The sequence below is a fragment of the Actinoplanes sp. NPDC051411 genome (assembly GCF_040682075.1).
In the GTDB taxonomy this organism is placed as follows: Bacteria; Actinomycetota; Actinomycetes; order Mycobacteriales; family Micromonosporaceae; genus Actinoplanes.
This window is the reverse complement of record NZ_JBFBAD010000003.1, coordinates 125057-181856: the sequence shown is the minus strand read 5'-3', so window position 1 is coordinate 181856 and position 56800 is coordinate 125057. Positions and strand designations below refer to the sequence as shown.

At 71.9% G+C, this 56800-nt stretch carries 50 protein-coding genes and 1 pseudogene (1 of these 51 only partly in view); 23 read left to right on the top strand and 28 right to left on the bottom strand.

Annotation, left to right across the window (positions count from 1 at the left end; translation table 11 throughout):
- The 3 genes in view from AB0M88_RS02830 to AB0M88_RS02820 are tightly spaced (at most 38 nt apart) and all read right to left on the bottom strand, a layout consistent with a single transcriptional unit that may run on beyond the window.
- Positions 1 to 851: the 5' portion of an MFS transporter gene (locus AB0M88_RS02830; protein ID WP_364094377.1), read on the bottom strand. 286 nt of this gene lie to the left of the window's left edge; 851 of the gene's 1137 nt are visible here — the first part of the coding sequence; the start codon lies at positions 849 to 851; its stop codon lies off the left edge, out of view.
- Positions 844 to 1323 carry a hypothetical protein gene (locus tag AB0M88_RS02825; RefSeq protein WP_364094374.1) on the bottom strand — a complete coding sequence of 160 codons (480 nt, stop codon included), beginning with the start codon at positions 1321 to 1323 and terminating at the stop codon, positions 844 to 846. Before AB0M88_RS02825 ends, AB0M88_RS02830 begins: the two co-directional genes overlap by 8 nt.
- Positions 1324 to 1361: 38 nt before the next feature.
- Entirely contained in the window at positions 1362 to 2126 is a 765-nt protein-coding gene (locus AB0M88_RS02820; protein ID WP_364094371.1) for an AAC(3) family N-acetyltransferase, read from the bottom strand.
- Positions 2127 to 2637: 511 nt separating this feature from the next.
- On the opposite strand from AB0M88_RS02820, the gene AB0M88_RS02815 reads away from it, so the two are divergent.
- The 3 genes from AB0M88_RS02815 to AB0M88_RS02805 all read left to right on the top strand — a co-directional run bounded on the left by AB0M88_RS02815 (position 2638) and on the right by AB0M88_RS02805 (position 6385).
- Positions 2638 to 4242 carry an acyl-CoA dehydrogenase family protein gene (locus AB0M88_RS02815; protein WP_364094368.1) on the top strand — a complete coding sequence of 535 codons (1605 nt, stop codon included), beginning with the start codon at positions 2638 to 2640 and terminating at the stop codon, positions 4240 to 4242.
- A 139-nt stretch (positions 4243 to 4381) separates the two neighbouring features.
- Complete coding sequence (locus tag AB0M88_RS02810; RefSeq protein ID WP_364094365.1) at positions 4382 to 5596, top strand: MFS transporter; 1215 nt, start codon at positions 4382 to 4384, stop codon at positions 5594 to 5596.
- Between the two features lie 81 nt (positions 5597 to 5677).
- A complete protein-coding gene (locus tag AB0M88_RS02805; RefSeq protein ID WP_364094362.1) occupies positions 5678 to 6385 on the top strand; it encodes a glycerophosphodiester phosphodiesterase in 708 nt (235 codons plus the stop codon).
- Here AB0M88_RS02805 and AB0M88_RS02800 read toward each other — a convergent pair.
- Positions 6291 to 7241 carry a DMT family transporter gene (locus AB0M88_RS02800; RefSeq protein ID WP_364094359.1) on the bottom strand — a complete coding sequence of 317 codons (951 nt, stop codon included), beginning with the start codon at positions 7239 to 7241 and terminating at the stop codon, positions 6291 to 6293. The genes AB0M88_RS02805 and AB0M88_RS02800 overlap by 95 nt on opposite strands.
- Before the next feature lie 100 nt (positions 7242 to 7341).
- On the opposite strand from AB0M88_RS02800, the gene AB0M88_RS02795 reads away from it, so the two are divergent.
- A complete protein-coding gene (locus AB0M88_RS02795; RefSeq protein WP_364094356.1) occupies positions 7342 to 8478 on the top strand; it encodes a glycosyltransferase family 1 protein in 1137 nt (378 codons plus the stop codon).
- Here the strand turns inward: AB0M88_RS02795 and AB0M88_RS02790 are convergent.
- On the bottom strand, positions 8468 to 9940 hold the full coding sequence (locus AB0M88_RS02790; RefSeq protein WP_364094353.1) for an ATP-binding protein: 1473 nt from the start codon (positions 9938 to 9940) through the stop codon (positions 8468 to 8470). The genes AB0M88_RS02795 and AB0M88_RS02790 overlap by 11 nt on opposite strands.
- Positions 9941 to 10093: 153 nt before the next feature.
- Between AB0M88_RS02790 and AB0M88_RS02785 the strand changes: the two genes are divergently transcribed.
- Complete coding sequence (locus AB0M88_RS02785) at positions 10094 to 11458, top strand: amidohydrolase family protein (protein WP_364094350.1); 1365 nt, start codon at positions 10094 to 10096, stop codon at positions 11456 to 11458.
- Here AB0M88_RS02785 and AB0M88_RS02780 read toward each other — a convergent pair.
- The 7 genes from AB0M88_RS02780 to AB0M88_RS02750 form a co-directional block, all read right to left on the bottom strand.
- Positions 11397 to 12347, bottom strand: coding sequence for a helix-turn-helix domain-containing protein (locus AB0M88_RS02780; protein ID WP_364094348.1), 951 nt, complete (start codon positions 12345 to 12347; stop codon positions 11397 to 11399). The genes AB0M88_RS02785 and AB0M88_RS02780 overlap by 62 nt on opposite strands.
- Positions 12348 to 12378: 31 nt before the next feature.
- A complete protein-coding gene (locus tag AB0M88_RS02775) occupies positions 12379 to 13125 on the bottom strand; it encodes a right-handed parallel beta-helix repeat-containing protein (protein ID WP_364094457.1) in 747 nt (248 codons plus the stop codon).
- A gap of 155 nt (positions 13126 to 13280) precedes the next feature.
- Complete coding sequence (locus AB0M88_RS02770) at positions 13281 to 13496, bottom strand: PT domain-containing protein (RefSeq protein ID WP_364094345.1); 216 nt, start codon at positions 13494 to 13496, stop codon at positions 13281 to 13283.
- Positions 13497 to 13741: 245 nt separating this feature from the next.
- Positions 13742 to 14038 (bottom strand): hypothetical protein, encoded by a 297-nt coding sequence (locus tag AB0M88_RS02765; RefSeq protein ID WP_364094342.1) that lies wholly within the window; start codon positions 14036 to 14038, stop codon positions 13742 to 13744.
- Positions 14039 to 14478: 440 nt separating this feature from the next.
- Complete coding sequence (locus AB0M88_RS02760) at positions 14479 to 15768, bottom strand: mannitol dehydrogenase family protein (RefSeq protein ID WP_364094341.1); 1290 nt, start codon at positions 15766 to 15768, stop codon at positions 14479 to 14481.
- A gap of 11 nt (positions 15769 to 15779) precedes the next feature.
- On the bottom strand, positions 15780 to 17189 hold the full coding sequence (gene uxaC / locus AB0M88_RS02755; RefSeq protein WP_364094339.1) for a glucuronate isomerase: 1410 nt from the start codon (positions 17187 to 17189) through the stop codon (positions 15780 to 15782).
- Between the two features lie 28 nt (positions 17190 to 17217).
- Positions 17218 to 18426, bottom strand: a complete 1209-nt coding sequence (locus AB0M88_RS02750) for a cellulose-binding domain-containing protein (RefSeq protein ID WP_364094336.1) — start codon at positions 18424 to 18426, stop codon at positions 17218 to 17220.
- A gap of 109 nt (positions 18427 to 18535) precedes the next feature.
- Between AB0M88_RS02750 and AB0M88_RS02745 the strand changes: the two genes are divergently transcribed.
- Positions 18536 to 19765 carry a lactate racemase domain-containing protein gene (locus AB0M88_RS02745; RefSeq protein WP_364094334.1) on the top strand — a complete coding sequence of 410 codons (1230 nt, stop codon included), beginning with the start codon at positions 18536 to 18538 and terminating at the stop codon, positions 19763 to 19765.
- Here the strand turns inward: AB0M88_RS02745 and AB0M88_RS02740 are convergent.
- On the bottom strand, positions 19754 to 19876 hold the full coding sequence (locus AB0M88_RS02740) for a hypothetical protein (protein ID WP_364094462.1): 123 nt from the start codon (positions 19874 to 19876) through the stop codon (positions 19754 to 19756). The genes AB0M88_RS02745 and AB0M88_RS02740 overlap by 12 nt on opposite strands.
- Before the next feature lie 151 nt (positions 19877 to 20027).
- Positions 20028 to 20198, bottom strand: a pseudogene (locus AB0M88_RS02735) (TMEM175 family protein); the annotation flags it as partial.
- Positions 20199 to 20295: 97 nt separating this feature from the next.
- On the opposite strand from AB0M88_RS02735, the gene AB0M88_RS02730 reads away from it, so the two are divergent.
- Positions 20296 to 21714, top strand: coding sequence for a cytosine permease (locus AB0M88_RS02730; RefSeq protein WP_364094331.1), 1419 nt, complete (start codon positions 20296 to 20298; stop codon positions 21712 to 21714).
- 1175 nt (positions 21715 to 22889) lie between these two features.
- On the opposite strand, the gene AB0M88_RS02725 is transcribed toward AB0M88_RS02730, so the two are convergent.
- Positions 22890 to 24044, bottom strand: a complete 1155-nt coding sequence (locus tag AB0M88_RS02725; protein WP_364094329.1) for a type III PLP-dependent enzyme — start codon at positions 24042 to 24044, stop codon at positions 22890 to 22892.
- Between the two features lie 100 nt (positions 24045 to 24144).
- Between AB0M88_RS02725 and AB0M88_RS02720 the strand changes: the two genes are divergently transcribed.
- Both AB0M88_RS02720 and AB0M88_RS02715 read left to right on the top strand, forming a co-directional pair.
- Positions 24145 to 24657, top strand: coding sequence for a pyridoxamine 5'-phosphate oxidase family protein (locus AB0M88_RS02720; RefSeq protein WP_364094327.1), 513 nt, complete (start codon positions 24145 to 24147; stop codon positions 24655 to 24657).
- A 54-nt stretch (positions 24658 to 24711) separates the two neighbouring features.
- The gene (locus AB0M88_RS02715) at positions 24712 to 24963 is read left to right on the top strand and encodes a hypothetical protein (RefSeq protein ID WP_364094324.1); all 252 of its coding nucleotides are present in this window, start codon (positions 24712 to 24714) and stop codon (positions 24961 to 24963) included.
- 16 nt (positions 24964 to 24979) lie between these two features.
- On the opposite strand, the gene codA is transcribed toward AB0M88_RS02715, so the two are convergent.
- Genes codA through AB0M88_RS02700 form a run of 3 tightly spaced genes read right to left on the bottom strand, consistent with a single transcriptional unit; the run spans position 24980 to position 27380 of the window.
- The gene (gene codA / locus AB0M88_RS02710) at positions 24980 to 26224 is read right to left on the bottom strand and encodes a cytosine deaminase (protein ID WP_364094321.1); all 1245 of its coding nucleotides are present in this window, start codon (positions 26222 to 26224) and stop codon (positions 24980 to 24982) included.
- On the bottom strand, positions 26221 to 26865 hold the full coding sequence (locus AB0M88_RS02705) for a hypothetical protein (RefSeq protein ID WP_364094318.1): 645 nt from the start codon (positions 26863 to 26865) through the stop codon (positions 26221 to 26223). The genes codA and AB0M88_RS02705 overlap by 4 nt, the downstream gene beginning before the upstream one ends.
- 56 nt (positions 26866 to 26921) lie before the next feature.
- A complete protein-coding gene (locus AB0M88_RS02700) occupies positions 26922 to 27380 on the bottom strand; it encodes a Rieske 2Fe-2S domain-containing protein (protein WP_364094317.1) in 459 nt (152 codons plus the stop codon).
- Between the two features lie 31 nt (positions 27381 to 27411).
- Here AB0M88_RS02700 and AB0M88_RS02695 point away from each other — a divergent pair, with 31 nt between their 5' ends.
- Both AB0M88_RS02695 and AB0M88_RS02690 read left to right on the top strand, forming a co-directional pair.
- Positions 27412 to 28278 (top strand): DUF1028 domain-containing protein, encoded by an 867-nt coding sequence (locus AB0M88_RS02695; RefSeq protein WP_364094455.1) that lies wholly within the window; start codon positions 27412 to 27414, stop codon positions 28276 to 28278.
- Between the two features lie 146 nt (positions 28279 to 28424).
- Positions 28425 to 29099 carry a hypothetical protein gene (locus AB0M88_RS02690; protein WP_364094314.1) on the top strand — a complete coding sequence of 225 codons (675 nt, stop codon included), beginning with the start codon at positions 28425 to 28427 and terminating at the stop codon, positions 29097 to 29099.
- 195 nt (positions 29100 to 29294) lie between these two features.
- Here AB0M88_RS02690 and AB0M88_RS02685 read toward each other — a convergent pair whose 3' ends face one another.
- Positions 29295 to 29936: a response regulator transcription factor gene (locus tag AB0M88_RS02685; protein WP_364094452.1), complete on the bottom strand. Its 642-nt coding sequence runs from the start codon at positions 29934 to 29936 to the stop codon at positions 29295 to 29297.
- A gap of 309 nt (positions 29937 to 30245) precedes the next feature.
- The gene (locus AB0M88_RS02680; RefSeq protein WP_364094311.1) at positions 30246 to 31484 is read right to left on the bottom strand and encodes a sensor histidine kinase; all 1239 of its coding nucleotides are present in this window, start codon (positions 31482 to 31484) and stop codon (positions 30246 to 30248) included.
- A gap of 110 nt (positions 31485 to 31594) precedes the next feature.
- Here AB0M88_RS02680 and AB0M88_RS02675 point away from each other — a divergent pair, with 110 nt between their 5' ends.
- The 10 genes from AB0M88_RS02675 (at position 31595) to AB0M88_RS02630 (ending at position 45790) form a co-directional block, all read left to right on the top strand.
- Entirely contained in the window at positions 31595 to 32359 is a 765-nt protein-coding gene (locus tag AB0M88_RS02675; protein WP_364094308.1) for an ABC transporter ATP-binding protein, read from the top strand.
- The gene (locus tag AB0M88_RS02670; RefSeq protein WP_364094305.1) at positions 32356 to 34671 is read left to right on the top strand and encodes an FtsX-like permease family protein; all 2316 of its coding nucleotides are present in this window, start codon (positions 32356 to 32358) and stop codon (positions 34669 to 34671) included. The genes AB0M88_RS02675 and AB0M88_RS02670 overlap by 4 nt, the downstream gene beginning before the upstream one ends.
- Before the next feature lie 344 nt (positions 34672 to 35015).
- Positions 35016 to 36563, top strand: coding sequence for a long-chain fatty acid--CoA ligase (locus tag AB0M88_RS02665; protein WP_364094303.1), 1548 nt, complete (start codon positions 35016 to 35018; stop codon positions 36561 to 36563).
- A 205-nt stretch (positions 36564 to 36768) separates the two neighbouring features.
- Positions 36769 to 38112 carry a hypothetical protein gene (locus AB0M88_RS02660; protein WP_364094302.1) on the top strand — a complete coding sequence of 448 codons (1344 nt, stop codon included), beginning with the start codon at positions 36769 to 36771 and terminating at the stop codon, positions 38110 to 38112.
- A gap of 299 nt (positions 38113 to 38411) precedes the next feature.
- Positions 38412 to 39383 carry a glutamate ABC transporter substrate-binding protein gene (locus AB0M88_RS02655; RefSeq protein ID WP_364094301.1) on the top strand — a complete coding sequence of 324 codons (972 nt, stop codon included), beginning with the start codon at positions 38412 to 38414 and terminating at the stop codon, positions 39381 to 39383.
- Complete coding sequence (locus tag AB0M88_RS02650; RefSeq protein ID WP_364094300.1) at positions 39380 to 40570, top strand: hypothetical protein; 1191 nt, start codon at positions 39380 to 39382, stop codon at positions 40568 to 40570. The genes AB0M88_RS02655 and AB0M88_RS02650 overlap by 4 nt, the downstream gene beginning before the upstream one ends.
- Positions 40567 to 42759, top strand: a complete 2193-nt coding sequence (locus tag AB0M88_RS02645; RefSeq protein ID WP_364094298.1) for a tetratricopeptide repeat protein — start codon at positions 40567 to 40569, stop codon at positions 42757 to 42759. Before AB0M88_RS02650 ends, AB0M88_RS02645 begins: the two co-directional genes overlap by 4 nt.
- Positions 42760 to 42775: 16 nt before the next feature.
- Positions 42776 to 43795, top strand: a complete 1020-nt coding sequence (locus tag AB0M88_RS02640; protein ID WP_364094295.1) for a PP2C family serine/threonine-protein phosphatase — start codon at positions 42776 to 42778, stop codon at positions 43793 to 43795.
- 31 nt (positions 43796 to 43826) lie between these two features.
- The gene (locus AB0M88_RS02635) at positions 43827 to 45095 is read left to right on the top strand and encodes a VWA domain-containing protein (protein ID WP_364094294.1); all 1269 of its coding nucleotides are present in this window, start codon (positions 43827 to 43829) and stop codon (positions 45093 to 45095) included.
- Positions 45092 to 45790 (top strand): FHA domain-containing protein, encoded by a 699-nt coding sequence (locus tag AB0M88_RS02630; protein WP_364094292.1) that lies wholly within the window; start codon positions 45092 to 45094, stop codon positions 45788 to 45790. The genes AB0M88_RS02635 and AB0M88_RS02630 overlap by 4 nt, the downstream gene beginning before the upstream one ends.
- A gap of 7 nt (positions 45791 to 45797) precedes the next feature.
- Here the strand turns inward: AB0M88_RS02630 and AB0M88_RS02625 are convergent, their stop codons facing one another.
- The gene (locus tag AB0M88_RS02625) at positions 45798 to 46121 is read right to left on the bottom strand and encodes a hypothetical protein (RefSeq protein ID WP_364094290.1); all 324 of its coding nucleotides are present in this window, start codon (positions 46119 to 46121) and stop codon (positions 45798 to 45800) included.
- A gap of 46 nt (positions 46122 to 46167) precedes the next feature.
- On the opposite strand from AB0M88_RS02625, the gene AB0M88_RS02620 reads away from it, so the two are divergent.
- Positions 46168 to 46563: a hypothetical protein gene (locus tag AB0M88_RS02620; RefSeq protein WP_364094288.1), complete on the top strand. Its 396-nt coding sequence runs from the start codon at positions 46168 to 46170 to the stop codon at positions 46561 to 46563.
- A 39-nt stretch (positions 46564 to 46602) separates the two neighbouring features.
- Here AB0M88_RS02620 and AB0M88_RS02615 read toward each other — a convergent pair whose 3' ends face one another.
- Entirely contained in the window at positions 46603 to 47895 is a 1293-nt protein-coding gene (locus tag AB0M88_RS02615; protein WP_364094285.1) for a serine/threonine-protein kinase, read from the bottom strand.
- A gap of 34 nt (positions 47896 to 47929) precedes the next feature.
- On the opposite strand from AB0M88_RS02615, the gene AB0M88_RS02610 reads away from it, so the two are divergent.
- Positions 47930 to 48463: an RNA polymerase sigma factor gene (locus AB0M88_RS02610; protein WP_364094283.1), complete on the top strand. Its 534-nt coding sequence runs from the start codon at positions 47930 to 47932 to the stop codon at positions 48461 to 48463.
- Between the two features lie 195 nt (positions 48464 to 48658).
- On the opposite strand, the gene AB0M88_RS02605 is transcribed toward AB0M88_RS02610, so the two are convergent.
- The 6 genes from AB0M88_RS02605 to AB0M88_RS02580 all read right to left on the bottom strand — a co-directional run bounded on the left by AB0M88_RS02605 (position 48659) and on the right by AB0M88_RS02580 (position 56616).
- Complete coding sequence (locus AB0M88_RS02605) at positions 48659 to 48823, bottom strand: hypothetical protein (RefSeq protein ID WP_364094280.1); 165 nt, start codon at positions 48821 to 48823, stop codon at positions 48659 to 48661.
- Between the two features lie 245 nt (positions 48824 to 49068).
- A complete protein-coding gene (locus AB0M88_RS02600) occupies positions 49069 to 51102 on the bottom strand; it encodes a prolyl oligopeptidase family serine peptidase (RefSeq protein WP_364094277.1) in 2034 nt (677 codons plus the stop codon).
- 15 nt (positions 51103 to 51117) lie between these two features.
- The gene (locus AB0M88_RS02595) at positions 51118 to 52227 is read right to left on the bottom strand and encodes a hypothetical protein (protein ID WP_364094274.1); all 1110 of its coding nucleotides are present in this window, start codon (positions 52225 to 52227) and stop codon (positions 51118 to 51120) included.
- Positions 52228 to 53453: 1226 nt separating this feature from the next.
- A complete protein-coding gene (locus tag AB0M88_RS02590; RefSeq protein ID WP_364094272.1) occupies positions 53454 to 54260 on the bottom strand; it encodes a 5'/3'-nucleotidase SurE in 807 nt (268 codons plus the stop codon).
- Entirely contained in the window at positions 54257 to 55054 is a 798-nt protein-coding gene (locus AB0M88_RS02585) for an EAL domain-containing protein (protein ID WP_364094270.1), read from the bottom strand. Before AB0M88_RS02585 ends, AB0M88_RS02590 begins: the two co-directional genes overlap by 4 nt.
- A gap of 74 nt (positions 55055 to 55128) precedes the next feature.
- The gene (locus tag AB0M88_RS02580; protein ID WP_364094268.1) at positions 55129 to 56616 is read right to left on the bottom strand and encodes a CehA/McbA family metallohydrolase; all 1488 of its coding nucleotides are present in this window, start codon (positions 56614 to 56616) and stop codon (positions 55129 to 55131) included.
- Positions 56617 to 56800 lie beyond the last annotated feature (184 nt).

The window sequence follows — 56800 nt, the reverse complement described above, 5'->3', positions numbered from 1 at the left end:
AGGGCGAACGGCGCGGCCACGACCTGGCACAACACCATGCCGCGGACCTCGCCGAAACGGCGGGCCACCCGGGTGGCGAGCATTGCTCCCAGTACGCCACCGCTGCTCATCACGGCCACGACGACACCCACCAGCCCGGGCGCGATCCCGTTCTCGTGGCGCAGAAAGGGGACCAGAATCGACTGGTAGCCGAGCAGCGCCAGGTTCGCGGCCGCGCCGAAGAGAGTCATCGTGCGCAGATACCGGTCGCGTACGAGAAAGCGGATGCCGTCGCCCAGGGCGACCTTTCGCCGGACCGCGGGAACCGGCTCCCGGCGGCGCACAAAAAGCAGGCAGAGCGCCGCGAACAGGAAGGTGAAACCGTCGGCCAGCAGCCCGAAAAGGGCCCCGGAAAGCTGGGCCAGGAGACCGCCCGCACCCGGCCCGGCAATCTGGGCCGCCGCCTCGCTGCCGTGCAGTCTGGCATTGCCGGAGCCCAGTTCGGAAGCGCTGAGCAGAGACGGCAGATAGACCTGGGCCGCGGTGTCGAGAAAGACCGTCGCCGCGCCGACCACCAGCGCCACCGCGAGCAGATGCGCGACGTTGAGAAACAGCGGAACGGTGGCCAGTGCCAGCAGCGCCAGCAGATTGCAGACCATCATGAGCGGGCGGCGGGGCAGCCGGTCGACCCACACGCCCGCCGGCAGCCCGATCAGCACCCACGGCAGCCAGGAGACGGCCGACAGCAGGGCGATCTCGAGTGTGGACGCGTGCAGCACGCCGTCCGCGACCAGCGGCAGCGCAACCGTGGTGATCGCGCTGCCGAACCGGCTTACGGTCTGGCCCGCCCAGAACAGCCGGAAGTCACGCACTCATCGAGAAGACGACGGATTCCTCCGCCGCCGCGGCCGCCCCGAAAAACCGCGTCAGCTCGCCGGCACAACGCAGCAGATGATCGGCCCACGGACCGTCCGGCGCGGCCCCGACCACCGCTTTTTCATAACCCGCTTCCTCGGCGCCGGCCATCAGACCGTCAAAATGCGCGGTGAGCCAGGTCCGCCATTCCGCCGCCAGCATGGCGGCGGCAATTTCCCGTACGGCGTAGGCGCCGATCGTTCCCACCAGGTAGTCGTCGTCCCAATCGGCCGGCATATCGACGAACGCCTCGGCCCCGCGAGATGCGCCGTCGCCGAGACCGAGCAGGGCCCCGACCACGACACCGTCGTATCCGGTGCGGTAGAGCTCGTCCTCCGGTCCGCCGGAAACCAGGTCGTTCAGTTCCTTCGCGGTCAGCCCGGCGATGTCGGCCCCGGCGATCCGCCGCCACTCGAACCCAATACTCACTCTGGTCCCCGCTCCAAGATCGAAAGTCGGCGGGAACTCTAACCGGCCCGGTGCACCGGAATCCAGGCAGTTGCGAAGTCGGCCGCCGCCCGCTGCGGCATCAGCCGCCCGGTCGCCGCGCCGACCGGGCCCAGCGTGACCACGCCGGTCTCCTCGAGGGCCTCGCCGAGGACCCCGAAGTCGCCCGCGTCGACGTCGACCTCGGTCCAGGTCGTCCAGCCGCGGCCCCGCACCGACGACCCGGTCGTGTGCATCGGCGGCGACGGCTGCCGGGCCTCGCCCAGGTGCAGCGAGGTGTTGGCGTCGTGGTGCACGCCGAGCAGCAGCACCTGCCCGTCCATCCGGTAGATCGCCCCGAGCGGCGACGCCTCCCCCAGGTTGTCGGTGAGGCTGTGCCCGTCGACGACCGCCGCCGCCCGCGGGCCGACCGCCGCGAACGACACCTGCGGGTGGTCGCTGCGGCGGGCCCCCGGCCAGGTGCGGACGAGCTCGGCGAGGCGCCCCATCCAGCGGCTGGCCGGGGTGCGGGCCGGATCGAAGCCCGGCGACTCGATGCGGATCGGCTCCCACCAGGACGGCGGCACCGGCGGATGGGCCCAGGCCGCCGGGTCGGAATTCTCCGGAGTGTGGGTCGGCACGACGAGCGTGCCGGCGGCCGCGAGCAGGGCTTCGACGACGGCCTGCGGGCCGCCGATCACGTGGCCCAGACTTTTGTACGACGAGTGCACCAGCAACACACCGTCCCGCCGCACCCCGAGCGCCCGCAGCTGAGCCGTGAGCGTATCGACGGTCGAATATTCCATTCCGGCAACCTACCGGTGCGGCCAAGTCGTTTTCCCCGATCCGACTTCGGCCTGCCGTTCCCTTTCCGGCCGCAGCCCACCCTCGCCGGAGGGTGACCGCAGCGAACCTGCGGCCGGACACCACAGCAGCGGCACGGAGCCCCGCACACGGCAACCAGGCCGACACACCCGGGCCGTGCGCCGGCCCGCACGCTGCCCGCCAGGTCGACGGCGAGCCACGACCGGCCCGGGCGATCCACCCGGCTCCTGCCTTGGTAGGCGCTCATCCGCCGTGCCCGAAGCCGAAGCGCTCGACCCGTGAGCGCCCGCGCACAATTCGAAACGGCATCGATGCCGCACGCGACTCGCCGCCGGCCATCGAATTTGGCAATTCGCCGGCGGCGATTCTTTCGGCCGGAACAGCATTCCGTCGCGCGCTGGGATTCACAATTACATACCGTCACGACTCGTCTGGGTCCGGAGGAAGCGGACGGGGCTGGAGGCTGGGGTTACCCGGGAGTAGATTCGGGAGGTGACTGGGACGCACGAGGTGTTCAACCAGCCGCCGCCGTTGGTTGACTATGACGTGGCGGCCGATGCGGCGCTGTTGGCCGGGGTGGCCCGGGAAGGGGCACCCTGGGCGGTCGGTGACCTGCACCGGCTCGGGAAGCTGGCGGGCACGGCCGAGCCGCAGCGGTGGGCCGATGAGGCGAACCGGTACGAGCCTCGGCTGGTCACCCACGACCGTTACGGGCATCGGGTGGACGAGGTCGAGTTTCATCCGGCCTGGCACCAGCTCATGGGGGTCGCCGTCGGCGCCGGGCTGGCCGGTGCCGCCTGGGCCGACGACCGGGCCGGGGCGCACGTCGCGCGGGCGGCCGGGCTCTACGTGTGGTCGCAGGTTGAGGCCGGGCACTCCTGCCCGATCACGATGACCTATGCGGTCGTGCCGGCTCTGCGGAACGCGCCGGAGCTTTCCGCGGTCTATGAGCCGCTGCTGGCGAGCCGGGAATACGACCCGGGCCTGCGGACGCCGGCAGCCAAGCGGGGCCTGCTCGCCGGCATGGGGATGACCGAGAAACAGGGTGGCTCCGACGTGCGGGCCAACACGACGACGGCGGCCCCGCAACCGGACGGCACCTGGCGGCTGCGCGGCCACAAGTGGTTCACGAGTGCGCCGATGTGTGATCTGTTCCTGGTGCTCGCGCAGACCGGCAAGGGGCTCTCGTGCTTCCTGGTGCCGCGGGTCCTGCCGAACGGTGAGCGGAACACCTTCCGCATTCAGCGGCTCAAGGACAAGCTCGGCAACCGGAGCAACGCCAGCAGCGAGCCCGAGTTCGACGACACGGTGGCGTGGCTCGTCGGCGATGAGGGGCGCGGCGTGCGCACGATCATCGAGATGGTCGCGATGACCCGGCTCGACTGTGTGACCGGGTCGGCGTCGGGCATGCGGGCCGCGCTGAGCCAGGCGATTCACCACACGCGGCACCGGAGCGCGTTCGGGAAAGTGCTGGCCGAGCAGCCGGCGATGACCAACGTGCTGGCCGACCTGGCGGTCGAGTCGGAGGCCGCGGCGACGCTGGCGATGCGGCTGGCCGGGGCGGCCGACCGCGGCGAGCGGGCGTTCCAGCGGCTGGCCGTGGCGATCGGCAAATACTGGGTGTGCAAGCGGCAGCCGGCCGTGGTCGGTGAGGCGCTGGAGTGCCTCGGTGGCAACGGTTACGTCGAGGAGTCGGGCCTGCCACGGCTTTTCCGCGATTCGCCCCTCAACTCGATCTGGGAGGGCTCGGGCAACGTCCAGGTCCTCGACGTGCTGCGGACGATGCACAAGGATCCGGACAGTCTCACCGCGTACCTCCAGGAGGTGGAGCTGGCCGCCGGGGGTGACCACCGCCTGGATGCGGCGACAGCCGCGTTGAAGGCCCGGCTCGGCAAGACCGACGAGGGTCAGGCCCGGCGGGAGACCGAGCGGATGGCACTGGTGTTGCAGGCCTCCCTGCTGGTGCGGCATGCGCCGAGCGAGGTCGCCGACGCCTTCTGCGCGAGCCGGCTCGGCGGCGACTGGGGGCACGCCTTCGGGACCCTGCCGTCCGGGGTGGCGGCGAAAGCGATCGTCGAGCGCGCGGCGCCGGCATAGGTTCCCAAGCGCCCGGACAAAACGACGATGATGTTCGTCGAGGCGATGCGCGAGGGTGACGTCGTGGCCCGGATGGGCGGCCAGAGGCCCGATCCCGTACGCCGGTGGCCCGGTCACGGCTGGCGACTAAGCTGCCGCGGTGGCGCTCGGGGCGGACTTCCGGCGGCTCTGGGTGGCGTACGCGGCGAGCGAGGCCGGCAGCGCCGTCGGCACCGGTGCCCTGCCGTTGGTGGCGGTGCTCGTGCTGCACGTGCCGCCGTTCCAGGTGTCGCTGCTCGCCGCCGTCGCCGGGCTGTCCGCGGCCCTGATCGGGCTGCCGGCCGGGCCGTTCGTCGAGTTCCACCGCAAGCGGCCGGCAATGATCACGGCCGATGTCGTCCGGTGCGCCGCGCTCGCGAGCGTGCCGGCGGCGATCGGGTTGCACGTGCTGACCTATCCGCAGCTGTGCCTCGTGGCGATCGGCCAGACCGCGGGGGCGATCGTGTTCAACGCGGCGTCGGGCGCGCACCTCAAGGCACTGGTCGCGCCGGCCGACCGGCCGGCCGCGAACGGACGGTTCGAGGCGACGTTCTGGACGCTCAACAGCGTCGGGCCGCCGCTCGGCGGGGCCGTCACGTCCGCGGTCGGCATCCCGGTGACGATCGCGATCGACGCGCTGAGCTTTCTCGGGTCGGCTTACGGCGTACGGAAATTGCGGGCGCCGGAACCGGCGCCACCCGCCCGGCCATCGGGGTCTTCCGCTCGGTGGACGGAGACTCTGGACGGGTGGCGCTACATCGCGCGGCATCCCGGATTGCGGGCGCTGTTCGTGAACTCGCAGGTGTTCGGCGCCGGGCTGATGGCGACCTCTCCCCTGCTGGCCGTGCTCCTGCTGCGCGACCTGCGTTTCCCGCCCTGGCAGTACGGTCTGGCGCTCGGACTCCCCTGTGTCGGCGGGGTAGTCGGGGCGACGGCGCTCAAACCGTTGGTGGCCCGGTTCGGGCCCCGCCGGGTGCTCCTGGCGAGCGGGGTCGGGCGGGCGCTCTGGACCGGCCTGTTCGCGGTGGTGCCGGCCGGCGTCGGCGGGCTGCTGCTGGTCGTCGCCGCCGAGACGCTGGCGCTGGGCGGGTCCGGCGTGTTCAATCCGGCGTTCGCGTCCTACCGCATGGAGGCCACCGACGACGCCTACCTGTCGCGGGTGATCGCGTGCTGGTCGATCAGCTCGCGTAGCAGCCAGCCGCTCGGGATCGTGCTCGGCGGTGCGCTGGCGGCGGCGTTCGGCGTTCGGGCCGCGATGCTGATCTGCGGGATGATCGTGGCGTCGAGCGGGTTGCTGCTGCCGTGGCGGAGTTACGGCCGGATCGCCGCGGGGTAGCGATCGCCGTTCGCTCCCCGATCAGCCGCCGGTCGCCTGCGATCGACGTGGTGGTTTTCATCGACGTCTAGCTTTCCGGCTATGGACGACCGCCCCCTGCTTGCCGTCGCGCACCGGGCCGGCAACACCCTCGCCGATCTGCGGGCCGCCCTGGCGGCCGGAGTCGACCTCGTCGAGGCCGACGTTCACCTCTACCGCGGCGCCCTCGAGGTGCGGCACCGCAAGGCCGTCGGGCCTCACTACTACTGGGAGCACCCCACCGAGCTCAACCGGCGGCGTTCGCTGGTCGTGCCGCAGCTGCACGAGGTGCTGGCGGTGGCGGCCGGCGATCCGCGGCTGATGCTCGATCTCAAGGGGCCGTCGCTGGCGGTCGCGGCGCGGGTGGCGGCGGAGATCCGGGCGTACGCGCCCGGTGTGCCGCTGTCGGTCTGCACCAAGCAGTGGCGGATGCTCGACGCGTTCGCCGGCCACCCCGAGGTCGGCCGGGTGCTTTCGGCGAGTGATCCGCTTCAGCTCGCCCGGTTGCGGGCCCGCCTCCGGCGGGAGAGGGTGTACGGGGTCTCCATCCGCCTGAGCCTTCTCACGTCGAGTGTGGTCGCCGAACTCCGCCGGGCGACCGACCGGGTTCTGGCGTGGCCCGTCGACACCGAGGAGGCGCTGGCGCGGGCCCGGAGGATCGGGGTCACCGGCGTGATCAGCAAGAGCCTGCCGATGTTGAAGGGGATCGTGGCTCAGCGGGACGGTCGGCCGGTGGACGACTTTCCGGCCGGCGCGGCCCTGGCGGCGTAACCGGCGCCGGCTCGTCGTGCTGGACGGCCGGCGAGTTGGCCAGCCCCCACGTGCCGGCCAGGAGCAGGAGTGCGGTGCCGGCCAGCGCCACCAACGGTCCCACCCCGTGGGGCGGCGGCGCGTGGAACACCAGAATGCCCATCACGTAGCTCGCCACCGGGTTGGTCGTCGACCCGGCGGCCACCGCGGCCGCGAGCGACCCGGACGCGAACGCCTGCTGTCCCAGCAGCAGCGCGCACAGCGTGGACACCGCCAGCGCGTAGCCCGGCCAGTCGATCGCCGTCTTGACCACGCCCCGGGTGACCAGGTCTTCCGCGGTCAGTTTGATGAACACCGCGCTCATCGCCGAGCACAGCCCGCCCGCCACCGCCAGCAACGTCGCATAGACGCGTGGCCGCTGGTTGACCGCCACGATCACCAGCAGCAGAGCGAGGACCAGCGTGCACGCTCCCGCGATGACGGTGCGGAGCCGGTCGGAATAGCCGGACAGTGGCGCCGTCCCGCGCACGACCAGGAACAGCACGATCGCCCCGACGATGGCGGCGGCCGCCAGCCACTCGCGGGCCCGCAGGCGCCGCGCCCCCAGCGGGAGCGCGAACAGCAACTGGGTGGCGATCAGCGGCTGGACGACGGCGATCGACCCGAGGTGCAGCGCGACGCCTTGGACGACGACGCCGCCGACGTTCGTCAGCTGGCCGCAGAGCCAGACCGGTGACCGGACCAACCGATGGAACACCGGCAGCAGCGAGAAGGCCCGGCCCGACGTCACGACCCGGCGGGCGGCGCGCTGCTGGAGCGAGGCCGACAGCGCCAGCAGGAACGCCGCGCTCAGCCCGAGCACGACGACCAGCACCATGATTCGACGATCGCACAGCGAACGCCGCCGTACTCATCGGTCATCGACTGTTCACGGCCGGGCGACCGGGCGACCACCACACGGGCGTGCAATGGACGCCATGCGGATGCGGGTGGCCGTCATCTCGGAAAGCCCCGTCGACTTCGCCAACGGCGTCGCCAACTCGGTCGTGCGCACGCTGGAGCACCTGCGCCACCACGGGCACGACGCGCTGGTCGTGGCGCCGTCCCCGGTTCCCGGCGACGTGGCCGGCTTCCCCACGGTCGGCGTGCGCAGCGTTCCGCTGCCCCGCTACCGCAGCTACCGGCTCGGCCTGTCGACCATGTCGTACCTGCACGGGGTCCTCGCCGGCTACCGGCCCGACATCGTGCACCTGGCCGGCCCGGCCTTGATCGGCACCTCCGCGATGCGGGCCGCGAAACGCCTCGGCCTGCCCACGGTGGCGGTGTTCCAGACCGACGCGGCCGGGTTCGCGGCCCAGCACGGGTTCGGCGTGTTCGGCCCGTTCATCTGGCGCGAGCTGCGGCGGCTGCACGACGCCGCCGACCTCACCCTCGTGCCGTCGACCGACACCCGGCGGCAACTCGAGGAACGCGGCTTCGCCCGCATGGCGCTGTGGCGGCGCGGCGTCGACACCTCGCTCTTCAACCCCTCTCACCGGAATGAGGAGCTGCGTCGTTCGCTCGCCCCCGGCGGCGGGACGCTCATCGGGTACGTCGGGAGGCTGTCCCGCGAGAAGCGGGTGCACCTCCTGGCCCACCTCGACGGCATCCCGAACACCCGCCTGGTGGTCGTCGGCGACGGCCCCGACGCGAATCTCCTGCGCCGCCGCCTCCCGGACGCGGTCCTGACCGGCCTGCGACGCGGGGCGGCACTGTCCAGACTGCTCGCCAGCCTCGACGTCTTCGTGCACACGGGCGCCAACGAGACGTACTGCCAGGCCGTGCAGGAGGCCCTGGCCGCCGGTGTCCCGGTCGTCGCGCCGGCCGCGGGCGGGCCGCTCGACCTGGTCGACCACGGGCGGACCGGCTTCCTCTTCCCGCCGGACGACACGGCCTCCCTGCGTACGTCGGTGGAGTGCCTCGCCGCGAGGCCGGACCTCCGCGCCGAGATGGGCCGCCGGGCCCGGCTTTCGGTCGAGCACCGCACGTGGACCGCCATCGGCGACGAGCTGCTGACCCACTATCGAAAGGTCCTGGCCGACCGCGACGAGCCCCTGGCCGCGCTCAGCCGCTGAGACCGGCCAGGTCGCGGACGCTGGCCAGCAGCTCGGCCTGGGAGATCGGCTCGACCACCCCACCGGTGCGGGCGTCCTGCATCGCCTTGGCCAGCTGCACCCGGCGCAGCACCTCCTTGATGTCGGCGCCGGTCATGCCGTGGCTCGCCTCGCCGAGCGCGGCCAGGTCGAGGTCGTCGGCGAACATGTGGAAGCCGGCCGACTCGTGGGCCGCGATCAGGCCGCGGATCATCTTGCGGAAGATCTCCGACCGGCTGGCCGCGTCCGGCTTCGGCACGCTCATCTTGACGTCGAAGCGGCCCGAGCGGATCAGCGAGTCGTCGACCCGGTGCGGGAAGTTGGTCGTCGCCACCACGATCACGTTGGGGTTGGCCTCGATCAGGTCGTTCATCTCCTGCTTGAAGATGCCGGCCACCGCGTTGAGCGCCTGGCTGGCCGCGTCGCCGCCCGAGCCGGCGTAGCTGACGATCGAGTCGAACTCGTCGAACAGGATCAGCGTCGGCTGCCGGTAGTGCCGGGCGTCGCGGAAGATCTGCTTGATGTTGCGCTCGGAGCCGCCCAGCCACTTGTCGAGGATCTCCGGGGTGCGGATCTCGCGGAAGTCGGCACCGATCTCGTTGGCGAGCGCCCGCGACAGCATCGTCTTGCCGGTGCCGGGCGGCCCGTACATCAGGATGCCCTGCGGGCGGCGGGCGCCCCACCGGGCCATCGCCTCCGGATGCCGGAACGACACCGCGATCTGCCGCAGCTCGCCGACGATGTCGGCCAGGCCACCGACCATGTCGAGCGTGACGTCCTGGGTGGTGGTGGGCGTCTTCGGCAGGTTGTCGCGGCTCACCGTGTAGCGCCGGCCCTCGAGGGCCTTCGGCCCGGCCAGCTCGACCACCGCCTGCAGGACCAGGCCGACGAAGGCCTGCAGGTGGGCGGGCGTCACCTCGTCGCGGGGAACCTCGGCGGTCAGCCGCATGACGGTGCCGCTCTCGTCGTAGGTCACGCCGGCCTGCAGGCCGACCACGGCGTCGGCGAGGGTGCCGGGTTCGCGGCTCGCCGCCGGCTTCTCCGGGCGGTCCAGGCCCAACTTCCGGTACGCGGCGACGGCCGCCGCCCCGACCCCGTCGACGAACCTGGTCGCGATCGGGTCACCGGCCTCGATCCGCTTCGCCAGCAGCAGCCCGACCGGATCGTGACCGAGCACCAGCGACCGGATGCGCTCCTTGCTCATCGGCTCGTCGGCCGTGCTGACCGCCGCCGCGAACGTGTGCACCGGCCCCTCCGGCCGGTCCTCACTCGACACCGTCAGCCCGACCCGGTTGACCGGGGCCGGCCAGGAGGCGCTGCGCAGCAGTTCGACCGGGTTGACCCGGGCCGCGGCCAGCACGGTGACCGGCTCGACCAGCTCAACGGTCGCACCGGCGTACTGGAAGGTCTCGCCGCGCGGCCGCGCGGAGCTCGCGTCAGACATAACCCCAGAGTGACACGCCCGCACACGATCCGCTTCCCTGATCTAGTGGGCCGCCCCCGGCCGGCGCGCCCCGCCGCAACGTGTCGCGCACGGGCCGACAGCTGTCGCTCAGGTCCATTCGCCGGGGTCGTGGGCTTCCTAGGCTTCACATCCGTGCAGACATCTTCCGCCATTGTTCTCCGCCGGGGCACCGTGCTCACGATGGAGCCCGGCCAAGGCGACCTTCCCGACACCGACGTTCTCGTGCGGGACGGCCGCATCGCCGCGGTCGGCCGTGCCCTGGACGTGCCGGCCGGCGCCCTGGAGATCGACGCCCGCGGCGGCATCGTGCTGCCCGGGATGATCGACACGCACCGCCACATGTGGCAGACCGCGCAGCGGGGTTACGGCTCCGACTGGACGCTGACCAACTACTTCTACTTCTACTACGTCAACCACGTGAACCTGTTCCGGCCCGAGGACATCTACGCGGGCAATCTGCTGTCCGCGCTCGAGTCGATGGACGCCGGCGTGACCACCACGGTGGACTGGTCGCACGGGCTGCGGACGCCGGCGCACGCCGACGCCGCCCTGGACGCGCTGGAGCGGGTTCCGGGGCGGTTCGTGCTCGCGTACGGCGACCATTCGCGCGGTCCGTGGGAATGGGCCGGCGATTTCCGCGACTTCGTGAGCCGCCGCGGGACCGGCGACGGCCTGGTCACCTTCCAGATCGCCTTCGACGTCAGCGACGACGCCGCCTTCCCCGAGCAGGCGGCCTTCGACGTGGCGCGGGAGCTGGACGTCCGCGTCACCACGCACGCCGGGGTGTGGGGCGCCTCCGGCGACGCCGCGATCGAGCGGATGGCGCAGCACGGTGTCCTCGACGACCGGGTGGTCTACGTGCACACCGGGTCGTTGTCCGACGGGTCGTACGAGCGCATCGCCGCCACCGGCGGTCACGTCTCCGTCGCCACCGACAGTGAGTCGGGCGCCGGGCAGGGTTACTCGCCGACCCGGCGGCTGCGCCGGCACGGCATCTCGACGTCGCTCTCGACCGACAGCAGCGTGGCGATCAGCGGCGACATGTTCCACGCGATGCGCGCGACCCTGTCGGCCGACCGCGCCCTGGGTCATCTCGAGGCGCACGCCCGGGGCGAGACCGTGGTCGACAACGAGCTGCGGGCGGCCGACGTGCTGAGGTACGCCACGCTGGGCGGCGCCGAGGCGCTCGGCCTGGACGACCGGATCGGCTCGATCGCGGCCGGCAAGCGGGCCGACCTCGTGCTGGTCAAGAACGACCGCAACCCGGCCCTCTTCCCGATCCTGCACCCGGCCGGGCACATCGTGCAGCAGGCCGGCGCCCGCGACGTGCACTCGGTGCTGGTCGACGGCCGGCTGGTCAAGCACGACGGCGTCCTGCTGCTGGACGCGCGGCTGGCCGAGGCCCGGCGGGCGGTCGAGGAGAGCCTGGCCCGGGTCATGAAGAGCCTGCCCGCCCAGGACGGGTCGCAGCCGGCGGGTGGCCGTAGCGCCGCTTGAACGCCCGGGTGAAGTGGCTGCCGTCGGCGAACTGCCAGCGCGCGGCCACCTCGGCGACGCCGAGCCGACCGGGCGCCGCGAGCAGAGCCGTGCGGGCCGCCTCCAGGCGCTGGTCACGGACGTATCCCATGATCGACTCCCCGGCGGCCGCGAAGGCGCGCTGCAGCGTGCGCACGGAGACGTTCAGCTCCCGGGCCAGCAGCGCCGGGGTGAGCCCCGGATCGGTCAGGTGACGCCCGGCGAGATCCTTCGCGGCCTGGGCGAGGGTCGCGCCCAGCCGCTGGTCGGCGCCGTCGAGACCGCCCCGCACGACCGCCCGGGCCAGCTCGACCAGCATGCCGCGGGAGGCTTCCACGCCGGCCGGGCCGAGGTCGGCGACCGTGCGGCGGACCATCTCGACGTGCGCCGCGAGCAGCCGCACCTCGGCGGTCCGGGCCGAGCCGGTCACGGCCCGGCCGCCGAGCAGCGGCAGCAGCGAACCGGCCGGCAGGATGACGACCTCGGCGGTGGTGCGGGGCGGCATCCGGAAATGCGCGAGCGGCTGGGCGTGCCGGATCAGGAAACCGCCGGCCGGCACGGTGTGCAGGCTGTCGCCGCGCGCGCCGCCGAGCTCGCACGCGCCGCCGCGCACGATCCACACCCGGACGAACTCCTCGTCGTCGCAGGGCGGTCCCGCCGTACGGGCCGGCGTCGCACCGCTGATCCTGACCGCGACCGTGTCCTCGACCCGGGCGACACGGAGCCGGTACCGGAAGTCGGCCAGGGTCCCGGCGCTGAAATGCGGCATGGCGAAGCGCGTCCCGACGTGCCGGTGCCAGTCCCGCGCGAGTTCGGCCGCCGGGGCGCGCGTTCCGTCAAAGGCGAACGACCCGACGGTCTTGTCGTTCATACCCGGTAAGACGGGCCGGGACGGACGAGGTTCAGCGGCAGCCCACGCTCAGGCTGGAGAACTTGAGCCACGGCTTGTAGTCGACGCCGGAACTCACCTTGTCGCCGCCCGCGGGACCCCGGATGTTGCCCCACCAGTTGCAGGTCGCGTCGGTGCGGGCGCCGGCCGCCGGGTCGGTGAACACGCCGTACCGGGCGTTGCCGGTGATGCTGTTGCGGTTCGCGTGGACGCCGCCGGTGGTCGCGTCCTTGGCGACGTTCACGGCGTACTGGTTCTTGCGCAACGTGTTGCGGGTGATCGTCACCGCCGAGCTGGCACCGCCGCCGAAGTCGTTCGCGACCTTCACCGCCGAGCCGGCGTCACTGATCGTGTTGTCGGTGACCGTCACGTTGTGGTCGGCCCCGCCGATGTAGATCGCCGACGCACCCGTGCCGCCGGTGACCGTGTTGCCGGTGATCCGAGCGCCGGTGGTCTTGAACAGCGCGACCAGCGTGCCGTCGCCGGTGCTCCGGTTACCGTTGACCGTCAGGTTGCGGTCGCCCTCGATGAACGTGACGTCGGCGTTGTATCTGGTCGGGTCGGCGCCGCTGAAATTGTTGTCGGCAATGGTGACGTCCCGCACCGGCCGGCTGTTTCCCTGGAATCCGTCGCCCGCCGTCGCGGTGTTCTTCACCGCGTTGCGCCGGAAGACCGTCCGGCTGGTCGTGAACGACGCCGCCCGCCCGGGATTGTGGAAAATGTTGTTCTGAATCGTCTCGCCGCTGTTGCCGTCCTGCATGACCAGAGCGGCGGTTCCCTGGTCCACCGGCCCGTTCAGCGTAAACCCGTCGAGCGTGACGTCGTCGGCCTTGACGGTGATGGTGCCGGTGAGGGCGGACTCGCGGTTGCCGCGCCGGCTCCGGGCATCCTGACCGGCCTGGGCTCCCCGCAGGGTCAGGCTGCGGGAGACGGTGACGCTTTCGGTGTACGCCCCGGCCGCCACCTGCACGGTGCGGCAGTTCCCGTCGTCCACCGCCGCCTGAATGGTCGGATAACGCGCCGGCACGCCGCACGTCGCGCTGTGGGTCGCGCTGTGGGTCGCGCCGTGGGTCGCGCTGTGGGTCGCGCTGTGGGTCGCGCTGTGGGTCGACGCGAACCCGATGCCGCCACCGGCGCCCCAGGCGGCGGCGGTAAGGCCGGCAATTCCGCCGACGACCAGCAGCGGCCGCATTTTCCGAGTCATTTTCATGGAATCCTCCGGGATCGTGCGGGCTATTGGCGGCACGGTAACCGCACGACCACCGCAAATAGCACCCCAAACGGCCGTTCCCGGGGATTACCGGGCAGATTCCTCCATTCGGGTTAATGCGATCAGCCCAGGAATTCCAGCAGCGCCGCGATTGCCGGCTCCGGGTTCACCGAGACCGCGTGGCCGCCCGGGATCTCGACCAGCCGCGCGCCGGGAATGCCACCGGCGATCTCCGTGGAGTGGGCCGGAGCGACGAACCGACCGCCGACACGACCAGGGTGGGCGCCTGGATCCGGCCGCGGTCGGGGCGCACGTCGAGCCCGAGGCCGAAGTCGAGCTGGGCGGCCGTGCCCGGAGCCGGATGAGCGGCCAGGGCGGCCAGGGCGGCCAGGGCGGCCAGGGCGGCCAGGGCGGCATCATCGCCGGGCAGCGCGGCCGGGAACTCGTCCGAGAACGCCGGCATGACCAGGAACTTTCCCGCGCCATGGCCGTCCTCGCCGGGCGGCGGCCCGGCTTCCGGGGCCGGCTGGCCGTGCGGGAACTGGGCGCGGGCGTGGCGGTCAGCGAAGCCTGGACGACCCCTTCGAGGTGGCCGGCGCACTCTCGGCCGTGCTGGATCTGCTCACCATGGCCCTGCGCGGCACTGCTCGGCCTGATGCGTGCCCACATCCACAACTGCCTCGGCGACCCGCGGCTGTCGGAGACCGAGCTGGCCCGCCGCCACCACGTGTCGGTGCGGCACGTGCGCGTCCTGTTCGCGCGCCTCGGGGTGACGCCGGGCGCCTACCTGCGCGAACAGCGACTGCTCGCCGCCCGCGCGATGCTCACCGATCCGCGCCGGGCCACCCGCCCGGTCGCGGACACCGGCAGCCGCGCGATCAGTTGCCAAGCGATCAGGCCCCTCTACCGTGTCGCCGCCTCCAGCTCGGTGACCAGGGACGGATCGGTGCCCAGATCGGGGTCCAACAGCTCCAGCACCGCCTTCGGCGACGCCGCGCGCTGGAGGAACGGCCCCGCCCCGGCGTCCGCGACCGGCGCGCCCGCGCCGCGGAGATGCGCGATCCACCCCGCCAGCACGCGGACCGCGCCGGTCGCCGGACGACCGGCCGCGCGCTCGCCCCGGAGGACCGGCAGGACGCGGATCGGGATCTTCTGGGAGCCGTCGGCCGCGATCTGGGCCAGCGTGTGCCGGATCCGCGGGTTGGCGAAGCGCTCCAGCAGCGCCACGCGATAGGCCGAGAGCTCGGCCGGCGGCAGCGGCACGTGGCGTACGGCCTCGTCCCACCACTGGTCGAGCCAGCCGCGGCAGACCGGGTCGGCGACCGCCGACGCGATCGTCTCGTGTCCGCGGGCGCTTGCGGTATAGGCCAGCAGCGAGTGGCCGCCGTTGAGCAGCAACAGTTTGCGCTGCTCGTGCGGGTGCACATCGGACACGAAGCGCGCACCCGACGATTCCCACGCCGGTCGGCCCGCCGGGAAGACGCCGCTCAGCAACCACTCGCTGTAGGGCTCGGTCACCACCGGAACCGCGTCGGGGAAGCCGGCCAGTGACGCCGCGGCGTCGACGTCGGCGGGGGTGGTGCGGGGCGTGATGCGGTCGACCATCGTGGACACGAACGAGACGTGGTCGCGGATCCACGGGACCAGGGCCGGTTCGACCAGGGCGGCGAAGTCGAGCACGACCCGGGCGGTCGTGGTGCCGTTGCCGGGCAGGTTGTCGCAGGAGACCACGGCGATCGGGCCTCCACCGTAGACACGGCGTTCGGCCAGGCCGGCGAAGAGCCGCCCGGGCACGCTCGACACCGGCTCGCCGCGCCGCCAGGCGCGCAGGTCGGCGACGGCCAGCGGGTGGTCGGCGGCGAGGCCGCCGTCCGGCGACCTCAGGTAGGCGGCCTCGGTCACGGTCAGGGTCAGCAGGGCCGTCCGGGGTGACGCCAGGTGCGTCCGCCACGCTTCGAGGTCGGTTCCCGCGTACGCCACGTCGACCGCCGAAACAATCTCCGCCTCGTCGCGCGACGGGCCCCGGGTGAGCAGCGAGTAACGACCGCCCTGCGCGTTCAGCGCGTCGGCCATGTCCGGCGAGCGCCCGGTGAACGCCGCGATCGGCCACCGGTCGGCGTCCGGGGCGTTGGCCGTGTACCAGGCCTGATGGGCGCGGAAGAAGTTGCCCAGTCCGAGATGCACGATCCTCATCTGGCCGGGCCTCACAGCTTGAACACCCGTTTCGGCTGCTCGCTGACCAGGTCGGCCAGCGTCTCGGCGGCCTCGTAGAAGTCGAGGCGGTGCTCGGCGACCAGCCGCGCGAGGTGCCCGGCGTCGAGACGCCGCGACATGTCGTGGCGGGCCGGGATCGAACAGAACGCCCGGGTGTCGTCGATGAACCCGGACAGCCGGCTGAACCCGGCGATCTCGGTCACCGACGACTGGAACTGCCGGATCGCTGACGGATTGTCGAGGAACCACCAGGGCGCACCCGCGTACACCGCCGGATAGAAGCCGGCCAGCGGGGCGATCTCGCGGCCGAAGACGTCGGCGTCGAGCGTGAACAGCACCAGGTGGAAGCCGGGCTCGGTGCCGAACGCGGACAGCAGCGGCTGCAGCGCCCGGGTGAACTCGACCGCGACCGGGATGTCGTGGCCGGTGTCCGGGCCGTACCGGTGCAGGGTCTCCGGGTGATGGTTGCGCCGCACGCCCGGGTGCAGGGTCATGACCAGGCCGTCCTCGACCGACATGCGGGCCATCTCGAACAGCATGTGCCGCCGGAACGCCGTGGTCTCGGCCGGCCCGGCCTCTCCGGCCAGCGCCCGGCGGTAGACCCGGTCGGCCTCGCCCTGGGTGAGCGGCTCGGCGACCGCGTCGGCGTGGCTGTGGTCGGCGGAAACCGCGCCGTGGTCGATGAAGTGCCTTCGGCGCGCGCTCAGCGCGCGGAGATAACCCGCGTACGCGCCGACGTCGGTGTCCGCGGCTTCGCCGAGGCGCTTCACCAGGTCGGGCCAGTCGGTGCGGCCGGGTTCGAGATAGCGGTCGGGCCGGAACGTCGGGGCCACGCGCGTCTTCACCCCCGGGTCGCCGGCCAGGGCGGCGTGCACCTCGAGGTCGTCGGCCGGGTCGTCGGTGGTGGCCAGGAACTCGATGCCGAACCGTTCGAGCAGGGCGCGGGGCCGGTGACTGGGCTGCGTCAGCTTCGCGCTGATCACGTCGTACAGGAAATCGGCGTTGGCGGCCGACGGCCGCTCCGTGACCTCGAAGATCTCGGAAAGCTCGGCGTCGAACCAGTAGCGCACCGGGGTGCCCCGGAAGAGATGCCAGTTGGCGCAGAGCAGGCGCCAGGCCGCGCGGGCCTGCTCCTCGGGCAGCGGCCCGGCACCGACCCCGAGGCGGTCGAGGGTGATCCCGCCCGCGTGCAGCAGGCGGGTCACGTAGTGGTCAGGCTGGACGAACAGGCTGGTCGGGTCGGTGAAGGGCGGGTCGTCGAGGAGCAGGCGCGGATCGACGTGCCCGTGCGGGGAGACGATCGGCAGATCGCGGACGGCGGTGTAGAGCCGGCGGGCGAGGTCGCGGACCTGAGGTTCGGCGGGAAGCAGCCGGTCAGGGTGGAGCCGAAGATCTGCCATCCCTACATCGTGGTGACTGTTCTGTGGCTCAGCAACCGATCCGCTGGGAGCCGACCGCCACATCGTCGTACCAGAGGGTGTCGGCGCCCTCGCCGTAGCTTTCCCAGCCCAGCCGGAGGTCGGTGAGCTTCGGGCGCCAGGTGCGGTTGAGCCACTGGCCGTCGAGGTCGTGGGTCGGCACGCCGTCCTCGGTGAGACCCGCCACGGCGCTGCCGTTGAGCCACGTCTGGATCGTGCCGTCGGCGCCCGAGACCTTGAACTCGACGCAGTTCCAGGTGCCGGTGGGCAGCGGGGCCGACTGGGCGACGCCGGCCGGGCTCTGCTCGGGCAGGGTCGCGTCGTCGGAGGCCCGGTTGAACTGCATGGCGCTGTTCTGGCCGCCGAAGCGCAGGTCCTTGTTGCCGTCGTTGGCGTCCTGCATCGCTACCGCGGTGGTGTGGGAGGCCGGCAGGGCGGTGGTGTGCCGGACCCAGTAGCGGACGAACCACACGTTGCTGCTGGAGCCGAGGATGGCCGTGTCGCGGACGAAGACGTGGTTGCAGTAGCCGGCGGCGCCGTCGACCCGCAGCGAGGTGGTGCCGCTGTGGGAGGTGGTGCGGTCGATGGCCGCGGTGCCGGCGCCCGAGCAGTCGGGGTAGCTGATCGCCCAGTTGCCGGCGGGCGTGGTGCCGGTCTGGTTCTCGAAGCCGTCGCAGTTCGCGCCGGACGAGCAGCCGGCCGGGGGTGGTGTCGTGGGCTGCGAGGTCGGCGGTGTGGTGGGAGCCGTCGGCGGCGGAGTCGTCGGGGCGGTCGTCGGCGACGTCGTGGGCGGTGTGGGCGGTGTGGTCGGGACGTTTCCGTCACAGGCGACGCCGTTGAAGGTGAACGATCCCGGCGCCGCGTTGACCACCCCGGAATAGGTGCCCTGGAAGCCGAACGACGCCGACGCGCCGGTGGCCAGAGCACCGTTCCAGCTCACGTTGGCCGCGGTCACAGCGGCACCCGACTGGGTCACGGTCGCGTTCCACGCGCTGGTCACCTGCTGGTTCCCGTTGAAGGTCCAGCCCAGCGTCCACGAGGAGACCGCTGCCCCGTTGTTGGTCACCTTGACGTCGGCGGTGAAGCCGGTGGACCAGCTGTTGAGCGTGTAGACCACGCCGCAGACGGGCGTGGCGGCCGCCGCCTGCGTGACCGCGACCAGGCCGGCACCAGCGCCGACGAGCAGCGCGGCCGCCGCGCCGAGCAGACGGATCCGCATGAGAGCCTCCTCCAGAGCCGAAGATATGGGAGCGCTCCCATATATCGAAGACCATAACTCCCCGCTCACCCCGGCGCCAGAGCGAACGAAACAGTGGCAGGGTGGAGAGGTGAGCGAAACGATCGGCGGCCCCACCGTCACCCTCGACGACGCGACCGTCCGCGACTTCGTCCTGCGTAACCTCTCGGCCGCCGCACTCGACGGCAAATCCGTCTGCGTGATCGTCCCCGACGCCACCCGCTCCTGCCCGCTCCCCCTGCTGCTGGACGCCATCGGCGACGCCCTCGACGGCCGCGCCACCACGATCACGGTGCTGATCGCTCTCGGCACCCACGCCGCGATGACCGCCGAGCATCTCGAGCGCCACCTCGGCGTACGGAAAAACATGGAGGTCCGCAACCATGAGTGGTGGGATCCGGCGAGGCTGACGTCGGTCGGCGCCATCGGCGCCGAGCGCGTCGCCGAGTTGTCCGAGGGCCGGCTGACCGAGTCGATCGACGTCGTCGTCAACCGCGCGGTCGTCGAGCACGACGTCTGCCTGGTCGTCGGGCCGGTCTTCCCGCACGAGGTGGTCGGCTTCTCCGGCGGCAACAAATACTTCGTCCCGGGCGTCGCCGGCCAGGAGATCATCGACTTCTCGCACTGGCTGGGCGCGCTGATCACCAGCTCCGAGATCATCGGCACGCGCGGGATCACGCCGGTGCGGGCCCTGATCGACGACGCCGTGCACCTGATCCCGACCCGCCGCCTCGCGTTGTGCCTGGTCGTCGAGTCGGGCACCAAGCGCCTGCACGCGGCGTCCTTCGGCCCGCCCGAGGAGGCGTGGGCCGCCTGCGCCGACGTCTCGGCCGAGGTCCACGTGCGCTACCTGCCCCGCCCGGTGCGGCGCGTGCTCTCGCTGGTCAGCCAGAAATACGACGACATGTGGACCGGGGCCAAGGGCTTCTACAAGGTCGAGCCGATCGTCGCCGACGGCGGCGAGGTGATCATCTATGCCCCGCACATCACCGAGATCGCCGAGACGCACCCCGCGATCGCCGAGATCGGCTACCACTGCCGCGACTACTTCGTGAAGCAGTGGGACCGGTTCGCGAGCTACCACTGGGGCGATCTCGCCCACTCGACCCACCTGCGCGGCGCCGGCACCTGGGATCCGATCGAGGGAGAGAAGGACCGCGTCACGGTCACCCTTGCCACCGGCATCGGCGAGGCTGCCGTACGCGCGGTCAACCTCAACTATCTCGACCCGTCAACGATCGACGTCGCCGACTACGAGACCGACCCGGACACGCTCGTCGTGCCGGACGCCGGCGAGGTGCTCTTCCGCCTACGCCAGTGACCGCCGGCGCCGGTTGAGCACCAGCGCGAGCAGCGGGCCGAGATCCCACGCGATCATCACCCACGGCGCCCACCAGCACAGCAGCAGCGTCAGCGCGTAGAACCCGGTCACCGTCCACCCGACACGGAGATCGGCCCGGAACTCGTCCGGATCGACGTCGTCGCGCAGCAGCCCGTCGCGCAGGGCCCAGGTACGAGATCAGGGCGCCGTACTCATGGCCCAGGAAGTCAAGCATGTTGTGCGCGGCCTCGGCCTTGCCGACCGCGGAGGCGTCGAACGCGGGCGAGTTCTCCTCGGGCTTCGGGATGTCGATGACGAGCAGGGTCATCGCGATGGCGAAAACCGCGTCGGTGAAGAAGCCGACACGCTCCGGGGTCAGGCCGGGCGGAATAGGTCGCTCTGATCGCGCGCGGGGGATTATGGCAGCCGCCATGTGTGATACGTCGCGGCAACAATCTTGGAATGTGACCGGCGTGTACTGCCATGATCTCCTCATGCACTGACCAGCGCCGATATAGAGAGGCACGATCATGACCTTGGGTACTCCGGCCGAGGTGTCGGCCGAGGTCCGGGAGGGCAGCTACGGCTCCCGGGTGACTGCGGTGGAGCCCGGCGGCGCCGGCTTCATCCCGCTGGACGAGCGGCACGGCCGCCCCTTGCAGCTGTTCTGGACCTGGATGTCGCCCAACTTCGAGTTCGCGACGATCTTCGTCGGCTTTCTCGCCGCGGCCGTGTTCACCACGTCGTTCGGCACCGCGGTCGCGACGATCGTGCTCGGCACCGCGCTCGGCTCGGCCACCCACGGCATCCTGTCGTCGCGCGGCCCGTCGATGGGCGTGCCACAGATGGTGCTGTCCCGCATCGGCTTCGGCTACCGCGGCAACATCCTGCCGGCCGGCATCAACTCGCTGGTCGCGGGCATCGGCTGGTTCGCCGTCAACAGCGTCTCGGGCGCGCTCGCCCTGGCCACCCTGACCAAGCTGCCCGACCTGCTCTGCCTGGTCATCGTCGTGCTGGCCCAGGTGGCGGTCGCGTTCTTCGGTCACAACCTGGTGCACGCCTTCGAGCGCTACGCGTTCCCGGTCCTCGCGATCATCTTCCTGATCACCTCGGTGGTCATGCTGACCAAGGGCCACTACGGCGGCCGGACGCCGGGCGTGGTCGGCGGCGTCGGCGGCTTCCTGATCTCGGTCGGTGCGACCTTCGGGTACGCGGCGGGCTGGAACCCGTACGCGACCGACTACACCCGCTACATGAAGCCGGACACCAGCCGGGTCGCCACCGGCATCTGGGCCGGCCTCGGCGTCTTCATCTCGTGCACACTGCTCGAGATCGTCGGCGCCGCCTCGGCCACCATCGCCACCAAGACCGGCCTCAACCCGACCGCCGCGTTCACCAGCCACCTGCCGACCTGGCTGGCCGACCTGACGCTGCTGGCGATCGCCCTCGGCGCGATCAGCGCCAACGCGATCAACATCTACTCGGGCTCGATGTCGTTCCTGGCGCTCGGCATCAACCTGCCGTCGCACATCCGCCGGGCGATCGTCTCCGGCGTCTTCGGCGTGCTGGGCTTCCTGCTCGCCTGGACGGGCCTGCACGACGCGGGCGAGAAGTACGAGAACTTCCTGCTGATCATCTCGTACTGGATCGGTCCGTGGCTGGCCGTCTACCTCACCGACTGGTTGCTGCGGCGGGGCAAGCGGGTCGACGGCTTCCTCTACGACAAGAGGCACAACCCGTACAGCGGCGTGATCGCGATGGCGATCGGCATGGCCGTGTCGATCTGGCTGTTCTCCAACCAGAGCGACTACATCGGCCTCGTCCCGAAGCACTGGCCGTCGTTCGGCGACATCGCGTTCGAGGTCGGTTTCGTGGTATCGGCCCTGGTCTACGCCGTGCTCTTCCAGTTCCAGCCCGACCGCGACCGGTCGGAGGCGGCCGTCGTCTGAGCGAGTGCCGCCCCGGGCCGAACCGCCGCAGCCCGCCATGCCTGATCGAATGCCTGGATCGCACTCGATCGCTGAGGATGTCGGCCGCGTGTCCGGCCCGGGAGTGCGCACCGGGTCCCGGCCGTTCCAGGCGGCCAAAGCCGCACCCGGGCGGTCTGGGCCGGTTCGGCTGTTGGCCGCGGATCGCCCACGGCGCCCCTCGGCGACGGATCGCCCACGGCGCCCTTCGGCGACGGGTCGCCTCCGGTGACGGCGGACGGGTCGCCTTCTGCGACGGGTCGCCTTCTGCGACGGGTCGCCTTCTGCGACGGGTCGCCTTCTGCGACGGGTCGCCTTCTGCGACGGGTCGCCTTCTGCGACGGGCGACGGGCGACGGGCGACGGGGAACCGAGAACACCAAGCGGCGCCTCGGCCGGACCGACCTTCTCCGGGACGTGCCGGCCCAGGGGTCCTCGGCCTGCTGGCCGCGGCTCGGCTGATCGCGGGCGGCGCCCACACCTTGCAACTGCGGAACCTCAGCGACCGAACCCACCCGCGCCGGGCTGCCGCTGACCGCATCCTGGCCAAAACGAAAACCCGACCGTGGGCCCCGCAACGTCTCCCGGATCGACGTCGCGATCCGCGTGCCGTGGCCGACCCCGCCGACCCCGCCCACCCCGGCGCACGGACAGGTCCACCTCGCGGATCACCGACGCATCCGGCGCACGTCGTGCCGGAACACCCCGTCGGCCAAGCCGTGCGGGTCGACCCGCTCACCCCGGGCGGCCAGGGACCCACCCCAAGACCGCGGCCGCCTCGACCGAGCCCGGCCGCTCCGCGACCACGGCGGTCGGGGCGGTCGGCGGGCGACGGCTTATCGGGTGCGCGAAGAGAGCCCCACCTCTCCCGCTGAGATCAGATCGGCAGTCGGCGTTGAGGGGTATCGAACCCCGATGGCCCGATCAGCGACATTTCTTTACGGGAAAGAAGATAAAGACGCCGCCCACGGGTCTCTCGACCCATCGGGCGGCGCTCGCGACGCGGTGGTGGCGCGTCACGTTCGCCCGGGATGGAAGCATTGCGGGGTCTGTCGTGACCGTTTCGCCGTCACTTTTCGAGCCCCTTTCCGTGGTCCGTCCCAGTGCCGATCACACTACGAACCGCGGCGCGGGAGCAGCAACGCATTTAAATCGAGGCTACGTGTTCACGCAGATCGTCCGCAGGGGCGGGAAACCGTTGAAGCCGACCGAGGCGTAGGTGGCGGTGTAGGCGCCGGTGCCCTCGATGCGGATGACGTCGCCGACCCGCAGGTCGACCGGCAGGTCGTAGCGGGTGCGCTCGTAGAGGATGTCGACGCTGTCGCAGGTCGGGCCGGCCAGGATCACCGGGCCGACCCGGCCGGAGCCGTCGTGCGGGGTGGTCAGGCGGTATTGGATCGCCTCGCCCTCGGTCTCGGCCAGGCCACCGAAGCGGCCCACGTCGAGATAGACCCAGCGCGGCTCGATGCCGTACGACTTCTGCGAGATCAGCACCACCTCGGCGTGCAGGACGCCGGCCGGCGCGGCGATGTAGCGGCCCGGCTCGATCATCAGCTCGGGCTGGTCGAAACCGAAGTGCCGGACGAGCGCCTCCTCGATCACGGCCGCGTAGTCGTCGATCGGGGCGGCCCGGGCCAGATAGTCGACCGGGAAGCCGCCGCCCGCGTTGAGGACGCGCAGGTTGATGCCGTCGGCCCGCAGCTGGGTGAAGACTCCGGCCGCGATCGCGATGCTGGGCTCCCAGCGGGCCGGGGTCATCTGCTGCGATCCGACGTGGAACGCGATGCCGGCCGCGTCCAGTCCGAGGCGGGCGGCCCGGCGCAGCAGGTCGACGGCCATCTCGGGGGCGCAACCGAACTTGCGGCTCAACGGCCAGCGGGCGCCGCGGCTCGACGCGAGCACCCGGCAGATCACCGACGCGTCGGGGGCGTGGATGGCGAGCTTGTCCAATTCGGCCCAGCTGTCGAACGCGAAGAGGCGGACACCGCGGCGGTAGGCGTACGCGATGTCCTGGGCCTTTTTGATGGTGTTGCCGTAGGACAGGTGGGACGGGTCGGCGCCGGCGTCCAGGCACAGGTCGACCTCGGACGGGCTGGCCACGTCGAACCGGCAACCGGCCGTGACGAGCCGGCGCACCAGGGCCGGTTCCGGGTTGGCCTTCACCGCGTAATGGACGTGGCCGTCCGGGAAGGCGCCGGCGATCCGGCGGTGTTGCGCGGCGGCCACCGCGACATCGATGACCAGGCAGGGGGTCTGGGCGACGGCTTCCGGAGCGGGCCGGCGGGCCGCTTCTTCATCGGCGGTCACGGTCATGGCGTCAGACTACGACGACAACCGGTATCGATACAGAAGCAGAGAGTAGTAATCGCAGCCAAGAGGGCTGATGATCCATTGTGACCGTTACCATCCGTTGATGGCCCCGACCGCACCGATCAGCGAACTCAACACCGACTTCAGCTCCCCCGAGGCCACCGCCCGGCCGTGGCCCGACGTCGAGAGGGTGCTGACCACGGCCGAGATGTTCTGGATCTCGACCGTCCGCGCGGACGGGCGTCCACACGTGACGCCGATTCCCGCGGTCTGGCACGACAACGCTCTGCACATCTGCACCGGAGACCGGGAGCAGAAGGCCCGCAACCTCGACCACGACGCGCACTGCGTGCTGACCACCGGCACACCCTCGATCGACACCGGACTCGACGTGATCGTCGAGGGCACCGCCCGGCGCGTGACCGATCGTGACCGGCTGGCCACGCTGGCCGCACTGTGGAAGGAACGGCTCAACTGGGACTTCCAGGTCGGCGAAGATTCTTTTTCCGACGACGGCGGGCGAAAAGGCCTGGTCTTCGCGGTGTCACCGGCCAAAATCCTGGCGTTCGGCAAGGGCGAGCCCTATTCGCAGACCCGATTTCGGTTCCCGCGGTGACAGCGGCCGGATTTCTGTCCGTCAGAGATGCCCCGTGAACGAAGGGGTGCTCCGATGACGATTGTGCTGGGCCTGATCTTTGCCGCCGGCGCGGCGGCCGTGGTCGTCTGCGTGTTCGCCTGGAATCCCGGCTGGGCCGAGGCCGACGGACCCACCGAGGGGTGGAACGTGCCCGTCTACCGGCTCGGGCAGTGGGCCGAGGAGAACCAGCCGCACCACCACAGCGAGCCGACCCTGGCCGAGATCACCAGCTGCCTCTACTGCGGGTCGGCTGGCCACACGACCTTCCTGCACGCCAGCCGCTGAAAAGCCTCCGGGGGCGTCAGGCGGGACGGAAGGTCACCTCTTCTTCCTTCCCGTCCCAGGTGACGGTGCTGCGGGCGGGCTCGGTGGCGGCAACCAGCCGGCCCGCCCGCAGCACCTGAAACCGCGGTCGTTGCAAACGCAGCGCCTCGGCTTCGGACCGCGCGTCGAAGACGACCAGGTCGGCCGGCCCGCCGATGTGCAGTCCATAGTCGGCCACACCGAGGGCGGCGGCGGGCGCGACAGTAATCATGTCGATGAGGGTGCGCAGCTCCTGGGCGCCGCTCATGTGCCCGAGATGGGCGAGCACGAACGCGGCCTGCAGCGGATCGGCGTGACCGAGCGGGTACCACGGATCCATGACGGAGTCGTGGCCGATCGCAACGTTCACCCCCGCTTCCAGAAGTTGCTTCACCCGGGTGTGACCCCGCCGGATCGGGCCCTGATCGAAGCGGCCCTGCAACACGGCGTTGTCGAGCGGGTTGGTCACCATGTGCAGCCCGGCGCGGGCGATGTTGGTGATCAGGCGGCCGGCGTACGCCGCGTTGTAGGAGTGCATCGCCGTGGTGTGACTGGCCGTGACCCGGCCGCTCATCCCCCGCCGGATCGTCTCGGCCGCCATCGTCTCGACGAACCGCGAATGCTCGTCGTCGGTCTCGTCGCAGTGGATGTCGACCCGCAGGCCGTGCTCCTCGGCCAGCGCCATCGCGAACCGGACCGACTCGACGCCGTCCTCCCGGGTCAGCTCGAAGTGCGGGATCGCCCCGACCACGTCGGCACCCACCTCGACCGCCCGTCTCATCAGGTCGGCGCCGCCGTCGAAGCCGAGAATGCCCTGCTGCGGGAAGGCCACCAGCTGCAGATCGACCAGGCCGCGGGCCTCCTCCCGCAGCTCGACCAGGGCCCGCAGCGCGGTCAGCTCGGGGTCGCAGACGTCGACGTGGCTGCGGACGTGCTGGACGCCGTGGGCCAGCTGCCAGCGCAACACCTGGCGGACGCGGTCCTTCACGTCGCCGGCCGTCAGGTCCTCCACCCGCTCGGCCCAGATCGCGATGCCCTCGAACAGGGAACCGGACGCGTTCGAACGGGGCTGGCCCTCGGTCAGGACCGCGTCGAGGTGGATATGCGGCTCGACCAGAGGCGGGGTGACCAGGCGACCGCCGAGATCCCGCGTCTCGCGCGCCTCCGGCTGCGCGGGCACGATGCGACCGCCGTCGACGCCGATGTCACCGCGCGACGTGTTCTTGAGCAGGAGGTCGATCACGCCTTCTCCCGGAATTCCGCCAATACCCGGCGCAGGTGGACACCGAGCAGATCGGCGCGGACGTGAAGTTCGTCGCGCATGCGCAACGGTAGACCCGGAAGTCGCATCTTGTGCTGCAGCTCAAGATCTTCCGCGAGCACGGCCTCCTCGAACGCGACCTCGCCCGCCACCACCTCGGGCCCCGGATCGGCGACACCGCCGATGCCGTGGAGCAGCATTTTCGTATAGACGCGGGTGCTGGTCAGCGACTCCGGCTGGGCGAAGAACAGAATCGTCTTGACCGCGCCCGCGTCGAGTTCCTCCAGGCGCAGCATGAGCTGGAACGGGGCCCGATAGACGTAGGTCGCCCGGCGACGCTGCCGCAGCGGCCTCTCACCGCTGAGAACCCCGGGATCGGCCGGATTGTCGAACCACTGGTCCTGCACACTGCGGCAGCCGAATTCCTCGACGGTCACCTCATAACGCTCGACCAGTTTCTCGTCGGTCGCGCCGAACGTCTTCACGTGCACAAAAGGAAAATGGGCGACATCCAGGAAATTGTCGGCCACCACGCCCGCCGAGACCGGGGTGCGCACCGGAGGCAGCCAGGCGCCCACATAGTCGCGGTCGTCGTCATCCGGGTCGGGGAAAAGGTCGGTCAACGGCTCTTCCGGAGCCAGCCACAAAAGGCCCCACCGCTCGCGTGTCTCGTATTCGGTCAGTCGAAGCGTCGCCCCAGGAGGCGTACGGAAGAAAGGTCTTCACCGACCACCGCGACCGGATGCCAGGCCCGGGCCAGCGACGGATCCTCATTGGTGAAAAGATCCTCCGGATCTTTTTCCGGCAGTTCGCCCGCCGCGACCTGAACCTGACCCCCGTGAATGCGCGTCCTGACGGCCGGCAGGCTCGCCCTCGGCGGCGCCGCACCCTCCTGCGAAGGAAGCGCCACGCAGGCGCCGGCCGCGTCGAATTCCCACCCGTGATAGGCACACTGAAGCCGGCCGTCATTATTGGTCGCCGCGGAAAGCGGAACCAGGCGATGCGGGCAGCGATCGGCGAAAACCACCGGCTCGGCGCCGGCTTCCGGCCGCCACAGCATCAGAGGTACGCCGTGAGCCGTGACCGCCATCGGCCGGGTGCCCACCTCGTCGTCGCACGCGACGGACAACCATTCCATGCCGGTCAGTCTGCTCTCCCGGTGTTACGAGATGCATCCCCGGACGACTACTGTCTCGGCCGTGACGTTCTCGATCGTGGCCCGCTCGGCCGACGGCAAGGCCCTCGGCGTGGCCGTGGCCAGCAAGTTCCTCGGTGTCGGGGCCGCCGTCCCGGCCGCCCTGGCCGAAGTCGGCGCCGTGGCGACGCAGTCATATGCAAATCTGGCCTATCGCCCGCAGACCCTGGCGCTGCTCGCCAGCGGCGTCTCGGCCCCGTTCGCCGTCCAGGCCCTGACCGCCGGCGACGAGGGCCCGGTCCCCCAGCGCCAGGTCGGCGTCGTCGGCGCCACCGGCCCCGGAGCGACCTTCACCGGCGACGAATGCCACCCGTGGGCGGGCGGCGTGGCCGGCGACGGCTACGCCATCCAGGGCAACATGCTGGCCGGCCCGTCGGTCGTCGGCGCGATGGAAGCCGCCTGGCTGTCAGCATCGTCCCTTTCGTTCCCGTACCGCCTGCTGGAGGCCCTGGGCGCCGGCGACGAGGCGGGCGGCGACCGCCGCGGCCGCCAGAGCGCCGCGCTGCTGGTCGCCGCGAAGGGCATGGGCTACGGCGGCACCAGCGACGTCTGGGTCGACCTGCGCGTCGACGACCACCCCGACCCGGTGGCCGAACTGCTCCGCCTGATGGAGCTCCACACGCTGTACTTCGAGCGCCCCGACCCGGAAACCTTGATCCCGCTGACCGGCGAGGTGGAGTCGGAGGTCCGTTCGCTGCTGGCGTCGGTCGACGAGAACGACTCCGACCTCGACAGGGCACTGGCGTCGTGGGCCGGCATCGAAAACCTCGAGGAGCGCCTGGTGGCCGGCTCCATCGACCCCCTGGTCCTCGACCAGCTGCGGGCCGCCGCCGCCCGCTGACCCACCGTGTCGACGCGGCTCCTTATGCCGCCCGCCGTGTCGCCCCGCCTCCTTATGCCGGCCGCCGTGTCGACGCGCCTCCCTATGCCGGCCGCCGTCGCCGCCCGCTGACCTGCCGTGTCGACGCGGCTCCCTATGCTGCCCGGATGACCGAGAAGCTCCGCCTGTCCGCGACGCCCTCCATCGCGGCCCGCGTGATCGGTACAGTCGCCGGCCTGATCTTCGTCGTGGTCGGCATCGCCTTCGCCGCGCTGCCACTGATCGCCGACGGCTGGCTGCGCGACCTGACCGGCGACAACAGCGCCTCGTGCGACGGCCTCCAGGGCATCCCGTCCAGTGCACTCCCACCGGAACTCCGCGACTGCGCCAACCTGCCCTCGGCCACCCTCCCGCACCCCGGCCTGGGCCCGATCCGCTTCGTAGGTCTGATCGGCCTACCGTTCGCCCTGCTGGGCCTCTACCTGATCGTCCGGGTCCTGCGCACGGCCGCCTGGCTCGACGGCCCAACCTTGCATCTCCGCTACGCCCTGACCACCCGCAGCGCCAACCTCTCCACCGCCGACGTCTCGATCGACCAGATCACCCGCCGAACCACAGACGACGGCCGCCCGGTGATCCGCCAGGTCCCCACCCTGGCGGCCAAGGACGTGGACGCCCCAGCCCCGATCCGCCTGCCCCTACTGCTCCCGGCGACCGAACTACGAGCCCTGGCCGACGCCATAGCCACTGGCCGCGCCCCCGAAGGCCGCGACCGCGACGCCCGCCGAACAGCCAACCAACTCCGCGCCGCCGCCGACAACCCCCTGGCCCACCGCCTATAGCAAGCCCGTGAGCCGCCGCAATGCCCCGCGGTCGATCCCGCGCAGCGTCGTCGTCGAGTCCGGTCCGCACCGCGTAGCTCGCCCGGTGTCTTGGCCGTCGTCCCATCAACTCGTCGGTCGAGTTGAGATCGCTGCCCACGGTCGGCGCCCGGCTAGGGCGAGCCACGCCGCGAAGTCCGGCCGCCCCTGGCCGAGTCAGCCGCGGAGGTAGGCGAGGACAGCCCGGACGCGGCGGTGGTCGTCGATGTCGGGCGGGAGGTCGAGCTTGGTGAGCAGGCTGTTGATGTGTTTGGCGACCGCCGCGTCGCTGACCCTCATGTGCCGGGCGATCGCGGCGTTGGAGCGACCCTCCGCCATCAGCCCGAGCACCTCCAGCTCGCGGCCGCTCAGCAACCGCCGCGGGTCACGCTGCCGTCCGACCAGTTGCCGGAACACCTCGGGGTCGACCACCGTCCGCCCGGCCGCGACGGCCACCAGCGCGTCGACGAACTCGGTCACGTCGCCGACGCGATCCTTGAGCAGGTAGCCGACCGCCCCGGACTGACTCGACTCGAGCAACTCGTCGGCGTAGGTCTGATGCACGTACTGCGAGAGCACCAACACCGGCAGATCCGGGTCGGAGGCCCGCAGCTCGATGGCGGCCCTCAGCCCCTCGTCGCTGAACCCGGGCGGCATCCGCACGTCGGTCACCACGATGTCAGGCTGATGCTCGGCAACGGCCTCCTTGAGCGCCACCGCGTCCCCCACCGCGGCCACAACCTCATGCCCGAACTTCCGCAGCATCACGGCAACGCCCTCCCGCACAATGACGCCGTCCTCGGCGATCACCACCCGCAGCCCGTCACCCATCACCCCTCACCTCCACTCGCCATGTCGCCTTTCCGCCCCCACCCGACTGCCATCGCCTCGCCGCCGGCGGCGCTCGCACCCGGCGGCCGACTTCTCACTGCTGGCAGCTGACAACCACGCGCGGCACTCGCGGCCAGCCCAGCCCCGCACGGCCCTAGCCATGCACAGCCCCAGCCCCGCACGGCCCTAGCCATGCACAGCCCCAGCCATGCACAGTCCCGGCCATGCGCGTCGCAGCTCTGGGCGGCTCAGCCCCAGCGCGATCTGGATCGTGGCGGCGGAGTTGGGCCGGCGGGGTCATGCAGTTAGCGGGATTTCTACGCGGAGGAGGGTGGGGCCGCCTGCTGGGCTGGAGATGGCCACGGTGCCGTCGACTGCGGCTACGCGGTCGGCGAGGCCGGTCAAGCCCGAGCCCTCGGCCGGGTCGGCGCCGCCCAGACCGTCGTCGCGGATCTGGACAATGAGGCGGGAGTCGACAACCTCGGCGTCGACCGCGGCCTGGCGGGCGGCGCTGTGCTTGGCCACGTTGGTGAGGGCTTCGACCACGACGAAGTAGGCCGTCACCTCGATCGTCGAGGGAAGCCGGTCGGGCAGCCGGATGCGGAGGTCGACCGGGACCGCGGCCGTAGCGGCCACATCTTCGACAGCGGCGCCGAGACCACGGTCGGTCAGCACCTTGGGGTGGACGCCGCGGATCAGTTCACGGAGGTCGGTCAGGGCCTGCTTGGCCATCTGGTGGGCGACTCCGACCTGCTCGGCGGCGGGCGAGTCGCCGGGCAGTTCGAGCCGGGCCATGCCGAGCTGCATGGTCAGGGCGACCAGCCGCTGCTGGGCGCCGTCGTGCAGGTCGCGCTCGATGCGGCGCCGCTCGAGCTCGAAGGCGTCGACCAGCCGGGCCCGTGAGCGGGTGACCTCGACGAGCTTGGCGTCGGCGTCGTCGAAGCGAGGCGCGAGGATCGCCCGGGCCATCGCCGCCCGCGCACCGGCCCAGGCGGTCACCGGGTAGGCCAGGATCACGGCGAGCGGGAAACCGGCGATGGCCATCGGGATGGTCATGCTCAGGGGCGAGTCGTGGATGTAGAACGGTCCGGCGATCAGCGTCAGCGGTATGTAGACCGCGCCGCCGACCACCAGCGCATCCATCCAGCACAGCATCAGGGCGGACACCATCGTGTAGGCCAGCTCGCGCCAGGTCGCCTGCTCCTTGAGGCGGAGCATGACCCAGGCGCGGAGGCCACGATTTGGCGCGGGGCGGTGCGGGTCGGGCAGCACGTTGAAGTCGATCAGGCGCATCCGCCAGCGCTCGAGCCGGCCGACGGCCACACCGGCCAGCACGGTGGCTATATAGCCCCCGATGCCGATGACCACCACCGAGAGGACCACTCCGGCCAAGAGCAAGCCGGCCACCGCGAGGATGGTCGCGAAGCCGAGCAGTGCGCCGCCGGCCAGGTAGGCCAGGGAACGCCACGGCCAGGCCGAGGCTAGAAACTGCGTCGGCCGCATCGTGAGCGCGTCGAGCGCGTTGCGGACCGGCATGGGCGAGACGCTACCGGCGTCCCGCGCCGGCTGTCGGTAGTGCAGGGTTTACCTTTTTTCTCTATCCAGCGTTACTGTGCGCGATCGCCCGGGCCGGTTAGCTGTTCGGCATGACGAGGCAGAGCACACCACCGGCAGTCGAGCTGAGGAGCGTCGTCAAGGCGTACGGAAGCGGTGAGCGCAAGGTTGTCGCGTTGGCCGGCCTTGACGTGGTCTTCGCGAGTGCGACGTTCACCGCGGTCATGGGGCCGTCCGGGTCGGGCAAATCGACGCTGCTGCATTGCGCGGCCGGCCTCGATCGCGCGACCTCGGGCGAGGTGGTCATCGACGGCACGCCGATCGGCAGGATGTCCGAGCGCGCGCTCACCAGGTTGCGACGCGAACGGGTCGGCTTCGTGTTCCAGGCATTCAACCTGATCGGAGCCCTGACCGCGGCGCAGAATGTCGCGCTCCCCCTGCGTCTGGCCGGGCGCAAGCCGGCCTCCGGTGAGGTGACGGCGATGCTCGACGAGGTCGGCCTCGGCGATCGGGCGGGGCATCGTCCCTCCGAGCTCTCCGGGGGTCAGCAGCAGCGGGTGGCCATCGCCCGGGCCCTGGTCACGAGGCCGGCGGTGCTCTTCGCCGACGAGCCGACGGGCGCTCTCGACGCGGCCTCCGGGCGGGAGGTGCTGGGTCTGCTCCGAGCCGCGGTCGACCGCCACGGGCAGACGATTGTGATGGTCACCCACGATCCGTTCGCGGCCGCGCACGCCGACCGGGTGCTGTTTCTGGCCGACGGGCGGGTCGTCGACGAACTGATCGAGCCCACCGGTGCCCAGGAGATCGCCGTGCGCACCGCCCGGCTCGAGGAATCTCGCGCGGCGGTGACGCGATGAGCCTCGCCTGGCCGATGGTGCGGCATCGATTCGCCGCGTTCGCCGGCACCTTCATCGCGATCGCCTTCGGCGTCGCGGTCGTCGCCGGTGCCACCACTGTTTATCTCTCGTCACAGCCGCAGGCGCCGGCGCGTTATGACCAAGCCCCCGTGCTCGTGCGGTCGCCGTCGATCGGCGACAACGAGGACGGCCTACCGGAATACGAGTCCTGGAGTGCAACCGAGGCCGCGACTCTGGCCGAGCGGCTCGGTGCGGTGAAGGGCGTGCGCGATGCCGTCGCCGACCCGGCTTTCTACGTCCAGCGCGTTTCGGACGGGCACGCGGTCGGCGATCCGGAGGCGTCCCGCATCGATGGGCACACCTGGTCGTCGGCCGCGTTGGGCGGCTATCGACTGATGACCGGTGTCGCGCCGGAGCACGACGGCGAGGTTGCGGTCGCCGGGATGGCGCCGGGCGACGAACTGTCCGTGATCACCTCCGCGGGCACGGCAACATGGCGGGTCACCGGGACGACCGACGGCCCCGGGTTCTACGTCGCGGACCAGTCGGCGGCGCGCATGTCGGCGGGTGTGCGCGTCATCGGGCTGACGGTGACCGGCGATCCGGCACAGATCGCGGAGGCGGCGCGATCGGTCGTCGGCGCCCACGGGGCGGTGCTGACCGGCAGCACTCGCGACAAGCTTGAGCCCGAGGAGATCACCCGCGTCCGCTGGCTCGGTGCCCAGCTGCTGATCGTCATGGTTGCGCTGGGCGTGTTCGTCACGGTCTTCGTGGTCGCCTCCACCTGCGCCCTCACCGCGGCGCAACGGCGCCGCGAGATCGGGCTGCTGCGGTCGGTGGGCGCGACGCCGGGGCAGGTCCAGCGTTTGATGTACGCCGAGGTGGCCGTGGTCGCCGTCCTGGGCGGCCTCGTCGGCGTGTCGCTCGGTGCCCTGACCGCGCCCTTGCTGGCCGGGCCGCTCGTCGACACCGGCCTGGAGCCGACGGGGTTCACGGTCCACGCGCAGCCGTTGGCGCTGGCCGGTGCGTTCCTGCTCGGGCTGGCCGTCGCGCTGCTCGGCGTGGCCGTGGTCGCGCGCCGGGCCAGCCGGACGCCCGCGCTCGACGCCCTGCGGGAGGCGGCGGGCGAACGCCGGTCGATGACCCTCCTGCGCTGGATTGCCGGGATCGGCGCGACGGCGGGAGGCGTCGCGCTGCTGGCAACGTTGCCGTCGATGCCGATCGGGGTCCGCTCGACGGCCGGGCTCGGCGGTGCGATGTTGCTCCTGACCGGTGCGGCGTTCCTGTCCCCCGTCGTGATCGTGCCCCTGGTCCGGGTGGTCACCTGGCCGTGGCGGCGGGCGGCCACGGGGATGCTGGTGCGCGAGGGCACGCTGGTGGCCGTCCGGCGGGTCGCCTCGACCGCCGCGCCGGTATTGCTCACGGTCGGGTTCACGGTTCTGCTGACCGGCACGGTGGCGACCATCTCCAAGGTCGAGGGCCTCGACGAGAAGGCGAAGATCCCGGCGGCGACGGTGCTCGCACCGGACGGCACACCCGGGCTGAGCGCGGCGGCGGTCGAGGCCCAGAGGGGCACGGCCCGCCTCAGCACGCGCGTGTTGGTCGCGGCCGGCGGGACGGTCGCCGGTCACGACGCGGCCGGAATCACCGGCCGCCGCGGCCTGACGCTCGATCGCGACACCGCCAGGAAGCTGCACGCCTCGGCCGGAACCGCACTACGTATCCGGATGACCGACGGCACGGAGTCGACGATCAAGGTCACCGCGGTCAAGGCCGATGCTGGTGCGGACCTCGTGCTGCCGTGGGAGACCGTGCGGCGGCACGACCCGGGCGCGCTCGCCGACTACGCGGTGCTTGACGGCCCGCCGGTCGGGGCCGCCGGTGCGAGAGCGATGTCGGCGCAGGACTACGTGCAGGAGGGGCTCGACGACGAGAACCAGCTGATCGACCTCTTCCTGGTGGTGATGATCGGGCTGGGGGTGGGATATACGGGCTTGGCCATCGCCAACACGCTGCTGATGGCGACTTCGGCGCGGCGGCCCGAGTTCCAGGCGCTGCGGCTGGCCGGCGCGACCACGGGACAGGTGTTGCGGGTGACGACCGTGGAGGCTCTGGTCTCGGTGGCCGTCGGCACGGCGCTCGGTGCGGTGGTCGCGGCGATCTCGCTCAACGGCGTGCGGGCCGCGGTCGCGGCGGAATTGCACCGCGCCGTCGAGATCGTGGTGCCGTGGTCGTCGGCGGTCACGGTCACGGTGGCGTGCGCACTTGTCGCCGTGGCAGCCACGGCTACCCCGGTCCTGCGCCGACGCTGACCCGGCGGATAGCTGGCAGCGGTAGGCGGGGCAGTTGGCAGGGCGGCGGGCGAGGAGGAAGAGCCGGCGTTAAGGAGGGCGGGAGCGAACGGCCGGGAGGGCGAAAGCGAACGGCCGGGAGGGCAGGAGCGTACGGCGAAGAGGGCGGGAGCGAGCGGCGAGAGTGGGGCTGGGAGGTAACACGAGCGAAACGGAGGGTTCTTCGCGAAGGGGGTGCCGTGTTGGGATTGAGACGTGCGCCACAACCGCGACGGGGCGACCCTGGAGGCGGCGGCGCGCTACCGAGCTAGTTCGACAGCCCGACGTAACGGATAGACGGCTTTGCCTAGAAAGGAAGCGACCGCATGCTCAACCTCTCCATTCTTCTGGAGGACAGCGCCCGCAACTACCCGGAGCGTGTGGCGGTCGTGCTGGGCGATCAGCGGCTCACCTATGCCCAGGTCGACGCGGCGGCCGGTCAGGTCGCCAACATGCTGGTCGCGCGGGGCATCCGGCCCGGTGACAAGGTTGCGCTGTCGTGCCCCAACCTGCCGTTCTTCCCGGTCGTCTACTACGGCATTCTGAAGGCCGGCGCGGTCGTGGTGCCGCTGAACGTGCTGCTCAAGGGTCGTGAGGTGGCCTACCACCTGCAGGACTCGGAGGCGCGGGCCTACTTCTGCTTCCAGGGCACGGCCGAGCTCCCGATGGGCGCCGAGGGCTTCACCGGGTTCGGTCAGGCCGACGACTGTGAGCACTTCTTCCTGATTACGGCCGACCCGGCGGCGCCGTCGCCGATCGAGGGCGCGGAGACGCTCGGAGCCGCGCTGGCCGGGCAGTCGCCGGTGTTCGAGACCGTGCTGGCCCGGGAGACCGATCCGGCGGTCATCCTCTACACGAGCGGCACGACCGGGCAGGCCAAGGGCGCCGAGTTGTCGCATTCCAACCTGCTGATGAACGCCCTCACCTGCAACCGGCTCTTCGCGTCCGTGCCCGGGACCGACACCCATCTGCTGGTGCTGCCGCTGTTCCACTCGTTCGGCTCGACGGTCAACATGAACGCAGGGTTCGCTACCGCGGCGACCCTGGTGCTGCTTCCCCGATTCGACGCGGCGGCCGCGGTCCGGCTGCTTCAGAGCGAGAACGTGACGTTCTTCGCCGGGGTTCCGACGATGTATTGGGGGCTGCTCAACGCGCTGACCGACGAGGTCGACGTAGAGCGGATCGCCCGGAACATGCGGGTGGCTGTGTGCGGCGGTTCGAGTCTTCCGGTCGAGATCATCAAGGAGGTCCGGGAGCGGTTCGGGGTCACGATCCTCGAGGGGTACGGCCTGTCGGAGACTTCGCCGGTCGCGACGTTCAGCAGGCCGAACAGCGACCCGCGGCCGGGTTCGATCGGCGTGCCGATCTGGGGGGTCGAGGTGAAGCTGATCGACCCGGAGTGGAACACGGTCGAGGCGGTCGACGAGATCGGGGAGATCGCGATCCGGGGCCACAACATCATGCGCGGCTACTACAACCGGCCGGAGGCGACCGCCGAGGTCATGCGGGACGGCTGGTTCCGCAGCGGCGACCTCGGCAAGCGCGACAAGGACGGCTATTACTACATCGTCGACCGGGCGAAGGACATGATCATTCGCGGTGGTTTCAACGTCTATCCGCGCGAGATCGAGGAGGTTCTGATGACGCACGATGCGGTGTCGCTGGCCGCGGTCATCGGGGTCCCGCACCCGACGCACGGCGAGGAGGTCAAGGCGTTCGTGATCCTCCGGGACGGCGCCGCGGCCACCGAGGAGGAGCTGGTCGCCTGGGGCAAGGAGCAGATGGCCGCGTACAAGTATCCGCGGATGGTCGCGATCGTCGAGACGCTCCCGATGACCGCCACCGGCAAGCTGCTCAAACGCGCGCTCAGCTGACCCGCCCACCGCAGGTCGGCCGACCGGCCGGGATCGGGTATGCGGGAGCGCGGCCGTGTGCCGCCTCCGTAGACTCGTTCGGTCACGGGGGTCCACGGTGATGATCGGTTGCACCGGTGCCGCACAGTGGAGTCGGATACCAGACGGTAACGAGCAGAAGTGACACCGCCCAGGTGGCGGCGGCACGGGGGCCGACGGAGGAAGCTTGAGCACTGGGTTGGTGGCCCGGCCCGCGCCGGGCACCCGGGACGCGATGGGGCCGGCGAGCGGGACACCGGCGGCCGTGACGGGCAGCCGGCGGGGACCGCTGCGGCGAGTGGCCGGGCTGCGGCATACGTCGCCCGGACGCCTTCAGCTGGTGCTGTCGGCGTTGCTGGTGCTGGGGGTGCTGGTCGCGCTGGTGGCGGGACTGACCGCGCGCTCGGCCCGGGCCGGCACCGACGATCTCGGCAGCCGGGCGCAGCCCCTGCTCGTCGAGGCGGAGACGATCTATTCCGCGCTCGCCGACGCCGACACGACGGCCGCGCAGGCGTTCCTGGCCGGCGGGCTCGAGCCGGTGCCGCTGACCCGGCGCTACGAGGACGACCTGTCCCGGGCGACCACGGCGCTGACCGCGGCGGCCCGGCTCACCCCGGACGGCAGCAAGTCGGCCCAGGCCGTGGCGGCGCTTTCCACCGGGGTCGCGCAATATTCGGCCCTGGTCGCGACCGCCCGCGCCGACAACCGGCAGGGCCTTCCGGTCGGTTCGTCCTATCTTTCGGCGGCGTCGCAGCTCAACCGCGACACGCTGCTCAAACAGGCCGAGGCGCTGTTCGGCATCGGGCAGAGCGAGGTCAGCAACGGATATGGCAACGCGCGCAGCGTCTGGTGGGTCACGCTGTTCACGTTCCTGGTCGTGCTGCTGCTGGCCGGTCTGCTTCTCGCGCAGCGCTATCTGAGCCGGGCCACGCACCGCACCTTCAACATGCCGCTGCTCGCGGCCACCGGGCTGACCGTCCTGCTCGCGTTCGGCGCGGCCGGGGTGCTGATCAGCCAGAACGTGCACCTGCACCGGGCCGGTGAGCAGGGCTCGACCCCGGCCGCCGAGCTCGCCGAGGCGCGCATCCTGGCGCTGCGGGAGCGTGGCGACGAGGCGCTGGAGCTGGCCGCTCACGGCAGCGGCAGCCTCTACGAGACCGACTTCGTGGGCGCCCAGAAGGAGCTGACGGCGGCGCATGGCCCGCTGGCCAGCGATTATCTGGCCAACGAGGCGGTCATCGCGCATCAGACATACCTCAATCAGCACAAGCAGGTCCGCCAGCTGGACGACGGGGGCGACTACGACGGGGCGGTGACGGTCGCGATCGGGCCGGAGACCACGAAGGCGTTCGACACCGTTACGACCGACATCGGGAAGGCGCTCGACCAGCGTAAGGCGGCGTTCACCGACGAGATCGACAGTGCGGGCAACGGGCTCGGCCTGCTGACCGTGCTCGGCCCGCTGGTCGCGCTGGCCGTCTGCGCGCTCGTCTTCGTCGGCATCCGCTCCCGGCTGGAGGAATACCGCTGATGCCCGCACACGAAAGACGCGAACCGACCCGGAAAACGCCGAGGACGCCGGAACCAGCACGAGAAACGCGAGGACCGGCCCCGGCGGCGGGAGAAACGCGAGGACCGGCCCCGGCGGCGGGAGAAACGCGAGGACCGGCCCCAGCAGCGCCGGAAACGCGAGGGCCGGCCCCGGCAGCACACGAAACGCGCGCGCAGGGAAACGCACAAGGAAAGCGGCCAGCGCACGAGCCGGCGGCGGGATGGGATGTCGCCGCGGCCACGGTTGTCGAGCAAAGCTTGGATCGGGGAGGAAGGCTCATGCGTACCCGTGCCGCCCTGGCCGCCGCGGCCAGCGTGACCCTGGTGATGCTCGGTTTCGGGCTGGCCGGCTGTTCCGGTGACTCCTCTCCCCTGCCGCCCAAGGCCGGCGGGCCCTCCGCCTCCGCCCCGGTCGACGCGGGGGCGCCGGGGGCCGTCGACACCTCGTGCAACCCGCGGGCCAGCCTGCGGCCGAGCGGTGCCCTGCCGGCGCCCGGTCAGATGCCGGCCGGCAGCACGATGGCCGTGATCCAGAAGCGGGGGCGGCTGATTCTCGGCACCAGTCAGGACACGCTGCTGTTCAGCTCGCGCAACCCGTTCTCGGGCAAGGTCGAGGGGTTCGACGTCGACATGGCGCGCCAGATCGCGCAGGCGATTTTCGGGGACCCCGACAAGATCCAGATCAAGGTCATCGGGTACGACAAGCGGGTGAGTTCCGTGGTCGACGGGTCGGTCGACATCGTCGCCGACACGATGACCGCCAACTGTGCCCGCTGGAAGGACGTCGACTTTTCGACGATCTACTACAACGCCGGCCAGAAGGTGCTGGTCAACAGCACCTCGGACGCGAAGAGCATCGATGACCTGGGCGGCAAGAAGGTCTGCGCGGCGTCGGGGTCGACGTCGTACGACAATATTGCCAAGGTGCCGACCAAGCCGATCGCGGTGGCGAAGCCGGCGTTCGGTGACTGCCTGGTCGCATTCCAGCAGAACCAGGTCGACGCGATCTCGACCGACGACACGATCCTGGCCGGGATGGCGGCCCAGGACCCGTACGCGAAGGTGATCGGCCCGCGCTTCACCGACGAGCCGTACGGCATGGCCACGTCGAAGAAGACGCCCGACTTCACCCGCTTCGTCAACGCCGTGCTGGAGAAGAACAAGCAGAACGGCACCTGGGCCGCGACCTACAAACGGTGGCTGGGCGCGTTCGGGGCGCCGCCGAAGCCGCCGAAGGCCGAGTATCAATGACCGCTCCCGAAGTCGTTCCGGCGGACGCCGAGCTGCTCCGGCTGGAGACGGCTGTGACGGCGATCGCGGCCAACCTGGTCGACCTCGACGACAACCCGCACCGCAAGGAGCTCGACAAGACCCGGCTGGCCGGCCGCACCGCGAGCGCGTGGGCCGACGCGACCGACGCGCTGACCGAGCTGTGGGACGGCTACCGCATGCTGACCGAGCTGATCGCCAAGGCCCGCGGCCTTCGCGACCAGCGCCGGTTCAACCACCGGGAGCGGGCCGAGTTCATCCACCTGGTGCTCGGCAAGTCGGTCACGTTGTCGACCACGACCGTGCCGCTGGCTCAGCGTGGGCTGCTCGGCACCGGCCAGGTCAGCACGGTCTGTTCCCCGGCCGAGCTGCTCAGTGCCATGGAGATCGCGTTCGCGACCGCCGCGACCGTGGTCACCCGGGCCGGTGACGTCTGGCAGAAGCTGCTGCCGGATGCCGCCGACACCGCGGCCGAGCTCGACAACGTGCGCCGGCTGGCCCGGGAGGCGGGCGGCGGCACGGCCATGCTCGACGAGGCCGACCGGCGGCTCGGGGCGTTCACGGCGACGCTCGCGACCGATCCGCTCGGCGCCGACGCGACTGCGCTCACCGGCGTACGGGATCTGATCGCCCGGGCCGACGCCGAGCGCACCTCGGCCGCCGACCTGAGGCAGGCGCTGCAGCGCCGCCTGGCCGACGCGCACACCTTGGCCACCGATGTCGCCGCGGCCCGCCGGGCCGCCGAGGCGGCGCGGCAGAACGCGGAAGGCCGCTTCGACGAGCGGGAGATCGCGACCGTACGGGAGGTCGCTCTCCTCCCCGATCTCGCGGCTCTCGACGCGCTGGCCGCCGCCGGTCAGTGGGCTCTGATCAGCCCGCGGCTCTCGGACTGGACCCGGCGGGCCCGCGAGCAGCTGGCCGCGCTGAACAGTGCGGCCGCCCGTAACGCCTCCTTGTTGACCGGCCGCAACGAGATGCGCGGCCGGCTCGACGCCTACCGGGCGAAGGCGCTCAGCCGCGGCCTCGGCGAGGACGCGACGCTGACGCCGCTGGCCGACGCCGCCCGCGACCTGCTTTACACCGCACCCTGCGACCTCGGCGCGGCCCGCCGCGCCGTCGACGCCTATCAGGAAGCCCTCACCGCCACGATCGCGAGGAACAACCGATGAGATGCGAACGTGACTGCCCCGGGACCATCGAGGACGGCTACTGCGACACCTGCGGCCTCGCCCCTCTGAACAAACCGGCGAATAAAGCGACCGCCCCCAAAACAAATACGGCGAGCACGGCCTCCGCTCGGACGGGCGCGCTCTCCACGCGTACGTCCGGAAGCGGGCGCACCGGCAGCTCCCGGACCGGTTCCCGCCGCCGCCGTTTCGGCGGCGGTCTCGTCGATGTCGCGCCGATCGTGCAGGCCGACCCGGCGACCGCCGTCATGGCGAAGGCCGAGGTGCCGGAGGACAAGCGGTACTGCGCGAAGTGCGGGCAGCCGGTCGGGCGCTCGCGTGGCGACCGGCCCGGCCGCACCTCCGGCTTCTGCCCGCACTGCGGTGAGCAGTTCAACTTCAGCCCGAAGCTGACCAAGGGTGAGCTGATCGGCGGGCAGTACGAGGTGGTCGGCGCCCTTGCCCACGGTGGTCTGGGCTGGATCTATCTGGCGATCGACAAGAACGTCTCCGACCGCTGGGTGGTGCTGAAGGGCCTGCTGAACTCCGGTGACGAGGACGCGCTGGCCGCCGCGGTGGCCGAGCGGCGGTTCCTGGCCGAGGTCGAGCACCCGAACATCGTCAAGATCTACAACTTCGTCGAGCACGACGGCGCCGGCTACATCGTCATGGAATATGTCGGCGGCGAGTCGCTCAAGGGCATCCTCAAGGACCGGCGGACCGCGAACGGCGGCAATCCCGATCCGCTGCCGGTCGATCAGGCGCTGGCCTACATCCTGGAGATCATGCCGGCGTTCGGCTACCTGCACGACCGTGGCCTGATCTTCTGCGACTTCAAGCCCGACAACGTGATCCAGTCCGGCGATCAGATGAGGTTGATCGACCTCGGCGGTGTGGTGCGGTTCGACGACATGGACGCCGCGATCTACGGCACGGTCGGCTATCAGGCGCCGGAGATGGCGACGCTCGGCCCGTCGATCGCCTCCGACCTGTTCACGATCGGCCGCACGCTGGCCGTGATGACCACCGACTTCCGCGGCTACCAGAGCACGTTCAAGGAGTCGCTGCCGGACCGGAGCGAGTTCGAGGTCTACCGCCGGAACGAGTCGTTCTACCGGCTGCTGGTGCGGGCCACCCGCCCCGACCCGGCCGAGCGGTTCGTCGACGCGGCCGAGATGAGCGACCAGATGCTCGGCGTGCTGCGGCAGGTGCTGGCGAGCGGCGGCGAGGCCCACCCGGCACCGTCGAGGCTGTTCACCGGCGAGATGCGCACCGACCTGAAGGCGGACGGGCCGCGCTGGCAGGACCTGCCGACGCCGCTGATCGACCTGACCGACCCGGCGGCCGCGTTCCTCGCCTCGGTGACCGTCACCGACCCGTCCGAGGTGCTGCAGCTGCTCAAGAACGCGCCGGTCGACACCGTCGAGGTGCGGCTGCGGGCGCTGCGGGCCGAGATCGACCTGGCCGTGCGGCACCAGTTCTTCGACGACGCCCGCAAGGCCCGCGACGCGCTGTTCACCACCGACGGCGCGGACTGGCGGCTGGCCTGGTACGACGGGTTGCTCGCGCTGGCCACGGGCGATTGGGCGTACGCCCGCCAGCGGTTCGACGCCGTCTACGCGGCGCTGCCCGGCGAGTTGGCCCCGCAGCTGGCGCTCGGCCTGACCTTGGAGCTGGCCGGCGACCCGGGCGCGGCCGCCTACTACGACACGGTCAGCCGCACCGATCCGGCGTACACGACCGCGGCGGCCGGGCTGGCCCGCTGCCGCCTGCGCTCCGGTGACCGCAGCGGAGCGGTCGAGGCCTACAACCGGGTGCCCGGCACGTCGTCGGCCTACCGCACGTCGCAGGTCGGGGCGGTGCGGGCGCTGGTGCAGCCGCACCCGTCGGCCGCCGCCGACGTGACCTCGCTGGCCGCGGCGGCGGCGCTGATCGAGCGGCTGGAGGTCGAGGCGGCCCAGCTGGCGGCGCTGCGGGCGGAACTGCTCGAACAGGCATTGCAAACGCTGCTGGGCGGGGCCACACTGCCGGGCACGGTTCTCGGCGCGGCGCGTAACGGCCAGGCCGGGGAGCGCGACGTACGGTTCGCGTTGGAGGATGCGTACCGCGAGATGGCCCGGGCGGCACACGGGCCCGACAAGATCCGCCTGGTCGACCTGGCCAACGCCGCCCGCCCCCGCACCCGGACCTGAGAAGCAGCGAGGCACCATGACCACCACCGATTGCGCCTCCTGCGCCGATGAGAGGGCCGCCGGCGCGGCCTTCTGCGAAGCATGCGGCAACAAACTCAACGAGCCGGAGGCCCGGCTGGCCGACGCCCCGGTTTCCCCGTCGGACGACCCGAAGTCCTGCCCGCATTGCGGCACGGCCGGCTCGGTCGGCGCCGACGGCTACTGCGAGAACTGCGGCATGCTGGCCGCCCGCCCGCGCGACCACATCGAGGTCGACCTGGGCCCGGCCGCGGCCGCGGTGACGGATCGCGGCCAGCGGCATCACCGCAACGAGGACGCGATGTGGCTGACCGGCCGGCCGGGTCACCTCGACGCGGTCGTCAGCGACGGCGTCTCGGCCTCGTTCGACCCCGATGTCGCCTCGCAGACGGCGGCCGACACGGCCGGCGCCGCCCTGTCCGGCCCCGGCGAGCCGGCCGCCCCGGAGCAACACGCCGAGCTCCTTTCGACCGCGATCCGTTCGGCCGGCGAGGCGGTCGCCGAACTCGCCCGCAACGGCGACCCGCGCCGGGCCGTCTCCAACCCGGCCTGCACGATCGTCGCCGCGACCGTCCGCGACCAGTTCGTCGACGTCGGCTGGGTCGGCGACAGCCGCGCCTACTGGCTGCCCGCCGAGGGGCCGGCCGAGCCGCTCACCGAGGACGATTCGTGGGCGACCCACGCGATCGCGCTCGGCGCCGACCCCGAGATGGCGATGCGCGACCCCAAGGCGCACGCGATCACCGCCTGGCTGGGCGCCGACGCCGGGCCGGTGCGGCCGCGCACCGCCGGCTTCACCGTGACCGCGCCCGGCCATTTGGTGCTCTGCAGCGACGGCCTGTGGAACTACCTGCCCGATCCCGCGCGCTTCGCGGACACGGTCCGCGACGCGCTCGACGGCAAGAGCCTCCTCGACGCCGCCCGGCAGCTGGCCGATTTCGCCAACGCGGCCGGCGGCGCCGACAACATCACCGTCATCCTGATCCCCGTAGCCCCCGAAGTCCCCGCAGTCCCGTAGCCCCCGTCGACACGGAGTACAAGGAGTAGGGATGTCGTACACCGCCGAGGCCTTCCAGAACGAGTTCCTCGCCCTGGGCGCGACCGAGGTCAACGCGATCGTCACGGTCACCTCGTCCGGCGCCGAGGGCGGCCGCCGAACGTCCGGCGCCACCGAAATCATCATCGTCGACGCGTCCGGTTCGATGCAGGCCGAGGGTCGCATCGCCGCCGCCCGCCAGGCCGCCAAGACCGCCGTCGAGTCCATCGACGACGGTGTCCACTTCGCGATCATCGCCGGTGTCAGCACCGCCCAGCAGCTGTTCCCGGCCCCGGGCCAGCTCGCGGTCTCGTCGCCGGAGACCCGGGCCGAGGCGGTCCGGTCGATCGACCGGCTGCAGGCCAGCGGCGGTACGGCGATCGGTGCCTGGCTGCTGCTCGCCGCCCAGCTGTTCAGCCAGCGGCCGGGCGACATCGCGCACGCGATCCTGCTCACCGACGGCGAGAACGGCGAACGCCAGGGCTACCTGGAGAGTGTGCTCGACTCGATCGGCGGCCGGTTCGTCGTCGACTCGCGCGGCGTCGGCACCAACTGGAAGGTCTCCGAGATCCGCAAGATCGCCGAGGCGATGCTCGGCACGGTCGACATCGTCGCCCGGCCGGCCGACCTGGCGGCGTCCTTCCAGGAGATGATGACCAAGGCGATGGGCAAGACCAGCGGAGACGTGCAGCTCAAGGTCTGGACGCCGGTCAATTCGACCGTACGCTTCGTCAAGCAGGTCGAGCCCGAGGTGATGGACCTGACCGGCAAGCGGGTGGCCGACGGGGCGCGGGCCGGCCGCTACCCGATCGGTTCCTGGGGTTCGGAGAGCCGCGACTACCACGTCTGCATCGACGTGACCTCGGGCGCGGCCGGCGACGAGATGCTGGCCGCCCGGGTGTCGGTGGTCGAGGGCGACGACGTGCTGGCCCAGACGCTGGTGCGCGCGGTCTGGACCGAGGACACCGCACTGTCCACCCGCATCAACCGGCAGGTCGCCCACTACACCGGGCAGGCCGAGCTGGCCGACGCGATCCAGGCCGGCATCGAGGCGCGCAAGGCGGGCGACGACCGGACGGCGACGATCAAGTTCGGCCGGGCGGCCCAGCTGGCCCACGAGACCGGCAACAAGCAGACCGAGGAGCTGCTGGCCACGGTGGTCGACATCGAGGACGCGGCGACCGGCACCGTGCGGCTGCGGCGCAAGGTCGAGGCGGCCGACGAGATGGCGCTCGACACCCGCTCGACCAAGACGGTCCGGGTGGGACGGACGAACCAGTGACCACCTACACCTGCCCGAAGGGCCACGAGTCGTCCGAGGCCGACTTCTGCGACGAGTGCGGGGCGAAGATCGGCGGGACCGGAGTCACCCCGGTCCCGTCGGCACCGACCTCAGGGCCATCCTCAGGGCCGGTCGCGGCGCCGGTCGCGGCCCCGGCCGGCGGCCAACCCTGCCCCAACTGCGGCACCCCGCGGGCCGGGTCGAGCCGGTTCTGCGAGGACTGCGGCTTCGACCACACCACCGGAAAGGTGCCCACCCTCACCGTTCCGGTTCCGGCTTCCCCGGGTACGGGTGGGGGCACGCCCGCCGGCAGCTGGACCGCGACCATCCGCGCCGACCGGAAATACTTCGAGGACAACGCGATCGAGGGCGTCGAGTTCCCGGCCGACCCGGGCGAGCGACGGGTGACCCTGCCGTCCCCGCAGGCGCGGATCGGCCGGCGCAGCGCGTCGAAGGGCACCAACCCGGAGATCGACCTGGCCGACACCGATCCCGGCACCTCGCACAGCCACGCCCTGCTGACCCTGAGCGTGGACGGCACGTGGCTGGTGTCGGACCTCGGCTCGACCAACGGCACCTACGTCAACGACGAGCAGAGCCCGCTGACCGCCGGCCAGACCCGCGCGCTGAAGGACGGCGACGAGGTGCACGTCGGCGCCTGGACGACGATCACCCTGCACGCCCCGGCATCGTGAACGGGCTTCATCCGACCGTTATGAACTTCGTCTGAACAAAATCGGTGGAGGCGGCATCGCACTGAAGGACAAACGCGATACCGAAGGGGTTACCCGCCATGCGCCGTACCGTCCGGCTCGGATCTGTCCTTCTGCCCGTCGCCCTGGTGGCCGCCGGCTGCACGTCGAACGTGCCGCGCGCCGGCGGCCCCGGCGGCCCGGTCACGCCGCCTCCGTCCACCGTGTCAAGTGCTTCGAACGGGCCGGTTGTTGCGAGCACGCCGCCCGCATCGCCGTCGACGTCGCTCTCCCCCTCGGCGCCCAGGCCCCACGGTTCGACCACGAAGGCCACCCCGACGATCCTCGGCCACACCGGGTTCGGGGCGCTCAAGCTCGGCATGAGCAGCAAGCAGGCCCTGGCGACCGGGCTGATCGCGCCGTGGACGGGCCGGGAGGGCGCGGAATGTGCCCTGCGATCGCACCTCAAGGCCGCGCACGGTGAAGGCGCGGGCGACGATGGCATCGTGATGCTCTCCGGCAACCTCGGGGTCGAGATCATCGACGCCTATCCGGGGGTCAGCACGCCGGAGGGCATCCACATCGGAAGCACCAGGGCGCAGATGCTCAAGGCGTATCCGGACTGGCGGCCCGTCGCCGAACAGGACCCGAACGCCGACGGGCGCGGTCTGCCGAAGGTGCCCGGAAACAGCGGCGCGGTCTACCGGATCGTGACGTACAAGGGCAAGGTCGTCCAGCTGACGCTTCAGCTCGTACACCAGGACTGCTACGAGTGACCGGGAGTTCGTCGACGCTTCAGCGGGGAACGAGAACTGCTACGACTGAACGGTGCCCAGGATCCGGTCGGTCAGGTCGGGACCGGTGTCCTGCTTGACCTGCACGTAGGCGTCGCCCAGCCGCACCTCGCTGTACGAGATCGAGGTGCCCGCGCAGCCCGTCCAGCGGGTCACCGAGCCCGATCGGCCGCCGATGTCGACCGGACGGTCGGGCTCGCGCGCGCACCGGACGTGCACGGGCAGCGTCGCGGCGGCCAGATTCGTGGTCGTTCCGGCGAAGACGCGCGGCCCCCGCGCGTACTCGTCGAAAGCGTGCGCCGGATCGGCCATGACCGTCAGTCCCGGTGCGTGGCCGGCCGGAAGGCCGACCGCCGCCCGGTCCCAGCCCTGATCGCGCAGCTCGGCCGCCCACCCGCGAGGCACCGCGAGCGAGACCGCGCCGGTCGAGTCGGCCACCCGCACCCAGCCGGCGGCCGGCTGATCGAACGGAACCGAACCGGTCAGCAGCGGCAGGCCGGCCAGCGCGACCAGCCCGGCCGAGAGATGCCGGCGCCGCGGGGCCGGTGAGGCCGCCTCGTCGAGCGCCTCGGCCAGCGCGGCGGCGGTCGGGAAACGACGGTCGCGCCGCGGTGCCAGCGCCCGCAGGACGACCCGGTCGACCTGCCGGGCCACGCCCGGCCGCACCCTCGAAGGGGCCACCGCCGGGCCGTCCGGGGTGCGGGCCGTCAACATCTGGTACGCCAGTGCGCCGATCGCGTGCACGTCGGCGCGCACGTCGAGACCGCCCCCGGGCCGCAACTGCTCGGGCGCCATGTAGCCCGGCGTGCCGGCGACGACGGTGAAGCCCGACGCGTACGCGATCGCCTTGGCCAGCCCCAGATCGGCGACCAGCACCCGCTCGACGCCGCGGACCGTTCCGAACAGGACGTTCGACGGCTTGAGGTCACGATGCAGGACACCCGCGTCGTGCAGGTCGCCGGCCGCCCGGGCGATGTCGGCGGCCGTGCGCAGCGCCTCGCGTACGCTCATCGGCCCGGCGGCGAGCCGATCGGCGAGAGTGCCGCCGTCGGCGTAGGTCATGACCTGATAGGGCCGGCCGTCCGGCAGCTCACCGTAGTCATGGACGCGCACCAGCCGCTCCGAGTCGGCGCGGCGCAGTATCTGCGCCTCCTGCTCGAAACGGGCCCGCACGTCGGCGTGATGGGCCCAGTTCTCGGCCAGCACCTTGATCGCCACCGGCGCTTCCAGGGCGTCGTCGCTCGCCAGCCACACGGTCGCGAACGCCCCCGCACCCAGGCGACGCTCGACGCGGTAGCGCCCGATGCTCAGCACCCGCCTATTGTGGCCGGGTAACACAATGCCGGGCATGGAGCTCTTGGCCCGTGAGGCCGCCGCGGGGGATGCGGCTGCACTGAATTCACTGCTCGGCACGATCCGGCCGCAGGTGCTGCGGCGATGTGCGCGGGCACTGCCCTGCTATCAGGACGCCGAAGAGGCCTGCCAGGACGCGTTGCTGCAGGTGGCGCTCAACATCCGGCGGTTCGAGGGCCGGTCGCTCTTCTCGACCTGGCTGTACGTCGTGGTCGCGAACAGCCTCCGGCAGACCTACCGCCGCCTGAAACGGCGTTCGATGGAGGTGGCCGGCGATCCGCTGCCGTCGGAGCTGGCCGACCCGCGCACGACGAGCGTGATCGCGGGCTCGCGCATCGACTTCCTGGACGCCCTCGACCGGCTGGAGGAGCGGCGGCCCGAGCTGGTCGGGGCGCTGGTGCTCCGGGACGTGTGCCAGCTCGACTACGCGGAGATCGCGGCCCATCTCGGGGTGCCCGAGGGCACCGTCAAGTCGCGGATCCACCAGGCCCGGCAGGATCTCCGGGGCTATCTGGCACTGGTCGGGTGAAGTAGGTCGCGGGCCTTGTTCGCGGCCTCCTTGCGGATCGTGGTGATCCGGCGGGCGTCGGCGGTCTCGGGCTCCTGCGGGGGCCACGGCCGGCGCCCGTCCAGTCGACGAGGACCGGGCCGTCCTCGGTGAAGATCGCGTTGATCCTCGTGCAAGGTCAGTGGGGTGTGGTCGAACGGGCGCTCGGCGGGAAAGTTACTGCGTCGAACGCGCGCATGGCGTTGACCTCAGGCGGGAGATCAGCGCGGCGGCCGGTCCCTCGTCGGCGAGCCGCTGGCGTACCGGGTGGGCGGCGGCCAGGGTCGGCTCGATCGATGGCCGGAGGTCGTCGAAGTAGACGCGCCGGCTCAGATCGAGCAACGCGGCCACGTCGGCGCGCAGCGCCCCGGGGTCGCGCAGAAGGTCGTCAGCGAGCCCGGGGTGCGGGGCTCGGGAGCCGGGACGCGGCCCGGCGCGGCGGCCTACCGGGGATCGTGCAGAAGGCGGCCGAAGTCGAGGCCGTGGTAGCCGCTGACCTGGGTGTGTTCGGTCAGCAGGTGCAGGCTCGCGAGAGCGGTCGGCGGGTCCGGCCCCAGGATTGCCGCGGCACCGGCGATGCCGGGCGGTCAGCCGAGGGCGGCCCGGAGGAAGTCGAGCTGCGGGGTCAGCATGTCGGTGTCGGGCGGCATGTGGCTGGCGCCCGGCAGCGGCAGCACGGTGTGCGGACGGCCCGCCGCGAAGAGGGCCGCCGACAGGCGCATCGTGTGGACCGGGTAGACGTTGTCGTCGAGGAGGCCGTGGATCAGCATCAGGGGGCGGGTCAGCTTGGGCGCGTCGTCGATCAGCGAGGAGCGCTGGTAGGGGCCCAGGTCGATGCGCGGGTCGCCCAGGAAGCGTTCCTGCCAGTGGGTGTCGTAGAGCAGGTGGTCGGTGACCGGGGCGCCCGCGACCGCGGCGTGGAAGACGTCCGGGCGGCGGAGCACGGCCAGCGCGGCCAGGTAGCCGCCCGCCGACCAGCCGCGGATGCCGACCCGGCCCAGGTCGATCTCCGGGTGGGCGGTGGCGACCGCCTGCAGCGCCTCGATCTGGTCCTCCAGCAGGGCGTCGGAGCGGTTGAGGTAGATCTCGCGTTCCCAGGCCGGGCCGCGGCCCGGAGGGCCGCGGCCGTCAGCCACGATCACGGCGAAGCCCTGGTCGGCGAACCACTGGGACGCCCAGTAGAGGTCACGGTCGGCCATCGCGCGCTGGGCGGCCGGGCCGCCGTACGGGTCCATCAGCACGGGCAGCCGCTCGCCCTGCCAGCCGGCCGGGAACAGTACGGCCGTGCGCAGCTCGCGGCGGCCGGCGTTCATCTGGGTCACCCGGGGCTCGACCGGGGACTCGGCGGCGAGGCTCTTCACAGCGCGCACCTCGTCGCCGTGGACCGAGACCGAGTGGCCGGACAGGGTCGACGAGCTGATCACCGTGAGGCCGGCCGACCGCCGGCCGGAGTGCCGCCCGGGTTCGCTGGTCAGCCGGACCGGGCCGGCGTCGGGCGACCACATCCACAGGTGTTCCTCGGTCGGCTCGCGCGAGCCGATGAACAGCACCGTGTCGCCGTCGACCCCGACCACCTCGGCGACCTGCAGGCCGCCCGGCGTGACCGGGGTGCCGTCGACGGTCAGGCGCCGGGTCTGGTCGTCGTCGACCGTCCACACCAGCGCGCCGTCGGCCAGGTGGGCCGGGACGCCGGGGACGATCTGGGTCCACGCCGGGTCGGTGACCCGGGCGATCTCGGTGGTCGCTCCGGTGGCGGCCACCACGGCGAGCACCCGCAGCTCGTGCTGGGCCCGGTCCTGCACGACCATGAACAGGCCGTGCGCGTCCCACAGGACCTCGACCAGATATTCGAACGCCTCCCGGTCCCACAGCACCTCGACCCGGCTGCCGTCGACGCCGATCACCCAGAGCGACACGTCGGCGTTGTCGGTGCCGGCCGGCGGGTAGCGGCGGGCCATCGGCGGCGCGTCGGGGCGGCTCGGATCGGCCAGATGCCAGGTCTGGACCGGCGCGTTGTCGACCCGGGCCACCGCGAGGCGGTCGCTGTCGGGCGACCACCAGTAGCCCTGGTGGCGGCCCATCGACTCGGCGGCGACGTGCTCGGGCAGGCCGTAGGTGACGTCGGCTTCGGCCGGGGCCAGCGCCCGGTCGTCGCGGCCGTCGACGCCGATGACGCGCAGCGAGCCGTCCGACACGTAGGCCACGGTCGAGCCGTCGGGGCTGATCGTGGCGGCGGTCAGGGGCGACCGAGCGGGCAGGGCCGTCACCTCGCCGGTGCCCAGGTGCAGGACGTTCAGCTTTTCCTGGACCGCGAACGCGACGCGGCGTACCTCCTCATCGGCGCTGTAATCCGCGATGCCGGAGCTCCGGTCCCGGGCCCGCTCCCGGCGGATGCGCTCCTGCGCCGAAGGCGCGGAGCCGTCGTCGCTCAGCGTGAGCGGGTCGACCAGCAGGTGTTCCTCGCCGCTGCCCACCTCGAAGCTCCAGAGCAGCCGCATCGGATCTTCGCCGCCACGGCTGCGCAGGAAGAGCACCCGGCGGCCGTCGGGGCTGATCGTGAAGCGGACCGGCCGGCCGAGCCGGAAGCCTTGGGTGCGGGAGAGCAGGCGCGGGAACGACATGCGCCCCAGTCTTGCTCAGAACCGGGAGTTGCGTGGCCCGGCGCGGCGCAGGATCTCCCGGTAGGCCGCCGGATGGACGATCGGGACCTGGTAGCGGCGGGCCTTCTCGGCGTTGCCGGTCCGCGCCTGCGGGTCGGCGGTCACCAGCAGCCGCGTCCGGCGGGTGACGGCGTTGCCGACCACCAGCCCGGCGTCGCGCGCCTCGCTCAGCCACCGGTCCCTCGACGGGGTGAGCGTGCCGGCGAAGACGACGGTGTCGCCCGCCTGGAGCCGCCAGTTGTCGCTCCGGTCGGCCGATGCCTGACTCATCGCCGTTTCCAGCGACTCGCCGGGCAGGGCCAGGAGGTCGGCGATCTCGGTCAGGTCGGGCCGGGCCGCGGTGTCCGGGTCGAGGTCGCGGCCGATCGCCGCCAGGTCGGTGAGATATCGGCGGTGCAGGACTTCGATGTCGGGCACGCCCAGGCGGCGCGCCAGGGCGCGCAGTTCGCCGTGGTCAAGGTGGGTGCGGCGGTCCAGGAGGGAGCGGTCGAGGAGTTCGAGGTACGCGTCGGCCGACGGTTCCGGGGCGCGGGGCAACCGTTCGATCAGTCGCGTCCGCAGGGTCCGTGCCTGTTCGGTCACCGTGCAGCGGATCGACATCTCCGAGGCGCCCGGCGCAAGGGCGGGCCACTGCGCGCGGGCGGCGTCGTCGATCAGCGGAAGCCAGGGCGGCGGGGTGCCGGTCGTCCGCAGATAGACCGCGAGCAGATCCGTCGCCGCCCGGGCGTCCGGCAGAGCGCCGGTGACGCGATGCGGCGAGAGCCCGGCCGCGATCCGGCACGCGTCGAGACTGCGGCCCGCGGCGGGCAGGAAATAGCGGGCGAGCTGCATCGTGCACAGTCCGTCGAGCGGCGCGGTCACGCCGAGCCGCTCGAACTCGGCGGCCAGCGCCAGCCCGCGCGCCGCCAGGTTGTGGGCCACGACGGTCCGGCCTCTGAGGAGCGCGACCAGCTGCCCGGCGAGCGAGGCGAAGTCCTCCCCCACCGGGCGGCACCACTCGTCGACCGCCCGGCCGAGCCGGTCGGCCCGCACCACCGCGACCTCGAGGACCCCGAGTCCCACCCCGGCCGTCACCAGATCGACCACCGCGTACATCCTGCCCCCACGATCTTCCGGGAGCTGACGTTAACAACCTTCCCATCCGAGAGAACTCCGGTACGCGGGGAACAACTGTCACCGCTCCGACCACTCGCGCCACCGCTCAGCCGAGCTTTTCCGGACGACACGCCGATGGTCAGACAGTTGCACCCAGTCCCGCGAGTATGCCCTGGTAGGCCGCCGGGTGAACGATCGGCATGCCGAACTGCCGGGCCTTCTCCGCCTTCCCGGACATCGGGGCGATCAGCAGGCGCGTCTTCCTGGTGACGTTGTCGCCGACCGCGAGCCCCGCGGCGGCCGCTTCCCGCCACCCGTCCTCACGCGACGTCGTCGTCGCTCCGGTGAGGACAACCAGGTCACCGGACTGGAGCCGCCCTTCTCCGGGCGCTGCCAGGACCTCGCCGGCCGCGGCCGTGGGCAGGCCGAGCAGAACGGCGACACGGCGACCAGGGCCCGGCCGAGCAGGTCGAGATAGGAGTCGCCGCGGGGCGGGCCGACCGCGGCAGCCGGTCGACGGGGCGGGTCAGGAAGTGCGGCTCCCGCTCCTCCGGCCGGCGACGGGACACGGCCGACGCGGGGCCGGCCGCGGCGGCCAGACGAGCCAGGCTTGTTCGACGGTGACGGGTCGCCGGCCACGCGCAGATGGAGGGCGAGCAGGTCGGGCCGCGGCCCGGGCGTCGTGCAACGCGGAGCGGGCCCGGCGCGGCGGCAGGCCGGCCGCGGCCTGGCCGGCCCGCAGGCTGCGCCCGGCGACCGGCAGGAAATGCCGGGCCAGCCGCATCGTGCACAGCCCCCGGTCACCGGTGAGGGACATGGTCAGGCCGAGCCGGCCGAACGCGGCAGCCAGGACCGGGGCGTCGAAGGCGCGACCACGGTCCGGCCGGCCAGGCGCGCGGCCACCTCACCGGCCAGGTCGGCGAAGGCGGGCGCCCGGACGCGGCGAAGCGGCCGGCCGGCAGCAGCCCCTCGTCGCCGGCCCAGGTGACGATCGCGCAACCGAGCAGGCCACGATAGACGTCGGCGAGGCCCGGCCGGTCGGGGTCGCCGACCCGGGGGGATGACCCAGGAGCCGATCGCGGTGCCGAACGCGTCGAGACGCCAGACGGCGGTGGCGTCCGGGCTCTCGGCGAGCACGGCGTGCCCGCGTACGCCCAGGATCGTCGCCGCGGCGACCGTGAGGTCGGCGCCCTCCGGGTTCGCGTGCGGAGGCGACCTTACAGCTCAGGGCGAGCGTCCAACTCGGACGATCCGCTGAGTGGCTCCGGCTGTTCGCCGTGGGAGGTGCGCTGGGCGGGAACGAACGGCAGCCCGACCGCGGCCGGCGGCTGGATGGCGGTCACCGTGGCGAAGCCCTCGCCCAGCAGGTCGATGTCGCTGCCCGGCGCGCGGGCCGTGCTGCGCTCGACGCCCGGCTCCACGCTGTTTTCGCCCGACGCGGAGATCACCAGCTCGACCTGGCCGAACGGGGCCAGCGTGGCCGTGCGGAGGCCGGCCACCGGCACGCGGCCGGGGACGTTCAGGTTGAGGATCGTGCCCGGTGGCGCGGCCGCCACCTGGTCGAACAGGCCGGCCGCGACGTCGGCGGCGGCCGGCCAGGGCAGCTCGTCGTCGGGCGGCTCGGACAGGTCGCCGCCCGGCCGGAGCACGTCGAGCGAGACGGCCAGGCCGCGGCGGCCGGCGTTGGCGGCGGTCAGCACCGCGCCGACCGTGCCCGAGTGCAGGATGCCGACGCCGACGTTGGCGCCCCGGTTGACGCCGGCGAGTACGACGTCGGGCGGCTCGCCGAACGCTCCGCGGGCCGCCAGCCCGACGATCGAGGCCGGGGTGGCGTCGACGGCGAACCCGGCCCCGGTGCGGCGGAACGTGGTTCCCTCGATGCGCAGCGCCGCGCTCATGCCGCTCATCTCGCGCGACGGCGCGGCCACGACCACGTCGAACCCGTGCCGGCGGGCGGCCGCGGCGAGCGCGGCCAGGCCGGGCGCGGCGATGCCGTCGTCGTTGGTGATCAGGACTCGTGTCACACGGCCACCGCCGGCGGGACGCGATCGGCGGGCATGGGCCGGCCGAAGTGGTAGCCCTGGAGCAGGTCGAACCCGGCCGCGGCCAGCATCTCGGCGGTGCGCCGGTCCTCGACGCCTTCGGCGACCAGGGTCAGGCGCAGGCCCTTGGCCATCCGGGCGACCGCGTCGACGATGGCCCGCGACGGCGGCTCGTCGATGCGCTCGAGGAACGAGCGGTCGAGCTTCAGCTCGTCCAGGGGGAGCTCGGTGAGCAGCGCCAACGGGCCGTGACCGGCCAGCTCGGGACCCCACACCTCGACGCCGGTGCGGTCCCGCTTCGCGGCGGCCATCGCCACGTCGGCGCCGGCCAGCAGGTCGCCCGGATCGTCGATCAGCACGACGAACTCGTCGCCGCCGAGACGGAAGGCCTCGAGCCCGCCCAGCGGCCCGACCGGGGCCAGGCCGTAACCGCCGTCGTCGAGCCGGACCACGACCGGGGTGGCCTGGTCGCGGTTGGGGCGGTCGAGGCAGCGGCGGGCCGCGTCGTCCCACTCGGTGGCGGCCGGGAGCACGAGTGCCGGCCGGCGCAGGACGGCGCGGGTCGGGCGCCGGTGCAGAACGGCCCCGCCGTAGCCGAGCCGTCCCGCGAAGACCGTCTCCAGATAGGGCCGGTCGAGCACGTGGAGGGTGCCGCCGTCGTCGGCGATCACGCCGAGCGAGGCGGGGTCGGCCCGGATCATCGCCTCGAGCTCCCCGACCGGCAGGTCGGCCGGAAGCACGGCAACCCGGTCGGCGAGCGCGCCCAGCTCCGGCATCCGCACCTCCCCGGGTCCCGGGCCGCAAGCCTACGACAGCCGGAGAGACGATCACGACCGCACGCACCGAGAATTCACCTGGGCACACGGGGGCCGAGGAAGATCGGGTTGGTCAGGGCCACCATCGTGTCGGGGGTGGTCGCGGTCGGCACGGCCCGGCGCACCTCGGCCCGCACATAACGCGAATTCCGCGGCGTCGTGGTCCAGGTCACCGGGCCCGCCGCCGGCAGCGGCAGGCTCACGCGTACGCCCTCGTCGGTGACCAACCGCACCTGCGCGCCCGGCTCGCCGGTGACCGTCAGCGACACCGTGACGAGGTCGGCGTCGCCCACCTCGAGCCGTTCGCCGATGCCGGCCGTGTGCCCGCGGCCGGAGGCGGTGAACGTGAGGTCGACCGCCGACGACTCGGCGATCCACGTGCGGCCGGCCCTGACCGCGTCGAGGATCGCGCCCTTCTCCAGGTCGGCGGCGTAGACCACGTTGTGCGGCAGGCCGATCACCTGGGGCTCGCTGTGCGCGTCGCTGTCGCCGACCGCGGGCAGCCAGTTCCCGCTGCGGGCGCCGGCGATGAGCAGCCCGTCCCAGTTCGCGACGACCGCCTCGTCGTCGGCGGTCCACGGGCCGTTCCAGACCTCGACCGCGTCCATCCCGGCGTAGGCGAAACGCCATCCGCAGGCAACACAGGTGGCCAGTGGATGGGCGGCGACCGCGAGACCGCCCGCCTGGTGGATGTCGTGCACGAACCGGGCCAGCGCGCCGTCGGCCGCCCGGTAGCGCCAGTCGATCCAGGTGCCGGCGGGCAGGCCGAGCGCCGTGTAGTGCCCGTTGCGGGTGGTGATCTCCTCGCCGTCGATGATCAGCAGGTCGGGCCCGGCGTACTGGCCCCACACCCCGGCCGCGCTCGACGTGTTGTGGTCGGTCGACACGATGTAGTCGAGCCCGGCCGCCCGCGCGCCGGCGGCCACCTCGGCCGGGGTGCGGCGGCCGTCCGAATGCACGGTGTGCAGGTGCATGTCGCCGCGATACCAGGCCTTTCCGCGGCCGGCGGCCCGGCGCGGCGCGTGGTCGGGCACGAACGCCGGCCCGTCCGGCCCGAACTCGAGCGTCACCGTGACGGTCCAGTTGAGTCCCGCCGGGGCGACCGTGTAGGGCCCGACGATCACGTGCCAGGTGCCGGCGCGAACCGGGCCGGGCAGGTAGCCGGGCGTGGCGTCCGAGGCGCTGATCGTGAACTCGGTGCGGAAACCGCCCGACCAGCCCCGGAACCCGCGGGCGTTCCCGAGTTCGATGCCGCTCTCGTCGAAGACGCCGATGTCGAGCGCGTTGCCCGCCTGCCCGGCCGGCGGGGCCGGCTTGTCGTAGGTGTAGGACACGGTGATCCGGTTGACCCCCGCGGGAATCCGCAGGGGGATGTAGACCCAGTCCGGGGCGCCGTAGGCGATCGTGCCGGACCGGGACTGCGTCTGCGGGGTTCCGCCGGCCGCCTTCTCGAAGTGCACCGGCTCGAGCACGACCCCCGCGGCCGCCACGGTGAGGAATTGACGTCGATCAAGTCCGCTCATCTGTCCGACCATCGACCGGTGTAGTTGCGATCGCCTGACCTTCCCATGTCGCGGGGATGGACGGAACACGATGCCATCCCCTCGCCGCGGCGACGGCCTTGCGGCCGGCGCCCCGCCGGGGCCGGCCCGCCACAGAAAAAAGGGGTCGGGGCGCGGGAGGGGGAGGCCCCGGCCAAGGGCGCCG

Bases quoted from the DNA above. Each gene is read 5' to 3' on its own strand.
- AB0M88_RS02820 (WP_364094371.1), bottom strand. From the start codon at position 2,126: ATGGAATATTCGACCGTCGATACGCTCACGGCTCAGCTGCGGGCGCTC.
- AB0M88_RS02805 (WP_364094362.1), top strand. From the start codon at position 5,678: ATGGACGACCGCCCCCTGCTTGCCGTCGCGCACCGGGCCGGCAACACC.
- AB0M88_RS02800 (WP_364094359.1), bottom strand. From the start codon at position 7,241: ATGGTGCTGGTCGTCGTGCTCGGGCTGAGCGCGGCGTTCCTGCTGGCG.
- AB0M88_RS02795 (WP_364094356.1), top strand. From the start codon at position 7,342: ATGCGGATGCGGGTGGCCGTCATCTCGGAAAGCCCCGTCGACTTCGCC.
- AB0M88_RS02790 (WP_364094353.1), bottom strand. From the start codon at position 9,940: ATGTCTGACGCGAGCTCCGCGCGGCCGCGCGGCGAGACCTTCCAGTAC.
- AB0M88_RS02780 (WP_364094348.1), bottom strand. From the start codon at position 12,347: ATGAACGACAAGACCGTCGGGTCGTTCGCCTTTGACGGAACGCGCGCC.
- AB0M88_RS02775 (WP_364094457.1), bottom strand. From the start codon at position 13,125: ATGCAGGACGGCAACAGCGGCGAGACGATTCAGAACAACATTTTCCAC.
- AB0M88_RS02765 (WP_364094342.1), bottom strand. From the start codon at position 14,038: ATGCCGGCGTTCTCGGACGAGTTCCCGGCCGCGCTGCCCGGCGATGAT.
- AB0M88_RS02760 (WP_364094341.1), bottom strand. From the start codon at position 15,768: ATGAGGATCGTGCATCTCGGACTGGGCAACTTCTTCCGCGCCCATCAG.
- uxaC (WP_364094339.1), bottom strand. From the start codon at position 17,189: ATGGCAGATCTTCGGCTCCACCCTGACCGGCTGCTTCCCGCCGAACCT.
- AB0M88_RS02750 (WP_364094336.1), bottom strand. From the start codon at position 18,426: ATGCGGATCCGTCTGCTCGGCGCGGCGGCCGCGCTGCTCGTCGGCGCT.
- AB0M88_RS02730 (WP_364094331.1), top strand. From the start codon at position 20,296: ATGACCTTGGGTACTCCGGCCGAGGTGTCGGCCGAGGTCCGGGAGGGC.
- AB0M88_RS02725 (WP_364094329.1), bottom strand. From the start codon at position 24,044: ATGACCGTGACCGCCGATGAAGAAGCGGCCCGCCGGCCCGCTCCGGAA.
- AB0M88_RS02720 (WP_364094327.1), top strand. From the start codon at position 24,145: ATGGCCCCGACCGCACCGATCAGCGAACTCAACACCGACTTCAGCTCC.
- AB0M88_RS02715 (WP_364094324.1), top strand. From the start codon at position 24,712: ATGACGATTGTGCTGGGCCTGATCTTTGCCGCCGGCGCGGCGGCCGTG.
- AB0M88_RS02700 (WP_364094317.1), bottom strand. From the start codon at position 27,380: ATGGAATGGTTGTCCGTCGCGTGCGACGACGAGGTGGGCACCCGGCCG.
- AB0M88_RS02695 (WP_364094455.1), top strand. From the start codon at position 27,412: ATGCATCCCCGGACGACTACTGTCTCGGCCGTGACGTTCTCGATCGTG.
- AB0M88_RS02690 (WP_364094314.1), top strand. From the start codon at position 28,425: ATGACCGAGAAGCTCCGCCTGTCCGCGACGCCCTCCATCGCGGCCCGC.
- AB0M88_RS02680 (WP_364094311.1), bottom strand. From the start codon at position 31,484: ATGCCGGTCCGCAACGCGCTCGACGCGCTCACGATGCGGCCGACGCAG.
- AB0M88_RS02675 (WP_364094308.1), top strand. From the start codon at position 31,595: ATGACGAGGCAGAGCACACCACCGGCAGTCGAGCTGAGGAGCGTCGTC.
- AB0M88_RS02670 (WP_364094305.1), top strand. From the start codon at position 32,356: ATGAGCCTCGCCTGGCCGATGGTGCGGCATCGATTCGCCGCGTTCGCC.
- AB0M88_RS02665 (WP_364094303.1), top strand. From the start codon at position 35,016: ATGCTCAACCTCTCCATTCTTCTGGAGGACAGCGCCCGCAACTACCCG.
- AB0M88_RS02655 (WP_364094301.1), top strand. From the start codon at position 38,412: ATGCGTACCCGTGCCGCCCTGGCCGCCGCGGCCAGCGTGACCCTGGTG.
- AB0M88_RS02650 (WP_364094300.1), top strand. From the start codon at position 39,380: ATGACCGCTCCCGAAGTCGTTCCGGCGGACGCCGAGCTGCTCCGGCTG.
- AB0M88_RS02645 (WP_364094298.1), top strand. From the start codon at position 40,567: ATGAGATGCGAACGTGACTGCCCCGGGACCATCGAGGACGGCTACTGC.
- AB0M88_RS02640 (WP_364094295.1), top strand. From the start codon at position 42,776: ATGACCACCACCGATTGCGCCTCCTGCGCCGATGAGAGGGCCGCCGGC.
- AB0M88_RS02635 (WP_364094294.1), top strand. From the start codon at position 43,827: ATGTCGTACACCGCCGAGGCCTTCCAGAACGAGTTCCTCGCCCTGGGC.
- AB0M88_RS02620 (WP_364094288.1), top strand. From the start codon at position 46,168: ATGAGCAGCAAGCAGGCCCTGGCGACCGGGCTGATCGCGCCGTGGACG.
- AB0M88_RS02610 (WP_364094283.1), top strand. From the start codon at position 47,930: ATGGAGCTCTTGGCCCGTGAGGCCGCCGCGGGGGATGCGGCTGCACTG.
- AB0M88_RS02600 (WP_364094277.1), bottom strand. From the start codon at position 51,102: ATGTCGTTCCCGCGCCTGCTCTCCCGCACCCAAGGCTTCCGGCTCGGC.
- AB0M88_RS02585 (WP_364094270.1), bottom strand. From the start codon at position 55,054: ATGCCGGAGCTGGGCGCGCTCGCCGACCGGGTTGCCGTGCTTCCGGCC.
- AB0M88_RS02580 (WP_364094268.1), bottom strand. From the start codon at position 56,616: ATGAGCGGACTTGATCGACGTCAATTCCTCACCGTGGCGGCCGCGGGG.